The sequence below is a fragment of the Streptomyces sp. NPDC006435 genome (assembly GCF_040612315.1).
In the GTDB taxonomy this organism is placed as follows: domain Bacteria; phylum Actinomycetota; class Actinomycetes; order Streptomycetales; family Streptomycetaceae; genus Streptomyces.
This window is the reverse complement of sequence record NZ_JBEXPY010000001.1, coordinates 341,442-398,685: the sequence shown is the minus strand read 5'-3', so window position 1 is coordinate 398,685 and position 57,244 is coordinate 341,442. Positions and strand designations below refer to the sequence as shown.

Annotated in this window: 53 protein-coding genes, 2 tRNA genes, 1 other RNA gene and 1 pseudogene (1 of these 57 running past the window's edge); 32 read left to right on the top strand and 25 right to left on the bottom strand. The window is 70.7% G+C overall.

What is annotated here, in order from left to right; translation table 11 throughout:
* Both ABZZ04_RS01800 and ffs read right to left on the bottom strand, forming a co-directional pair.
* On the bottom strand, positions 1–813 hold the start of the coding sequence (locus tag ABZZ04_RS01800; protein ID WP_356930191.1) for a DNA polymerase III subunit gamma and tau. The gene continues 1,398 nt to the left of window position 1, outside the view; only the first 813 of its 2,211 coding nucleotides appear in the window; it begins with the start codon at positions 811–813; its stop codon lies off the left edge, out of view.
* A gap of 149 nt (positions 814–962) precedes the next feature.
* An RNA gene (gene ffs, locus ABZZ04_RS01795) (signal recognition particle sRNA small type) lies at positions 963–1,059 on the bottom strand.
* A 141-nt stretch (positions 1,060–1,200) separates the two neighbouring features.
* Between ffs and ABZZ04_RS01790 the strand changes: the two genes are divergently transcribed.
* Positions 1,201–1,288 (top strand) — tRNA-Ser (locus tag ABZZ04_RS01790).
* Positions 1,289–2,181: 893 nt separating this feature from the next.
* Here the strand turns inward: ABZZ04_RS01790 and ABZZ04_RS01785 are convergent.
* Positions 2,182–2,325: a hypothetical protein gene (locus ABZZ04_RS01785; RefSeq protein ID WP_356930190.1), complete on the bottom strand. Its 144-nt coding sequence runs from the start codon at positions 2,323–2,325 to the stop codon at positions 2,182–2,184.
* 591 nt (positions 2,326–2,916) lie between these two features.
* Here ABZZ04_RS01785 and ABZZ04_RS01780 point away from each other — a divergent pair.
* The 11 genes from ABZZ04_RS01780 to ABZZ04_RS01730 all read left to right on the top strand — a co-directional run bounded on the left by ABZZ04_RS01780 (position 2,917) and on the right by ABZZ04_RS01730 (position 14,069).
* On the top strand, positions 2,917–3,876 hold the full coding sequence (locus ABZZ04_RS01780; protein ID WP_356930189.1) for a hypothetical protein: 960 nt from the start codon (positions 2,917–2,919) through the stop codon (positions 3,874–3,876).
* A 630-nt stretch (positions 3,877–4,506) separates the two neighbouring features.
* Complete coding sequence (locus tag ABZZ04_RS01775; protein WP_329231001.1) at positions 4,507–4,722, top strand: type II toxin-antitoxin system VapB family antitoxin; 216 nt, start codon at positions 4,507–4,509, stop codon at positions 4,720–4,722.
* Positions 4,719–5,141 (top strand): PIN domain nuclease, encoded by a 423-nt coding sequence (locus ABZZ04_RS01770; protein ID WP_329231000.1) that lies wholly within the window; start codon positions 4,719–4,721, stop codon positions 5,139–5,141. Before ABZZ04_RS01775 ends, ABZZ04_RS01770 begins: the two co-directional genes overlap by 4 nt.
* 323 nt (positions 5,142–5,464) lie before the next feature.
* Complete coding sequence (locus ABZZ04_RS01765) at positions 5,465–6,337, top strand: hypothetical protein (protein ID WP_356930188.1); 873 nt, start codon at positions 5,465–5,467, stop codon at positions 6,335–6,337.
* A 236-nt stretch (positions 6,338–6,573) separates the two neighbouring features.
* Positions 6,574–7,233 (top strand): Crp/Fnr family transcriptional regulator, encoded by a 660-nt coding sequence (locus ABZZ04_RS01760; protein ID WP_356930187.1) that lies wholly within the window; start codon positions 6,574–6,576, stop codon positions 7,231–7,233.
* A 245-nt stretch (positions 7,234–7,478) separates the two neighbouring features.
* Positions 7,479–8,420 carry a hypothetical protein gene (locus ABZZ04_RS01755; protein ID WP_356930186.1) on the top strand — a complete coding sequence of 314 codons (942 nt, stop codon included), beginning with the start codon at positions 7,479–7,481 and terminating at the stop codon, positions 8,418–8,420.
* Positions 8,417–10,525, top strand: coding sequence for a hypothetical protein (locus tag ABZZ04_RS01750; RefSeq protein ID WP_356930185.1), 2,109 nt, complete (start codon positions 8,417–8,419; stop codon positions 10,523–10,525). The genes ABZZ04_RS01755 and ABZZ04_RS01750 overlap by 4 nt, the downstream gene beginning before the upstream one ends.
* Complete coding sequence (locus ABZZ04_RS01745) at positions 10,522–11,406, top strand: hypothetical protein (RefSeq protein WP_356930184.1); 885 nt, start codon at positions 10,522–10,524, stop codon at positions 11,404–11,406. The genes ABZZ04_RS01750 and ABZZ04_RS01745 overlap by 4 nt, the downstream gene beginning before the upstream one ends.
* A 437-nt stretch (positions 11,407–11,843) precedes the next feature.
* Positions 11,844–12,341 carry a SigE family RNA polymerase sigma factor gene (locus ABZZ04_RS01740; protein WP_356930183.1) on the top strand — a complete coding sequence of 166 codons (498 nt, stop codon included), beginning with the start codon at positions 11,844–11,846 and terminating at the stop codon, positions 12,339–12,341.
* A complete protein-coding gene (locus ABZZ04_RS01735; protein WP_356930182.1) occupies positions 12,334–12,771 on the top strand; it encodes a hypothetical protein in 438 nt (145 codons plus the stop codon). Before ABZZ04_RS01740 ends, ABZZ04_RS01735 begins: the two co-directional genes overlap by 8 nt.
* Positions 12,772–12,899: 128 nt before the next feature.
* Entirely contained in the window at positions 12,900–14,069 is a 1,170-nt protein-coding gene (locus ABZZ04_RS01730; protein WP_356930256.1) for a mannosyltransferase family protein, read from the top strand.
* Positions 14,070–14,106: 37 nt separating this feature from the next.
* Here ABZZ04_RS01730 and ABZZ04_RS01725 read toward each other — a convergent pair whose 3' ends face one another.
* Positions 14,107–15,747 carry a carboxylesterase family protein gene (locus ABZZ04_RS01725; RefSeq protein ID WP_356930181.1) on the bottom strand — a complete coding sequence of 547 codons (1,641 nt, stop codon included), beginning with the start codon at positions 15,745–15,747 and terminating at the stop codon, positions 14,107–14,109.
* Between the two features lie 110 nt (positions 15,748–15,857).
* On the opposite strand from ABZZ04_RS01725, the gene ABZZ04_RS01720 reads away from it, so the two are divergent.
* The 5 genes from ABZZ04_RS01720 (at position 15,858) to ABZZ04_RS01700 (ending at position 21,112) form a co-directional block, all read left to right on the top strand.
* On the top strand, positions 15,858–16,430 hold the full coding sequence (locus ABZZ04_RS01720; RefSeq protein WP_356930180.1) for a TetR/AcrR family transcriptional regulator: 573 nt from the start codon (positions 15,858–15,860) through the stop codon (positions 16,428–16,430).
* A 193-nt stretch (positions 16,431–16,623) separates the two neighbouring features.
* Positions 16,624–16,902, top strand: coding sequence for a ferredoxin (locus ABZZ04_RS01715; protein WP_356930179.1), 279 nt, complete (start codon positions 16,624–16,626; stop codon positions 16,900–16,902).
* Complete coding sequence (locus tag ABZZ04_RS01710; protein WP_356930178.1) at positions 16,892–18,286, top strand: FAD-dependent oxidoreductase; 1,395 nt, start codon at positions 16,892–16,894, stop codon at positions 18,284–18,286. Before ABZZ04_RS01715 ends, ABZZ04_RS01710 begins: the two co-directional genes overlap by 11 nt.
* Before the next feature lie 137 nt (positions 18,287–18,423).
* Positions 18,424–19,659, top strand: coding sequence for a cytochrome P450 (locus ABZZ04_RS01705; protein WP_356930177.1), 1,236 nt, complete (start codon positions 18,424–18,426; stop codon positions 19,657–19,659).
* A 109-nt stretch (positions 19,660–19,768) separates the two neighbouring features.
* Entirely contained in the window at positions 19,769–21,112 is a 1,344-nt protein-coding gene (locus ABZZ04_RS01700; protein WP_356930176.1) for a diaminopimelate decarboxylase, read from the top strand.
* Positions 21,113–21,236: 124 nt separating this feature from the next.
* On the opposite strand, the gene ABZZ04_RS01695 is transcribed toward ABZZ04_RS01700, so the two are convergent.
* The 13 genes from ABZZ04_RS01695 to ABZZ04_RS01635 all read right to left on the bottom strand — a co-directional run bounded on the left by ABZZ04_RS01695 (position 21,237) and on the right by ABZZ04_RS01635 (position 33,850).
* Entirely contained in the window at positions 21,237–22,052 is an 816-nt protein-coding gene (locus ABZZ04_RS01695; protein WP_356930175.1) for a discoidin domain-containing protein, read from the bottom strand.
* 458 nt (positions 22,053–22,510) lie between these two features.
* Positions 22,511–23,044: a phage tail protein gene (locus ABZZ04_RS01690; protein ID WP_356930174.1), complete on the bottom strand. Its 534-nt coding sequence runs from the start codon at positions 23,042–23,044 to the stop codon at positions 22,511–22,513.
* A gap of 5 nt (positions 23,045–23,049) precedes the next feature.
* Complete coding sequence (locus ABZZ04_RS01685) at positions 23,050–25,008, bottom strand: putative baseplate assembly protein (RefSeq protein WP_356930173.1); 1,959 nt, start codon at positions 25,006–25,008, stop codon at positions 23,050–23,052.
* Complete coding sequence (locus ABZZ04_RS01680) at positions 25,005–25,418, bottom strand: GPW/gp25 family protein (protein ID WP_148841585.1); 414 nt, start codon at positions 25,416–25,418, stop codon at positions 25,005–25,007. Before ABZZ04_RS01680 ends, ABZZ04_RS01685 begins: the two co-directional genes overlap by 4 nt.
* Before the next feature lie 5 nt (positions 25,419–25,423).
* Positions 25,424–25,717: a PAAR domain-containing protein gene (locus ABZZ04_RS01675; RefSeq protein ID WP_356930172.1), complete on the bottom strand. Its 294-nt coding sequence runs from the start codon at positions 25,715–25,717 to the stop codon at positions 25,424–25,426.
* 214 nt (positions 25,718–25,931) lie between these two features.
* A complete protein-coding gene (locus tag ABZZ04_RS01670; protein WP_356930171.1) occupies positions 25,932–27,959 on the bottom strand; it encodes a VgrG-related protein in 2,028 nt (675 codons plus the stop codon).
* Positions 27,959–28,762, bottom strand: coding sequence for a peptidase M23 (locus tag ABZZ04_RS01665; protein WP_356930170.1), 804 nt, complete (start codon positions 28,760–28,762; stop codon positions 27,959–27,961). Before ABZZ04_RS01665 ends, ABZZ04_RS01670 begins: the two co-directional genes overlap by 1 nt.
* 5 nt (positions 28,763–28,767) lie before the next feature.
* Complete coding sequence (locus tag ABZZ04_RS01660) at positions 28,768–29,205, bottom strand: phage tail protein (protein WP_148841589.1); 438 nt, start codon at positions 29,203–29,205, stop codon at positions 28,768–28,770.
* A gap of 135 nt (positions 29,206–29,340) precedes the next feature.
* Positions 29,341–31,125 carry a hypothetical protein gene (locus ABZZ04_RS01655; RefSeq protein ID WP_356930169.1) on the bottom strand — a complete coding sequence of 595 codons (1,785 nt, stop codon included), beginning with the start codon at positions 31,123–31,125 and terminating at the stop codon, positions 29,341–29,343.
* Between the two features lie 29 nt (positions 31,126–31,154).
* Complete coding sequence (locus ABZZ04_RS01650) at positions 31,155–31,298, bottom strand: DUF6760 family protein (RefSeq protein WP_093896703.1); 144 nt, start codon at positions 31,296–31,298, stop codon at positions 31,155–31,157.
* Complete coding sequence (locus ABZZ04_RS01645) at positions 31,295–31,753, bottom strand: hypothetical protein (RefSeq protein WP_356930168.1); 459 nt, start codon at positions 31,751–31,753, stop codon at positions 31,295–31,297. Before ABZZ04_RS01645 ends, ABZZ04_RS01650 begins: the two co-directional genes overlap by 4 nt.
* On the bottom strand, positions 31,753–32,196 hold the full coding sequence (locus ABZZ04_RS01640) for a phage tail protein (protein ID WP_148833117.1): 444 nt from the start codon (positions 32,194–32,196) through the stop codon (positions 31,753–31,755). Before ABZZ04_RS01640 ends, ABZZ04_RS01645 begins: the two co-directional genes overlap by 1 nt.
* 103 nt (positions 32,197–32,299) lie before the next feature.
* Positions 32,300–33,850 (bottom strand): phage tail sheath family protein, encoded by a 1,551-nt coding sequence (locus tag ABZZ04_RS01635; protein WP_356930167.1) that lies wholly within the window; start codon positions 33,848–33,850, stop codon positions 32,300–32,302.
* A 319-nt stretch (positions 33,851–34,169) separates the two neighbouring features.
* Here ABZZ04_RS01635 and ABZZ04_RS01630 point away from each other — a divergent pair, with 319 nt between their 5' ends.
* From ABZZ04_RS01630 to ABZZ04_RS01620, 3 genes and pseudogenes are all read left to right on the top strand, one after another.
* Positions 34,170–37,625, top strand: a complete 3,456-nt coding sequence (locus ABZZ04_RS01630) for a hypothetical protein (RefSeq protein ID WP_356930166.1) — start codon at positions 34,170–34,172, stop codon at positions 37,623–37,625.
* A 10-nt stretch (positions 37,626–37,635) separates the two neighbouring features.
* Complete coding sequence (locus ABZZ04_RS01625; RefSeq protein WP_356930165.1) at positions 37,636–38,082, top strand: hypothetical protein; 447 nt, start codon at positions 37,636–37,638, stop codon at positions 38,080–38,082.
* Positions 38,083–38,415: 333 nt separating this feature from the next.
* A pseudogene (locus ABZZ04_RS01620) lies at positions 38,416–38,728 on the top strand (transposase family protein); the annotation flags it as partial.
* Between the two features lie 60 nt (positions 38,729–38,788).
* On the opposite strand, the gene ABZZ04_RS01615 reads toward ABZZ04_RS01620, so the two are convergent.
* Together ABZZ04_RS01615 and ABZZ04_RS01610 are read right to left on the bottom strand one after the other, a co-directional pair.
* Complete coding sequence (locus tag ABZZ04_RS01615; protein ID WP_356930164.1) at positions 38,789–40,051, bottom strand: cytochrome P450; 1,263 nt, start codon at positions 40,049–40,051, stop codon at positions 38,789–38,791.
* Entirely contained in the window at positions 40,048–40,842 is a 795-nt protein-coding gene (locus tag ABZZ04_RS01610) for an alpha/beta hydrolase (RefSeq protein ID WP_356930163.1), read from the bottom strand. The genes ABZZ04_RS01615 and ABZZ04_RS01610 overlap by 4 nt, the downstream gene beginning before the upstream one ends.
* Before the next feature lie 208 nt (positions 40,843–41,050).
* On the opposite strand from ABZZ04_RS01610, the gene ABZZ04_RS01605 reads away from it, so the two are divergent.
* Positions 41,051–41,299, top strand: coding sequence for a helix-turn-helix domain-containing protein (locus ABZZ04_RS01605; protein ID WP_356930162.1), 249 nt, complete (start codon positions 41,051–41,053; stop codon positions 41,297–41,299).
* Between the two features lie 69 nt (positions 41,300–41,368).
* Here the strand turns inward: ABZZ04_RS01605 and ABZZ04_RS01600 are convergent, their stop codons facing one another.
* The 4 genes from ABZZ04_RS01600 to ABZZ04_RS01585 all read right to left on the bottom strand — a co-directional run bounded on the left by ABZZ04_RS01600 (position 41,369) and on the right by ABZZ04_RS01585 (position 47,261).
* Complete coding sequence (locus ABZZ04_RS01600; RefSeq protein WP_356930161.1) at positions 41,369–43,450, bottom strand: ATP-binding protein; 2,082 nt, start codon at positions 43,448–43,450, stop codon at positions 41,369–41,371.
* Positions 43,447–44,259 carry a DUF4255 domain-containing protein gene (locus ABZZ04_RS01595; protein ID WP_356930160.1) on the bottom strand — a complete coding sequence of 271 codons (813 nt, stop codon included), beginning with the start codon at positions 44,257–44,259 and terminating at the stop codon, positions 43,447–43,449. Before ABZZ04_RS01595 ends, ABZZ04_RS01600 begins: the two co-directional genes overlap by 4 nt.
* Positions 44,260–44,323: 64 nt before the next feature.
* The gene (locus tag ABZZ04_RS01590; RefSeq protein ID WP_356930159.1) at positions 44,324–46,420 is read right to left on the bottom strand and encodes an HYR domain-containing protein; all 2,097 of its coding nucleotides are present in this window, start codon (positions 46,418–46,420) and stop codon (positions 44,324–44,326) included.
* Positions 46,421–46,634: 214 nt separating this feature from the next.
* Entirely contained in the window at positions 46,635–47,261 is a 627-nt protein-coding gene (locus tag ABZZ04_RS01585; RefSeq protein WP_148837052.1) for a response regulator transcription factor, read from the bottom strand.
* A gap of 209 nt (positions 47,262–47,470) precedes the next feature.
* Between ABZZ04_RS01585 and ABZZ04_RS01580 the strand changes: the two genes are divergently transcribed.
* A complete protein-coding gene (locus tag ABZZ04_RS01580) occupies positions 47,471–48,793 on the top strand; it encodes a hypothetical protein (protein ID WP_356930158.1) in 1,323 nt (440 codons plus the stop codon).
* Positions 48,794–48,961: 168 nt separating this feature from the next.
* On the opposite strand, the gene ABZZ04_RS01575 is transcribed toward ABZZ04_RS01580, so the two are convergent.
* Positions 48,962–49,780, bottom strand: coding sequence for a DUF4157 domain-containing protein (locus ABZZ04_RS01575; RefSeq protein WP_356930157.1), 819 nt, complete (start codon positions 49,778–49,780; stop codon positions 48,962–48,964).
* A 465-nt stretch (positions 49,781–50,245) separates the two neighbouring features.
* Here ABZZ04_RS01575 and ABZZ04_RS01570 point away from each other — a divergent pair, with 465 nt between their 5' ends.
* Both ABZZ04_RS01570 and ABZZ04_RS01565 read left to right on the top strand, forming a co-directional pair.
* Complete coding sequence (locus tag ABZZ04_RS01570) at positions 50,246–50,542, top strand: type II toxin-antitoxin system VapB family antitoxin (RefSeq protein ID WP_072488263.1); 297 nt, start codon at positions 50,246–50,248, stop codon at positions 50,540–50,542.
* 200 nt (positions 50,543–50,742) lie between these two features.
* Positions 50,743–51,336, top strand: a complete 594-nt coding sequence (locus tag ABZZ04_RS01565) for a LytR C-terminal domain-containing protein (RefSeq protein ID WP_356930255.1) — start codon at positions 50,743–50,745, stop codon at positions 51,334–51,336.
* A 186-nt stretch (positions 51,337–51,522) separates the two neighbouring features.
* Here the strand turns inward: ABZZ04_RS01565 and upp are convergent, their stop codons facing one another.
* Positions 51,523–52,158 (bottom strand): uracil phosphoribosyltransferase, encoded by a 636-nt coding sequence (gene upp / locus ABZZ04_RS01560; protein ID WP_356930156.1) that lies wholly within the window; start codon positions 52,156–52,158, stop codon positions 51,523–51,525.
* Positions 52,159–52,261: 103 nt separating this feature from the next.
* Here upp and ABZZ04_RS01555 point away from each other — a divergent pair, with 103 nt between their 5' ends.
* From ABZZ04_RS01555 to ABZZ04_RS01520, 8 genes are all read left to right on the top strand, one after another.
* Entirely contained in the window at positions 52,262–52,489 is a 228-nt protein-coding gene (locus ABZZ04_RS01555; protein ID WP_356930155.1) for a hypothetical protein, read from the top strand.
* Positions 52,490–52,674: 185 nt separating this feature from the next.
* Positions 52,675–53,250, top strand: a complete 576-nt coding sequence (locus ABZZ04_RS01550) for a hypothetical protein (protein ID WP_356930254.1) — start codon at positions 52,675–52,677, stop codon at positions 53,248–53,250.
* Positions 53,251–53,331: 81 nt separating this feature from the next.
* Complete coding sequence (gene tadA, locus ABZZ04_RS01545) at positions 53,332–53,760, top strand: tRNA adenosine(34) deaminase TadA (RefSeq protein ID WP_356930253.1); 429 nt, start codon at positions 53,332–53,334, stop codon at positions 53,758–53,760.
* A gap of 68 nt (positions 53,761–53,828) precedes the next feature.
* Positions 53,829–53,913: transfer RNA gene (locus ABZZ04_RS01540), tRNA-Ser, on the top strand.
* A 103-nt stretch (positions 53,914–54,016) separates the two neighbouring features.
* A complete protein-coding gene (locus tag ABZZ04_RS01535) occupies positions 54,017–54,943 on the top strand; it encodes an FAD-dependent oxidoreductase (protein WP_356930154.1) in 927 nt (308 codons plus the stop codon).
* A 490-nt stretch (positions 54,944–55,433) separates the two neighbouring features.
* Positions 55,434–55,598 carry a hypothetical protein gene (locus ABZZ04_RS01530; protein WP_283852889.1) on the top strand — a complete coding sequence of 55 codons (165 nt, stop codon included), beginning with the start codon at positions 55,434–55,436 and terminating at the stop codon, positions 55,596–55,598.
* Between the two features lie 9 nt (positions 55,599–55,607).
* A complete protein-coding gene (locus tag ABZZ04_RS01525) occupies positions 55,608–55,901 on the top strand; it encodes a Dabb family protein (RefSeq protein ID WP_148837046.1) in 294 nt (97 codons plus the stop codon).
* Between the two features lie 291 nt (positions 55,902–56,192).
* Complete coding sequence (locus ABZZ04_RS01520; RefSeq protein ID WP_356930153.1) at positions 56,193–57,119, top strand: RNA polymerase sigma factor SigF; 927 nt, start codon at positions 56,193–56,195, stop codon at positions 57,117–57,119.
* The last annotated feature ends 125 nt before the right edge of the window (positions 57,120–57,244 follow it).

Genomic DNA, 57,244 nt, shown 5'->3' with positions numbered 1-57,244 from the left:
CACGACCTCGAACGCCGCGGCCCCGTCGCCCGCCGCGAAGGCGTCCACGATCGAGTCGAGCAGCGAGCCGTCGGTGTAACCGAGCAGCGAGGTCGCCATGGCATATGTCACACCGTCGTCGCCGGCACCGGCGAGCAACTGGTCCATCACCGACATCGAGTCACGCACGGACCCGGCACCGGCCCGCACGACCAGCGGCAGCACGCCGTCCTCGACGGGGCTGTCCTCCTTGCCGCAGACCTCGGCGAGGTACTCGCGCAGCGTCCCCGGCGGGACGAGCCGGAAGGGGTAGTGGTGCGTACGCGACCGGATGGTGCCGATGACCTTCTCGGGCTCGGTGGTCGCGAAGATGAACTTGAGGTGCTCCGGCGGCTCCTCGACCACCTTCAGCAGGGCGTTGAACCCCGCCGAGGTGACCATGTGCGCCTCGTCGATGATGTAGATCTTGTAACGGCTGGAGGCCGGCCCGAAGAACGCCTTCTCCCGCAGATCACGGGCGTCGTCCACGCCACCGTGCGACGCGGCGTCGATCTCGATGACGTCGATCGACCCCGGCCCGTTGCGCGAGAGGTCCCGGCAGGACTGGCACTCCCCGCACGGCGTGGGGGTCGGCCCCTGCTCGCAGTTCAGGCAGCGGGCCAGGATGCGTGCACTGGTCGTCTTGCCGCACCCGCGCGGACCGCTGAACAGGTACGCGTGATTGACCCGGTTGTTCCGCAGGGCCTGCTGCAGCGGGTCGGTGACATGCTCCTGCCCGATGACCTCGGCGAACGACTCGGGGCGATAGCGGCGGTACAGCGCAAGGGACGACACACATACGAGGTTATCCGGGCCGACTGACAACCGGCCCCGGACCGGCCGAAGCCACCCCGCGCCCCGGACCGGCCGAAGCCACCCCGCGCCCCGGACCGGCCGAAGCCACCCCGCGCCCCGGACCGGCCGCGGGAACACCGCCCCGGAAACACAAGGGCCCCCCACGCACCCGCCAGAGCCGACCTACCCTTGCTGCCTTCCGGCCCTGGGGGAGTTCAGTCAGATAGCGCCACGTGAGGGGCTGACGCCCACCTTAACCGATCCCCACCCCCACCGGTCCACCTCCCCGCCCTCCCCGACCGTCCGGGAGCCCCCGGAAGCCCCTCGGAACGATCTTGAGGGGAACAGGTTCGCAAGCACCCCTCAACGTCTTGTATTGTTTGCGGCGGAGGATTCGCCTAGTGGCCTAGGGCGCACGCTTGGAAAGCGTGTTGGGGGCAACCCCTCACGAGTTCGAATCTCGTATCCTCCGCCATTGCTCTCACCGGGCAATACATCGAAGGGCCCCACCGCTTGCGGTGGGGCCCTTCGACGGTTCTGAGTCATCGTTGTGCTGGGTTTTGTCCACAGGGTGTGTGTCCGGGGTTCCTCAGCTGGCTACGGCGGTATCCCGGGCCACGTCCTCGAGCATGGCGTCCGACACGCAGGTCCGCGCCCGCATGCTCGCGGACGTTCCCGGTTCCCACCCCATGATCTGGTCGGTGACGCGGGCTGGGACACCAAGCAGCATGAGAATGGTGGCGGCCGGGTGCCGGGCAGCGCGCAGCCGGCCGTCCCGCGCCTTCGTGGCTTCGAGCAGCCGCTTCTAGTCGTGATAGTCCGTGTTCGGGCTCAGCAAGCCACCGCGCGGCTTGGTGAACACGTAGTCCGACTCGGCCCACAGGTCGCAGGCCGCCTTGCGTTCGCGCTCTTGTCGTCTCGCGGTGGGCATTGAGCATGGCGACCAGCGCCGCCCGGCAGGGGGCACGGGTGCGGCGGCCCGCTCGAAACGTGACTTGGTATTCCTGGTCTCACGCTGGACCTGCACCTTGTCCGGGCAACACCCCGTTCCCGCCCGGCCGCACGGTGAGACATCCGCACACCCTGCTTGTACCTGGGGAGCAGACGACTCCGGCGCAGTTATTAGACACTCGTTGCCGAGGTCGACGTCAGACCAGGGCAGTCCAACAATCTCGCAGCGTTGCTGATCGCCTTGGCACACTTCAGGTGTGAATACTGTCGGCTTGGCTCACAACCAGGTCCTGACCGGCGTCTCTGGCGTCGGGACGGAGAACGCGGAGCCAGGTGAGAAGCCTGACCGCTCAACCGCGCGGGCGGATGTCAGTATCCAGCCTGCTCCTCCCTGGCAACTGCACCGGCTGTGAAGAATCAGTTGCTCCCCGCCCATACTCCCGCTTCGCCGCCGAACCTCTCCTTCGGTGCGTCGACCACGTCGTACACCGCGAACGGGTCGTGCACCGTCATCCCGGCGAACCAGAACAGGTAGTACTTGCTGGAGCGGGTGAAGCACATCGGTCAGGCAGTCGTGAACGCTGCGGTCGCGAAGGCTCGGAGCACCTCGCTGCGGGATGGAGGAAATGCGGGACCACCGTGCGCAGCCGCTCGGCTGCCAAGCTGACCAGTGAGACGCTGAGCACGGGCTAGGGATGGGTCATGACGACGTGAGGAAACTGCTGACGCCCAGGTAGTGGCATACCTGGAATGCCGCCTCAAGAGCCCGGAACTCCGGCCTGAGTGGAGAACTCAGCACCATCACGCATACGGCGGGTTCCGCGGCTCTAGTCGTCGTCAGGTGCTGGCCGCGCATGTCCTCAGCTGCGAACACGCACATGCATTCAGAGCGAACGGCGCAGAGGAGCCAGGTCACGTGCAGGCGGCTGCTGGGTAGCACCCCATCCTAGAACTCAAACCATCGCGCAAAATAGTCAAAAACGATCAACATCGTTCTCGATATCCAATTAATTAGTCAATTAAGTCTGCAATGCAACAACGTATGCAACCCGAAGACTCTCCGACCTAGCATCTCTAGCGAGTGATCGAGACGCGCAGGCGCGCCACCCTCGACCCCTGAGACATCGAAACAAAGCGAGGAGAGGGCAGAACGTGACCGAGGAAGACAGCGAGAATCCGCGCGCATACACCGAGATCACCGAAGTTACACCCGACAAGTGTGTGCTCTGGATGAAAAAGAGGACATGCAACCGCGTCCCCTTGAAGCGCTCCAATGTGGACAAGTTTAAGAGCATTCTGCGAAATAAGCAGTTTCGCACTACCCACCAAGGCTTCGCTCTAGACTCGCATGGCTGCCTCATTGACGGGCAGCACCGAGCCGCCGCCATTATCGAGACCGGCGTTACAGTGACTGCCCAGGTCACGTACAACCTCAGCCCGGACGCCTTTGCCGCGATTGACGGAGGTCGCGTCCGTGCAGCCGGCGACTTCGTCGCACAGATCACGGAGATGAGGCAGAGCAACGCCAACGTCTATGCAGCCGCACTTAAGATCCTCGCAAACCGCGCTGCGGGCCTGCACTGGATGAGGTGGACCAGCGGACGGCTGACCGCCGAACAAGTACAGGATTTGGTCCCAAGGTGGCCAGTCGACGAGGACCGCATCATCCGCCTGGTCAGCAAGGGAAAGCAATGTCACTCCAGCGCAACAGGATTGATTGTCGCGCGCACGATCATTACAGAAGTATGGCCTGAGAGTATCGCCGACCTGTTCTTCGACGGCATCGGTGAGACCAGCCGCGAATTTGTCGGGCGAGATCCACGCTCCATTTACACGAACACCATGATCAATGTGAACCGCGGGGTCGTGAGCAGGGATAGCGTTCAGCAGTCAGCTCAGGCCATCAAAGCGTTCAACGCCCTCGTATCGGGTGAATCTATTGGCACCCTGAAAAAGATGAAGGTGGCTGGCGTAAAGATCATCAAGGATCGACGAACCGGCAAGGAGATTCAGCAGGAATACCCTCCAGATCGTTACCCGGAAGTCAATCAGCCGGCCATCAACATCAGTGAAAAATGGCTCGGAAGTGACGACACAAGGTTGATCGGGTAAGAAGAGAACGGGCCAAGCCTCCCTTGCCGGAGCAAGCGCATCCAGTCGCGAGGGACAAGGCGCCGAGCCCGACCGACTTCGGCAGCAAGCGCGAGAGCAGGCCCCTCGACGCCGAGGCGGAGTCGCGCGGCATCGGCAGCATTGCCACGTGCTGGTGATACGAAGTCGTCGGCCTCCTGGCAGCCGAGATATGAGGTGAGCGTCAAGGTTTGGCGGTCGGGCTCTGACGCGGTGCTCGGAACTGGTCACGCACGGCCTGCGTTCGGCTGGCGCGACCAGTTCCGGCAAGCGGCGGAATGACAGGCTTGAGGCAGCCTCGCCGCACTGCCGGGGGCTCGTGGCAGGAATACCACGACCGGTTGCAGCTTCGGTTGCGTTCATCCTGGTCCAGCACAGCCCTCAAACGGCCGAGCGAACCGCATCGCCACCGTTCAGGACGTCCGTAATACGAGCCCACGCAACAGCCACGAATCGCGTCTCCCCCACCTCACATTTATGACTCATCTTGTGAAGCCCTTCAACATAGATCGGCCATCACTCAGCCCGGAGGCACCCTCGACCTGACATCACACAGCGATACCTCACCTGCGATACACTCGATGCCATAGTTGATATATCAGGAGGTCATCGATGAGTCGCACAGTGATCGATCTCGACGACGAGCTGCTGGCCGACGTAGCTCAGGCCCTGGGGACCGGCACCAAGAAGGAGACGGTCAACACTGCTCTGCGCGAGGTGCTCGACAACCGCCGACGGGCTCTCGCTCTCACTCGGCTGCGGGCCGCAGCGGGCGAGGGCGCGTTCGATCTGAATGCCTTCGAGGAGAAAAGGGACTACCGCCGGTGAGCGCGGCACAGTTCCTGATCGACACAAGTGCGCTCGCTCGATTCTTCCGCGACGACGCCGAACAGTACGGATGGGATCAGGCCGCTACAGCAGGACTCATCGCGACCTGCCCTGTTACCGAGCTGGAGTTCTTCTACAGCGCCCGCTCCGCCGCGGACCGTGCGCGCGGCATCGAGGACATGCGGCTGCTGTTCGGCTGGGTACCCGTCGATGACCGCGCGTACGACCGCGCCTGGCGGGTTCAGGAGCTGCTGACCCAACGCGGTCAGCACCGCAGTGCTGGAGCTGTTGACCTCGTCGTCGCCGCCACAGCGGAACTCCAGGGGCTGACCCTTCTGCACCGCGACCACGACTTCGAATGTATCGCCGCAATCACCGGTCAAGCCATGCAGTGGTACGGCCCGGTGTCCGGTAAATGAACGAGCTCCTGGTCTCAGTTCCGGTCTCATTCGCAGGTGTTCACACAGTTCACCGAGCCTGTAGCCGTCGGCTCCGCCACAGGTCCAGACGCCCGCGACTGTTGCCGAACGGCCGAGCGAAGACTTGGAAAGCGTGTTGGGGGCAACCCCTCACGAGTTCGAATCTCGTATCCTCCGCCGGAAAGGGTCCGGGCTGCGACTATGTAGCCCGGACCCTTCTTTCGTGGGTCTGGACTCGACCGGTGTCGCCGCATCGACCGGCTGCGTCGGTGACGCGTACGACGACGCCCTGACGGAGAAGCACGGTCGGCATGATCCACAGCTTGCTCATCACAGGGCCGCTCAGCAACGGAGCAGTGGCCGAGGCGATCGCCCGCTGTTTCGGCATCTCCGTCCGCGATGTCGACATGGCCGACGAACACACCGACCAGGCCCTGCGGAACTGGGACGCGCCGGTGCTGTGCGAGAAGGCGACGGTCCGGGGCGACCTGGAGGTCCTGCTGGACGTCCATACCCGGGACGGCGTCGGACCGTACCCGGACGAAGCCGGTCTCGCCGTGGACTTCGCGCGTGTGGCGCGCACCGTGGTCCTCTACCCGGCCGAAGAAGCCCTGCCCAGCGCCTACTGGCTCGCAGCGGATGACGGCACGGTCACCAGGGCGCGTCTGCTCGTCTCCGACGACGAGGAGCCCGCGTACACGATCGACGCGGTCGAAGCGCCCGTGGCGCGGCTCCCGCGCACTCCGGTCACCCGCCTGCCGGAGATCGTGCGTGAGCAACGGACGGCGACTCCGGTCAGCGACCGTTTCACCGGTCTCCTGCAGGCCCTCGACAGCAACCGGGCCGAGGAACCGGGCACGCCGCACTGGATGGCCCGAACCCGGTTGGCCGCCTGGGAACAACTGGTCCGCACGATGACCGACCGGTGGGCCCCGGCCAACTGGTACCCCGCAGATCTCTACCTGGAGCGCCTCGAAGCACGAGACGAACTGGAAACGATCCGGCGACAGCTCACCCCCCGAGTCGTCGAACTGCTGGAGTCGGCCGTGGAGCCGCTGGACGTGCGGTTCCTCGAACTCACGGTCCAGGACGACGACTGGATCGACGGACTCCCCCGACCGTCGAGGCCGGGCGGTGCGGCGCCCCGGACCCGCGGCTGGTGGTGGCACCGGCGCCCCGACCCGCTCCCCTGGTGAATCCTCTCCGACAGACCTGAGGCCGGGTCCGGGGCGAAGCACCGGGCCGGACCTCGGTCCCGTCGCCGACGCCGTGCGGCGGGAACGGGCGCGGGAGCGGTTCTCGGACAAGGTCGTACGACGGTCGGCGGGAGGCGGGCGGGGCGGCGTACAAATCCGTGGATGTGGGCAGGGCTCAGGAGGTCCCGCACGGGACCGAGCAGGGCCGCGTACGGGGTGCATGGGGAAGGCGACGGGTGCTGTCGGGCGAAGCATGGCGCGAACTGCGGGGCCAGGGAGCGATCCGCACGTTCCGCGAACGCAGCGTGATGCTGAGGCAGGGCTCCCCGGGAACGCATCTGCTCGCCCTCACCGACGGCCTCGCCAAGGTCGTGTGCCGGGAACCGGACGGCGTCGTGACCTGGCTGGCCTTCCGGGGACCTGGTGACCTGCTGGGCGAGGTGTCCGTCTTCCACGGCACCCGGCGGACGGCGGAGGTGGTCGCGCTCACCCCCTGCACGGCCGTCGTGCTGGAGGCGGATCGGTTTCGCCGGTACATCGAACAGCACGGGCTGGTCATGGACCTGATGCGCCAGGCGCTCTCCCGGATGCGGGAGTCCGACGCGCACCGCACCGAGTTGCTGACCCTGCCGCTGGTCGTCCGGCTGGCACGGACGATCCTGCGGCTGACCGAGCTCACCGCTCCCGGTGCCCGGCCGGACCCCGTACGGCTGACCGGTCTGAGCCAGGAGGAGATCGCCCAGGCCACCGGGGTGACCCGCAACGCGGTCATCACCGGACTGCAACGGCTGCGGGAGTCCGGCGCGGTGGAGACGGCCCGCAGGGTGATCGTCATCAAGGACATGCGCGTGCTGCGCGACTGGGCGACGGCCGCCCCGGGGGCCGCCCCCTCCTAGGGCCTCTCGTTTGGATCATGCCGGGCGGGATCGACGGGGCCGCTCGGCGTCCCCGCTCCTCCCCGTTGTCCCCCTGTCGTTCCTGGATTCGTCGGACACCGTCCGGGCCCGCCCGCCCGGACTGTGACGTGGGACACCCCTCGTGTGCCCTGTGCTGTGCAGTCGGGCAACCGGAACCGGCGGAACCTCGAATCGGCCGGTCGCCGGCCTCGTCCACCGTTCCGCCGCCCACGAGGAGATCCCGCATGTCCACGCCCGCGCCCGGCCCGTACACCGAGACGCACACGGCCGCGCCCGTACCCGCTCCGTACAGCGAGAGCCGCCCGCTTCCGCCCTACCGTGCCCTGTTCGCCGTCGACGCGAAGGACTTCACCGGTCTGCCCGCCGTGCAGCACGGTCCGGTGAGCCGGTTGATCCCCGAGCTCGTCGACCAGGCGCTGGGGCAGGCCGGGCTCCACGCGCTGCGCGACTCCAAGCGCTTTCCGGCCAACACCGGGGACGGTGTGGTGTTCGGTTTCGAACCGGCGCTGCTGCCCTTCGTCCTCTGGCCCTTCCTGGACGTGCTGGACGACGTCCTCGGCTCGTACAACAAGCAGAGCGTGGGGCCCCGCATCCGGCTGCGGGCCAGCGTCCATCTCGGGCCGCTGCCGGACGCCGACGGCAACGGCACCGCCCGGAACGACACCCACCGGCTGCTGGACTCCCGCCCGGTCAAGGCCATCCTGACCGCGGCGAGCGAGCAGGTGACCCACCTGGCGGCGATCATCTCGCAGCGCGTCCACGAGGACGTCGTGCTCGGCGGGTACACCGGGCTGCATCCCGACCGCTGTGTGGAGGTCCCCGCGACCGTGGACGGGAAGGACTTCGCCCAGCGGGCGTGGCTGTACGTCCCGTCGCCGTCCGGAAATCTCGTGCAGGCCGGTGTGCGGCCGCGCGAGGAGTCCGCCCCGCAGCCCGGCACGCCGGACGGACCGGGGTCGGACCGGGAACGGGCGGGCCGGTCCGGCACGCATTACAGCGGGAACACGCAGCATGTGCGCGAGGGCGCCGCCGTGATGGGGAACGTCGAAGGGGGCATCACGTACACCGGCGGTTCCAGCACGTACCACGGCACCAACCAGCACTGGGGCAGCGGCGACAACGTGGCCGGCGACAAGCGGACCGGCGACACCGGGGGCTCGCGGTGAGTGCCGACGCGGGCACCCCGCCCGGCCCGGACGACGGGAATCCCGACAATCCCGAAGGCGGGCCCGGCCCGGGCCCCGGCGACTCCTACCGCGGCAACCAGCAGCGGGTGGAGGGGGGCGTAGCGGTCATGGGCGGGATCGCGGGCAACGTGTTCATCGGTGCCCCGTTCGACGAGGACATCAGCGAACGCATCGTCAAGCCCCGTCTGCGGGAAGGTCCCTACCCCGCTGATGACGTCGAGGAGCGGCTGCGCGGATTCGTCGAGCCGCCCACCCACGCGCAGTGCCGGAAGGTACTGGACGGGCACGTCCTGGTGCTGCGGGCCGAGGGCGGTTCGGGGGCGGGCACGGCCGCGTTCGCGCTGCTGGCGGAGCGGTACGGAACCGGCGGCATCACCGGTCTGGACTCGCCCGACGACCTGTCGCGGTGGCGCCCCAAGGAGCGGCGCGGCTATCTGCTCCAGGGGCTCTCCCCGAAGGCCGCCGCCTCGCTCGGCGGGGTCGCGCTCGCCGAACTGGCCTCGCTGCTGCGCCACTCGGGCGCCCACCTGGTCATCACCGTGCGCACGGAGACGCCGCTGCCCGGCGGCACGCTGCCCCGGCAGGTCGCGCACCGACCGCCGCCACCGGCCGATGTGGCCGTGAAGCGTTTGGGCACCATGGTCGAGGCGGGGGAACTCACCGCCGGACAGGAGGCCGAGGCGCTGCGCCATCTCGCCGCGCCGGACTTCACCGACTACCTGGACGCCCACCCGATGCCGGGTGACGGTGTCGCGGTGGCGGAGGGGTTGCGCGACTTCATCGTGGCGGAGGCCGGTGCGGAGAAGCCCGTCGCGTCCGTCCTCGACGACCTGCGGACCGGCAGCCCCGCCGCGGCCCGCGCGGCACTCACGGAAGCCCGCGACCGGGCCGACCGGATCTCGCTGATGGCGGCGGTCTCACTGCTGCCCGGACAGGACCGCACGGTCGTCGAACGGTTCGGCGCCATCCTGCGCTCCCACCTCGACGGCCGCGACGGCCCGGCCCCGGTCACGGCCGGGGTGCCGGGGAACGGTGGTGCCCGCGGACCGTCCGGGGATCCGTCGGCCCGGCACGACGTGCTCGGCCCGGCCTTCGAGGAACGGCTGTCAGCCGTCGGTGCGCGCCTGCTGCCGCCCCGCTACGGAGCGGCGCAGCGCTATCCGGTCCAGCCGGTCGCCTTCTTCGGCCGGCACCGGTCGGAGACCCTGCTCCGGTCCCTGTGGCTGGACTACGAGGGCGTGGCGGAGCTGTTGTGGAGAAGCCTGAACGAGGTTCCCCACCACACCGGCATCGAACTGGCGGCGGGCGAGGCGATCGGAAAGGTGCTGGCCCACGCGACCGGCCCGGACACGCTGCGCCAGCTGCTCCCCTTCGCCGAGTCGGACAAGCGCTGGCGCCGCCGTCTGGTGGCCTACGCGCTCGGGGAGATGGTCCAGCACCCCGCCCTCACCGGGGCGGTGCGGGAGCAGTTGCGGTACTGGAGCCGGGCCGCCGCGCCCGTCCCCCTCCGCTGCACCGTGGCCGAGACCTGCGCGGGCAGCTACGGCCTGGCCCGCCCGGCCGCCGCCCTGAAGCTCCTGGATTCCGTGCTCGACGGACGGGCGGGCGAGAAGCTGGGGAGCCCGTTGCGCACCGCGGTGTCCTTCGCCCTCAGCGCCCTGCTCTCCGAGGACACCAACCACGCCGCCGTTCTCGACCTGCTGCGGGAGTGGCAGGCGGCGGACCGGGGTACCTGGCGCCACGACCTGGCCGTCCACGCCGTCACGTCGATGAGTCTGACGGCCTTTCCGCAGCCCGGCGCCCCGGCGGTGCGGCGCGTGCGTCTCGCCGATCTGCTCGTGGCCCACCCCGAACGGGCCCGCGGCCTGGTGGTCGCGGCCCTGGACGCCCCCGAGACCCACGAGGCCGCGGCAACGGGCCTGTCCACGATCGAGAACGACCCGGAGCTGCGACGGCGGACCGCCTTCCCGCACCTCCTCGCCGCGCTCGCCGCGACGGCCCGGGAGCACCGCGGCGTCCTGCGTTTCGTCCTGCGCCGCCATCGTGACCGCGCGGCTTCCCCGGCAGAAAGGCCCGCCTCATGACCGGCCCGCTCGTCTCGCCCCTGGATTCCTCGGCGTCCTGGCAGTTGTTCCGGCTCTCCTGGTTCGGCGCCCCGGAGGACCGGGCCCTGGTGTTCCTCGCGGACGACGGGAACGACGCGCTGGTACCGCCCGGTCACGGCGACTACTGGGGCTATCCGGTGCCCACGCGGCGCAGGATCCGGGAGGACGCCTACTTCGAGATCTCGTGGGTCTCGCTCACGGAGCGGCGGATCTCGGTCGACATCCCCCGCCGGCCGCCGAAACCGCCGGCCCGTTACGGGGTCGTCTGGAAGGTCAGCAACCCGGTCGTCGTGGCGCAGAAGCAGCTCACCGAGGAACGGGCCCGGGAACTGGTCGTCGGCCACATCCACGAGAACGCCACGCTGCCCGGCACCCCCGATCCGTTGCGGGAGCCGCCGCCCCACTTCGGTACGACCGAGGTGGAGCCTCCCGGCCGGTCGCGGGTCATCGACGGGACCGGCCTCACGTACTGGTTCCTGGACCCGCCTGCCGCGCTCCGGCCCACCCCCGGCACCGGTGCGGAACCGACGCTTCCGCCAGGTTTCGGGGAAGCCCACCGCGAGGCCTACCGCTTCTACCGGGAGGTCGTCGCGGGCGGTCCCGTCGGACTTGCGGCCCTCTGGCTCCTGCACCATCCGGAGCAGGCGAGGGAGGTCCTCGACTGGACGGTGACCCATCGCAACCTCCTCTCCGAACGGGACGGCTGGGAGCGGACCCTCGCGGCGACGCTCCAGTCGCTGACGCCGGAGGACCGGGGCTTCGTCGGCGTGAACCTGGCGCGCGTCCTGAGCGACGTGGGTGTCCCGCAGGGCGACGAGATCCTGCGCGGACTCGGCCACCCCGATGCGGCGGAGGGCTGAGGGACCATCGGGTGTTCCGGCACACCGGGTGCCGTGAGTGACCCGGGTACCGCCGGTGCCGCGAGTGCCCCGAGTGCTCCAGGTACCGCGTGGGATCCACGTGCTCCATCTGTTCGGCCGCTCCGGCTCGCGGAGCGGCCGAATCGTGTCGTGCCCATCGGTTCGACCGGGGCCCTTCGGATCCGGGGGGTCCGGGGGGTCCGGGGGGTCCGGGGGGTCCGGGGGGTCCGGGGGGTCCGGGGGGTCCGGGGGGTCCGGGGGGTCCGGGGGGTCCGGCGGAGGTTCGGCCGGGTGGTCGGGTTGTGGGGGTGGTGGGGTGTGGTGGGTTTGGTGGGGGTGTGAGCGGGGTCACTGTGGGTTCTTCGGGTTTCGTGTCGTCCGGATGAGGGGTGCCGGGCGTATTCCGGGTGAGACCGAGGAGAGCCAGGAGTTGTTTGTTGACCGTCGAGGAGTTCGAAGAGTTCTACGCGCAGACGGCTGCCCGGCTGACCGGGCAGTTGTTTGTGATGCTCGGCGACCAGCACGAGGCGCAGGACGTGGTGCAGGAGGCCTTCGTCAAGGGGTGGAGCCGGCGGCGTCAGCTCGATCGTGACGGGCAGCCCGAGGCGTGGATCCGCACGGTCGCGTGGCGGCTGGCGGTGAGCCGGTGGCGGGGGCGGCGGCGGGCCGCGGACGCCTGGCGGCGCAGTGGTGTGCCGCCGCACGCGGAGGCTCCCGGCACGGAGTCGGTGGCCCTGGTGGAGGCGTTGCGGGGGCTGCCGCCCAAGCAGCGCCGCACGTTGGCCCTGCACTACGTCTGTGATCTGACCATCGAACAGATCGCCGCCGAGACCGGTCTGTCGGCCAGCACCGTCAAGACGCATCTGGCCCGGGGCCGGGCCACGCTCTCGCACCGTCTGCAGGATCCGCGCACCGAGGAGGGGCCCCGTGCCTGAGTCCCAGGACCCGCTGAGGTCCCTGTTCAAGGAGGCCGCGGCCACCGGGCAGGCCCGTGCCCGTTCCGCTCCGGCGTCGTACATCACCGAGCGCGGCGCGCGTGCTCACCGGCGCCGGATGGTCGCGCTGGCCGTGGGGGCCTGTCTGGTCTTCTCCGGTGCGGGCGCGGCCGTGGCCTCGCTGCTGCCCGACAGTCCGGGCACCACCGTGCCGGCCACCACCCCGTCCCCCGTTCCCTCGCCCTCGCCCTCCCCCACGAAGCCCTCGCCCTCGACGTCCTCGCCCACCTCGCCGCAGACCACCCTGCCGCCGTCGTACACGCCCTCCTCCGGTGGGAACCCGTCGAACGCGCCGGGCACGCCCACCCGGACCCTGTCGGAAACGCCGGCCTCCCCCACCCGGAGCGCCACCCTGCCGCCGCCGTCCTGATCCCGAGTCCTTGCCGGACGGTCCGCCGGGCCGTCCGGGCCGTCCGGCACGCGTGAGAACCACCCAGGAGATGTGCTGTGAGCCTTCTGACCCCGCAACGGCGGCGCGAGCGCCCGTCGTCCGTGCCGTTGCCGCCGCGATCACAACTGCGGTCGCGGTTGCCGGTGTTGCGGATCGGGGCCGCCGATCGCGAGGTGCTGTGGCTGTACCTGCTGACCCGGGTGGGCATCTGGACCGTCGCGTACTGCACCCGGTGGCTGTTCCCCGACGACGGGAAGGCCCGCCACGCCGGTTCGTTCTTCTCCTCGTGGCAGCAGTGGGACTGGTGGCACTACCTGCACATAGCCCAGTCCGGCTACTTCCCGGACGGGACCGGTCCCTGGACGCCGGACTGGGACAACAGGGAGGCGTTCTTCCCCGGCTTCCCGTTCCTGCTGCGGGCCGTCCGCACCGTCGTCCCGAGCTGGTCGGCCTCCGGCGCGCTGATCTCGTTCGTCGCCGGGGGCGTCGCCGTACTGGCCCTGGCACGGATCGCCCGGCTGCACCTGCCGCAGGAGGGGGCGGGGCCGCGGGCGGTGCTGTTCTTCCTGCTCTCCCCGTGCGCGGTCTTCCTCGCCGCCGGGTACACCGAGGCGCTCTTCCTCGCGTTCGCCCTGCCCGCGTGGCTGGCCGCCCAGCGGCTCAACTGGCCGCTGGCGGCAGTCCTCGCGTGCCTGGCCACCACGGTCCGGGTCAGCGGGCTCTTCCTCGCCGGGGCCCTGGTGGTCCACTTCCTGGTGACCGCCCGCACCCCCGCCCACTGGCGCCGCCTGCCCTGGCTGGCGCTGCCCGCCCTGCCGCCCCTGCTCCACAGCTGGTACCTCCAGGTGCACACCGGTGACTGGATGGCCTGGAAGCACGCCGAGGAACGCGGCTGGTACCGCGACTTCCACGCCCCCTGGGAGGCGTGGAAGAACACCTGGCACGCCGCCTTCGGCCACTCCCAGTCCACCGGATACGCCCTGATGTCCCAGGCCGAACTCCTCACCATGCTCATCGGCCTGGTGCTGTGCGGGGTGCTGCTGCGGCAACGACGCTGGGCGGAGGCGGCGTACATCGCGGTCAGCCTGTGGGCGCTGGGCACGTCCTACTGGTACACCTCCATACCCCGCGCGACCCTGCTGTGGTGGCCCATGTGGACCGGGCTCGCCGCCTGGAGCCTGCGCAGTCCGCGCGTCAGGACCGCCTATCTCGCCGTCGTGGCCCCCCTGATGACGGTCTTCGCCGTCACCTTCCTCTCCGGACGGTGGGCCGGCTGAACCGTGCGGCGGCCCAGCCGTGCGGCGGCTCATTCGGTCAGCTGTGCCGCTTCCAAAACCGGTAGTGGTGGTCGCGGGTGAAGTCCGTGCGGCCCCAGGTGTCGGAGGACAGCGTCTGCACGTGTCCGTCCGCGCCCCGGAAGGCGGGCCAGTCCGTACGGCCCGAGGCCGCGAACTCCACCCAGGTGCGGATCATCCGGTCGCGGAACCCGGTCTGCTCCGGCTTCACGTCCTGGAACAGGTCCAGGTCGAAGAGGTAGGCCAGTTCGGACATGTGCTGGGCCCGCTGCTCGAAGCTCGGCGCCGGGTAGCCCTCGAACCAGGGGGTGTCGCGTTCGCCGAACTCGTACATCCGGGTCGGGGTCCACCGCGACAGCAGCCGGGCAGTGTCCAGTGTCGGCGCCGACCACGACGCGTCGGTCATGGCCGTGGCGAGGGCCTCGCCGGCCGAGGCGAAGCGGGAGAGCGGGTAGCGCCCCAGTACGTCGTCGGCCCGGTCGCCGAACGCCTGCCGGACGGCGGGTCCGTACTCCTCCGGCTTCATGGGCGCGCCGCCCGGTGCCAGTTCCCGGCCGAGCACGCTGCCGCGTTCCTCGTCGTGGTTGACGCCGACGAGCACGGGCACCCGGTTGAACCGGCCGGTGCGCAGCGCCTCCGCGGGGGACAGCGGCATCAGTTCCGTACCGGCCACCGGACGGGGCTCGTTGAACGGGCCGTACGCCTTCAGCAGATCGGCCGCGGACGCCCGGCGCAGGCAGGCCTCCGTGTTCCTGTTGTTGATGATGCTGGTGGTGTTGATGTTGGTGGTGTTGTTGGTCCTGGTCCTGGTCCTGGTCTTGGTCTTGTCGCAGTCGAGCGCGGTGACGATCCGTCGGGCGTCGGCCTCCGCCTCGGCCCTGGTCCGGGTGCCGCCGGTGGCGCATGGCGCGCTCTGCACGACGGCCCGGTCGAAGAGTCCGGCCGAACGGGGCGAGGCGAGGTGGTCGCAGACGCTGTAGCCGCCGCCGGACTCACCCATGATCGTGACGTTGCCCGCGTCACCGCCGAAGGCGGCGGCGTTGGCGCGGACCCAGCGCAGCGCCGCCTGCTGGTCCTCCAGGCCGAGGCCGTCGGCCCCCTCGACGGTGGTGCCGCTCAGGAACCCCATCACCCCCAGCCGGTAGTTCACCGAGACGACGACCGCGCCCCGGGCGGCCAGCCGGTCGGGTCCGTACATGTCCCCGCTGCCGTACATCAGGCTGCCGCCGTGGATCCAGACGATCACCGGCCGCTCGCCGTCGGTGCGGGCGGGCGCGGTGACGTTCAGGTAGAGGCAGTCCTCGTTCTCGCCGGGCGTGCCGACCGGGAGCCCCACCGGCTGTGCGCACGGTGCGCCGGGGGAGGTCGCGTCGCGCACCCCGGTCCAGGGCGCGGCCGGCCGGGGCGGGGTCCAGCGCAGCCCGCCGACCGGCGGGGCCGCGTAGGGGATGCCCCGGAAGCTGCGCAGCCGCTCGCTCGCGGTGCCGCGCACCTTGCCCGCCGTCGTGCCGACGACGGTGCCGACGTCCCGCGTCTTCGAGGCGCCGGCCGCGACCGGCGTCCGGGCCGCGGCGGGTTCGGGTGCGGCCAGACCCCATGCCAGCCCCCCGAGCGCCAGCGCGGTGACGAACCACTTGGAAACGCTCCTGGTGTGTCTCATGGGGCAGCACGCTAGACAGATTTGGGCGATCGCGCAATACGCATGTCTGGATCGCTCGCCTGATTCGATCGTCTGAGGCGTTTGCTCCAGGTGGTGGTAACCTGCCGCGCATGGGGAACCGTGAAGCCCTGCTCGTCGGGGCCAAGGAGTGCCTGCGGGAGAAGGGGTACGACCGCAGCACCGTCCGCGACATCGCCACCGCGGCGGGCGTCAGCATGGCCGCCATCGGCTACCACTACGGCTCCAGGGAAGTGCTGCTCAACCAGGCCCTGTTCGAGATCCTCGACGAGTGGGGCGACTCCATGGGGCGGGCCCTCGTCCCCGACGCCGACGGGTCCGCGAAGCAGCACTTCGAGCGGATGTGGGAGTCCCTCGTCGCGGACTTCACCGCCCACCCCGATCTGTGGCTGGCCTCGGTGGAGCTGTTCATGCAGGCCCGACGTCGGCCCGAGCTGCGCGCCCCGCTCGCCGCGGGCATCGCGGAGGGCCGCCGCGGCATGGCGGCGATCCTGCGGAGCGTCCCCGAGGACGAGGTGCCGGAGGACTCCGTGCGCACCATCGGCAGCGTCCAGATGGCGCTGATGTCGGGCGTGATGATCCAGTGCCTCGGCGACCCGGAGTCCGCGCCCTCCGCCGCCGAGGTGCTCCGGGGGCTGCGCGACCTGGCCGACCTCGCGCGCTGAGGACGGGGCCCGCGGCCGGTCGGCGTCCGGGCGTGATCGACCGCCCTCCGGGCGCGGTCGGCCGGTGTCCGGGCGCGGTCGGCCGGTGTCCGGGCGCGGTCGGGTGATGACCCCACTGGTCCGCCCGTGGTCGCGCTTCCGGTACCGCCCTCGCAGCCTGGGCGGGAGCACTACTGGAAGGGACGGCCCCTTGATGAGGCTTGTCGTCGATCTCAACCGGTGCCAGGGGTACGCGCAGTGCGCCTTCCTGGCGCCCGACGTCTTCGTCATGCACGGCGAGGAGGCGCTGCTGTACAACCCGCACGCCGACGGGACGCAGCGGGAGCAGGTGATGCGCGCCGTCACCGCGTGCCCCGTGCAGGCGATCCTGGTGGACGACCCGGACGGGGCCGGCGCCCCGGAGGGAACGGGCGGGACGGGCGGGACGGGCTCGGCGGTTCCGGTGGGCGAGGGGCTGTCCGGTGTCCGGTGACACTGCTCTGGAACGGCTGAGGCGCGAGGGGCGGATCGTGATCGTCGGGGCCTCCCTCGCCGGGCTCCGGGCCGCGGAGACCCTGCGGAAGGAGGGCTTCGCCGGTTCGCTCACGCTGATCGGCGACGAGCCCCACGAACCGTACGACCGTCCCCCGCTCTCGAAGCAGGTCCTGCTGGGCCACGCGACCGCCGACCGCACCGCGCTGCCCCGCCGCGCGGCGCTCGACGCGCACTGGCGGCTCGGGGTCGCCGCCACCGGGCTGGACATGGCGGCCGGGAAGGTCCGGCTGGCCGACGGCGACGAGGTGGCGTACGACCGGCTGCTGATCGCCACCGGCGTCCACGCCCGTCCGTGGCCGCACGAGGCCGAGGCCGCGCTGGAAGGGGTCTTCACGCTGCGCACGCGGGACGACGCGGCCCGGTTGCAGCGGCGGCTGGCGGCATCGCCCCGCCGGGTGCTGGTCATCGGCGCGGGCTTCACCGGCTCCGAGATCGCGTCCGCCTGCCGCGAGCGCGGCCTCGCGGTGACCGTCGCCGAACGCGGGGCGGCACCCCTCGTGGGCGCCCTCGGCGGTGTGGTCGGCCGGGTCGCCGCGGAGCTCCAGCGCGAGCACGGCGTGGACCTGCGCTGCGGAATCATGGTCACCGCGCTGGAGGGCGACTCGGCGGGGCGGCTGCGGCGCGCCCACCTGTCGGACGGCACCACCCTCGACGCGGACGTCGCCGTCGTCTCGCTCGGCGCGTCGCGGAACACCGAGTGGCTGGCCGGTTCCGGACTCGGTGCCGGGCCGCGCGGGATCGCCTGCGACGCCGGCTGCCGGGCCTTCGACGTCCGCGGCATCGTGACCGACGACGTCTTCGTCGCCGGTGACGTCGCCCGGTCCCCGCACCCGCTCTTCGGGTACCAGTTCCTGTCCCTCGAACACTGGGGCAACGCCGTCGCGCAGGCGGAGACCGCGGCGCACAACATGATCAGCAGCAGTTCGGAGCGCCGCCCGCACCTGTGGGTCCCGGCCTTCTGGTCCGCCCAGTTCGGGGTCAACATCAAGTCGGTCGGTGTCCCGTCCCTGGGCGAGGAACTCGTCGTCGCCCAGGGCTCGCTCGCGGAACGCCGTTTCGTCTGCGCGTACGGGTACCAGGGGCGTGTCATCGCCGCCGTCTCCTTCGACGGGACGAAGTGGCTGGAGTTCTACCAGCGGCAGATCGAGTCGGCCGCGGTGTTCCCTCCGGAGCACTCCACGGTGGACAGCCGCCCCGAGGGCCTGCGGCCGGTCCCGGCCGAATTCCCGGACCCCTCGCTGCCCACGCACGGGCCGACCGTCACCGTCAGCGGCTACTCGCCGACCGAGCAGCGGATCACGTTCACCCCCGCGCGGGCCTGAACCTCCGCCCCGTCCGCACGGGTCCGATCTCCGCACCCCGTCCGCACGGGCCCGGTCTTCCTCCCTCTCCCCCTCCTCCCCCGGGCACGGCAGCGCACGCGCCGCCCCCGCCCCGACGCCGGCAAGGACCGACCACCATGACGCAAGACACGCTCCTGCGGCGGATCCTCGACCCCTCCGCCCGCGCCGACCCCTATCCGCTGTACGCCGAACTCCGCAGGACCCCGGTGCTCCGGGACGGGGACGACCTGTTCGTCGTCAGCACGTACTGGGAGATCAAGGGCCTGCTGCACGATCCGCGGATCAGCTCGGACGCCCGCAACCTCTCCCCCGGTGCCGCCGGCACCCTGCTCCAGGAGGAGGAGGCCTCACCGCTGCCGCCCTCCTTCCTGCGGCTGGACCCGCCCGAGCACGACCGGCTGCGCCGCATGACGATGCGTCCGTTCGGGCCGCCGGAAACGCCCCGGCGCGTGCACGGCATGCGCGGCGAACTGGCCCGCATCGTCTCCGGCCTCGTCGACGGCTTCGGGGACCGCAGGCAGGTGGACCTCGTCGACGACTTCGCATACCCCTTCCCCGTGACCGTGATCTGCCGGCTGCTGGGGGTTCCGCGCGAGGACGAGGCGCGCTTCCACTCCTGGGCCGACACCATCGCCGCCGGTCTCGACCCGGACCCCGGCCAGGACCCCGGCGAACGCCAACGCGCCACCCGGCAGGCCCGCACCGACCTGGGCCTGTACCTGGCCGGACTCATCGACGAACGCGGCGGGGCACCCGGCGACGACATGCTCTCCGCCCTGGTCGCCCAGCACGGCGCCGACGGGCGGATGACCCGGATGGAGGTGCTCAGCACCGCCGCCCTGCTGCTGATCGCCGGTCACGAGACCACGGTCAACCTCATCACCAACGGGATGCTCACCCTGCTGCGCAACCCCGACGTCCTCGAACGGCTGCGCACCGACCCCGGGCTGGCCGCCCCGCTCGTGGAGGAACTCCTGCGCTTCGAACCGCCCGTGCAATTGCTCCCGCAGCGCACCACCGTCGCGGACATCGACATCGGCGGCACCACCATTCCCCGGGGCGCCGCCGTCTGGCTCGTCCTGGCCTCCGGCAACCGGGACCCGAAGCGGTTCGCCGATCCCGACCGTTTCGACCCCGACCGCCGGGACAACCAGCACCTCGGCTTCGGCAGCGGCATCCACAGCTGCTTCGGCGCGCCCCTCGCCCGGCTGGAGGCGCAGCTCGCCCTGACCGAGCTGGCCCGCAGGCTCGACAGCCCCCGCCTGGTGGCGGACCCGCCCCCGTACCGCCGGAACGCCGTGCTGCGCGGGCCCCGGCACCTGGAGGTCGCCTTCGACGGACTCCGCGCCTGAAGGCCCGGGCAGACGTCTGTTTCGGGTCGGGGCCGGCGGCGATGATGGGCGCACGGCCCACTCCGTCCGGTGGGCATGGCGCACCACCGACCTACGGAGCGTGGTTCAGGTGACTTCCGGTTCGGCCCATCGGCGTGGTGACGCCCGTGACGCGGCGCTGGCACATGCGGTCCGGGACGGGCTGCTCGGCCCCCGATCGCCCCTGATCGGTCTCCTCGACGTCGACGGGGTGCTGGACGCGGTGGACGCGCTGAACGAGGCGTTCGCGGGACCGGCCGCCGTGCAGCACACCTTCGCGGCCAAGGCGTGCGGCCTCGTGCCGGTGCTCCGGCTGCTCGCGGACGCCGGGATGGGCTGCGAGGTGGCCTCGCCCGGGGAGCTGGAACAGGCCCTTGCCGCCGGTTTCCCGTACGACCGGATCGTCTTCGACAGCCCGGCGAAGACCGTCGAGGAGCTGGAGTTCGCCCTCGCGCACGGCATCGCGATCAACCTCGACAACTTCCAGGAGCTGGCCCGGGTGGACCGCCTGCTCGCCGGGCGGGAGCCCGCAGGGCCGATCGGACTGCGGGTCAACCCCCAGGTGGGGGCAGGGGCCATCGGTGCGATGAGCACCGCGACGGCGACCTCCAAGTTCGGCGTCGCGCTGCGCGACCCGGGGGCCGTCGAGGCGGTGACGGAGGCCTTCGCGGCCCGGCCCTGGCTCAACCGGCTGCACGCGCACGTCGGTTCCCAGGGCTGCCCGCTGCCCCTCATCGCCCGGGGCGTCGGCGCCGCCCACGACCTGGCCGAGCGGATCAACGAACGGCTCGGCCGGGCCCAGATCACCGGGCTCGACATCGGCGGCGGCCTGCCCGTCAACTTCGACGACGAGGACGACCGCCCCACGTACGCGGACTACGTCGCCGAACTGCGCGCCACGGCCCCCGGTCTCCTCGACGGCCGCTACACCCTCGTCACCGAGTTCGGGCGGTCGCTGCTCGCCAAGAGCGGAACCGTCGCGACCCTGGTCGAGTACACGAAATCCGCGGGCGGGCGGCAGATCGCGGTCACGCACGCGGGGGCCCAGGTCGCCACCCGTACCGTGTTCATGCCCGACGCCTGGCCGTTGCGCGTCGGGATATTCGACGCCTCGGGCCGCCCCAAGCAGGGTCCGACCCGGGTCGTGGACATCGCCGGTCCCTGCTGCTTCGCCGGCGACCTCACGGCGACCGGGCGCGAACTGCCCGTCGTCGAGCCCGGTGACGTGGTGGCGCTGTACGACACCGGGGCGTACTACTTCTCCTCGCACTTCTCGTACAACTCGCTGCCCCGGCCCGCCGTGTACGGCTATCGCACGGGCGCCGACGGGCAGGTGCGCTTCGCTCCGGTACGCGCGGCGCAGAGCGTGCGCGAGCTGGTCGAGGAGAGCGGGCTCGCGCAGGTGGACGCCCTGGTGGAGCTGCGCAACGGGTGAACCGCCAGCCGCCCGGTCAGCGGTTCACCCGGCGTACGGCCCGGAGGACATCGGTCCGTGAGGCATCGGTCCGTAGAGCATCGGTCCGTGAGGCATCGGTCCGGAGGGCTTCCCGGCGTACGGCTCAGGGTCTGCGGCCGAAGAACTCGACCTCGGCGAGGGCGAGTCTGCGGTCGCGGCCCGCCCCGTACACCGCCTCGGCGGTGAGCCGGGCCCGGACGATCTCCGAACCGCGCAGGTCGAAGGTCTGCGGGCCCGGCTGGTCCTTGATCCTCAGTTTCCGCTCGACCGACGTCCCGTCGGCGGAGGTGAGCCGGACGGTCATCCGCGCCGGGCGGGCCTGGTCGAGGAACTCGTCCTTCCTGGCCGACGCACCCGGGAAGAGGACCACCTTCAGCACCCGTACCGGCTGCTCGAAGTCGCACTCCAGGTACTGGCCCACCCCCGTGTCGGGCCCCGCCTCCGCGGGTGCCCAGTAACGGTTGTTGAAGCCGTCGAACGCCGCACCCGCCGGATGGCTCCGGGCCGTGCTGGAGGCCCGGAACCGGGTGGGCGTCACCGCCTCCGGCGTCCCGGTCTCGTCCTTGGCGAGGCCGAGCCACCCGGACAGGTGCGGCAGGGCGAACCACACACCGCAGGCCAGCACGATCAGCACGATCGGCAGCGCCAGACCGGGGCGGCGCCACAGCCGGCGCCGCGGCCGGGTGCCCGCGACGGGCGCCTGTCGCGGTCGCCGCCGGAAGATCCGGCGCCACCAGGGAGGCCGGACGTCGGGCGGCGGCCCCGGGTCCAGGAGCAGTGCGCAACGCACGCACAGGGTGCGGTCGGGGGCGTTCTCCGTGCGGCAGTTGGGGCAGCGGACGGGCGCGGCGGGCGACGGCCCCGGAGGCGTGTTCGCGGGGGTCGGCGGTACGTCGGGCAGCGCCTCGGGCCCCGGCACCGGCTCGTCCGCCCCGTCACCCGGCCGACGCGGGCCGCTGGTGGGCGCGACTGCGGGAGGCCCGGGAACAGCTGGTGCGGGAGGCGTGGGAGGCACGGGGGATGGCTGTGAGGCAGGTGAGGCAGATGAAGCAGATGAAGCAGGTGAGGCCGTCGGAGCAGATGGAGCGGACAGAGCCGACAGGGCGGATGGGGCAGGTGGAGTGGACGGGACGGATGGGGCAGCCGGGGCCGTCGGTCTCGCCGAGGGCGTCGGGTTCACCGGGGCGGACGGGTTCACCGGGGCGGACGGGCGGGCCGGGGCGGACGGGCGGGCCGGGGCGGACGGGCGGGCCGGGGCGGACGGGCGGGCCGGAGGCGTCGTGGTCCCGTCCTGCGGCTCCTCCCACTCCAGGTACGCCTGGCACGACGTGCAGAACTGCGTCCCCGGCGCGTTGTTCTGCCCGCACGTCTCGCAGATCACAGGACCTCCAGGTCGAAGCCCACATGTGCCGGGATCTCCGTACGGATCAGCTCCTCCAGCCGCACCCGGTCGACCTGGTACGGCTGCGCGGCCCGGACCCGGACCGTCACCCACGGCCGCGGGCCGCCCGGGAACCGGGTGTGCGGCGTCGACGACCACGCCGTACCGCCGCTCTCCACGATCTCCGGCTCGATCCCGGTCTCCAGGAACACCGCCTCCGCGAGTCCCCGCCGGGTGCCGCGCCTGCTGTGCCGTTCCACCGCGCCGCGCACCGCGGCCCGCCGCTGCTCGACCGGGTGGTTCGCACGGGTGTCGACGGCCACCCACTCGGCCAGCCAGGCGAGGAAGTCCTCCGGCGCGCTGCGGGGGTCGAGGTGGGCGGGCAGGTTGTCGATGGAGAGCAACACCGGGGCGAGCACGTCGTCGAGCGCCGCCAGGAACCGGCGCAGGAAGTCCTGTTCCAGGTAGACCGCGGGGAGTTGCTCGATCAGCGGGTGCGGGGTCGGCAGGCCGGTCACGGAAGTGCGCATGGCGGTCAGGCCCCCCGTACCCGGAGCTGGTGTTCGTAGCTGAAGACCAGCGCGTGCCGGTCCAGCACGATCTTGGTGGTGGGTTCGCCGCGCTGCCCGGTCACGGGGTCGGCGGGGAAGAGCCGTACGTCCTCCACCAGGTCCACCCCCGGCACCTGTTGCAGCACGGCGAACGCCTCGCCCGACTGGATCGGCCGCCCGAACGGCCAGCCGTCCTCGCCGGGGCCGCCGCTCAGCGGGTTGAAGTAGCGGTAGAGGGCCTCCAGCGCCTCCTCGCGCACCCGTTCCGGCACGGCGCCCCGGCGGGCCTGCACCGACGCGACGACGGTGACCCCCTGGTAGTACGGCGGTTCGACCACCAGCCGGGCACCGATGGGGCGGCGCTCGTCCAGATGGCCCGCGATCAGGGCCAGGGTGTGCTGCGGCGGGACGAGTTCGTCGAACTGGATGCGGCCCTGCTCGTCGCTGCGCCCGGCCGGTACGACCAGCAGCCGCACCCCGCCCGCCTCGACGTCCGAGTCCCCGCCGGCCGGGATGCACTGCACCCGGGACGCGTCGGGCGCGACCTCGCGGGCCAGCAGTTCGTAGTCGTGCGGCACCACGGCCCGGTGCAGCGTCCGCAGTGTCATCGGGCCGCGCACCCGCGCGCTCTCCACCGTCTCGCCGTCGACCCCGCCGAGCGCCGGGCGGCGGTTCTCCACCCGGGCCACGTACGGGATGGCGCTGCGCAGCACCCGGAGGGTGGAGCGGGCCACGTTGCCGCGCAGGCCCCCGCCGGTGCGGTACGAACGCACCCGTACGGTGGCGCCCTTCGGCGGCACCTTCCCGTAGTAGCGGATGGAGCCGTCCCGTTCCCGTACCGCGGGACCGAACTCGACCCGCCCCGAGTTGGGGTCGAGCGTGATGTGCCGGTCGTCGGGTCCGGAGTGCGCGAAGTCGTCGACCCGGGTCCACTCCGTGCCCCGCGGGCCCGCCGACGGGTCGGCGACCTCGACGACGAACTCGCCGGGGACGACGGGCGGGCGGCTCAGTGCGAAGGTCTGCCCGGGTACGCCCTCGGCCGGGCCGAGCACCTCGTCGGTCACGGTCTCGGCGTGCACGGCCCCGACGGTCGCGCCGATCGTGAACGCGGTGATCCGGCGCACCACCGGCGGCGCCATGTAGGTGGGCTGCCCGGGTTCGGCCTCCACCAGGCGGCAGCGCAGCCAGCCGCCGGTGCGGCGCACGACGACGGCCGGGGCGTGCCCCTGGGGGAGGTGCAGGATCAGTTCGCCGGACCGGTTGAAGCCGCCGGTGTCGTCCTTCTCGACCTCGCAGGCCGTCCAGGCGCTGCCGTCCCACGCCTCCCAGAGCAGAGGCGGGCGCAGCGGGTCCACGCCGACGCCCTCGACCGCGCAGTCCAGCCGCAGCACGACGACTCCCGACGGCACGGCGGCGGACAGGCCCATGTAGAGGGCGTCGCCGGGGGCGGGCGTGGTGTCGAAGCAGGGCACGGCCCGGCCGAGCGCCAGCTCCTCGGTGCGGTCGGCGGCGTCGCCGGACGTCGGCCAGGTGGCGAGGTGGGCGAACTCGCAGGGGACGATGGACAGTTCGCCGACCGTGGTGAAGACCACCGCCTCCTCGGTCTCCGTGCGCACGGTGGCGACCTCCGTGCCGGCCCGTACCCGTACCGGTTCGGGCCGGGGCGCGGAGAGCCGGAACGTCACGTCGGTGCGGGCGGCGGTGGGCGGGTGCAGCCGGACCCCGATCAGGTCGAGGAAGGTCAGATAGCTCTTCTCCGGCACCCGGTTCACCCGGTAGACGAGTTGGTCGACCATGGTCGCGAAGGCTTCGATGAGGGTCACGCCCGGGTCCGACACGTTGTGGTCGGTCCACTCGGGGCAGCGCTGCTGGACGAGGCGTTTCGCCTCGTCGACCAGGCCCTGGAAGTGACGGTCGTCCAGATGCGGGCTGGGCAGCGTCACGCGCCGTCCACCTCCTCGTGCTGCGGGATCACATAGAACGGGAAGACCAGGTTCCGGGGGTCGTTGGCGCCCCGCACGGTGTAGCCGACGTCGATGTACAGGACCCCCTCGTCGGCGTCGTCGAACCGGACGACTACCTCGGTCACCTCGATCCGGGGCTCCCACCGGTCCAGCGCGAGGCGTACCTCGTACGCCAGTTGTCCGGCCGTGCCCGCGTCGGCCGGGGCGAACACGTAGTCGTTGATGCCGCAGCCGAACTCCGGCCGCATGGGGCGTTCGCCCGGTGACGTCGCCAGGATCAGCCGGATCGACTCCTCCAGTTCGTGCTCGCCGCGCACCAGGGCGATGGAACCGGTGGCGTCCGTGCGCGGCGGGAAGGCCCAGCCCGCGCCGATGAACTCCTGTCCCATGCCGCTCAGCCTCCGATCAGCACCGTCGGGCAACCGGACACGACGGGCGAGCCGCAGGCGGCGAGGTCCCCGACGCGGGCGGCGGGCCGGCCGCCGATCAGCACCGTGGTGCTGCCGGGCGGCGCGATCACGGACGGGGCGTGCACCGCGGGCGGCGGCGAGGCGCACAGGTGCGGGGTGCCGACCGTGGCGGCGGGCAGCCCGCCGATCAGCACGGTCGGAACTCCGGGCGGCCCGACCGTGCCGGGGTGTCCGGTGGGGTCACCGACCCGTGCGGCTGCCGCCGCGGCTGCTGACATGGCAGTCCGTTCCTCTCGCTCATGTGCGTCCGGTGCGTCTGCGCTGTTCGGTCCGTGCTGTCCGGTGCTCCTGTGCTGCTCGGTCCGTGCTGTTCAGTACTTCTGCGCTGCTCGGTGCTCCTGCGCTGCTCGGTCCGTGCTGTTCAGTACTTCTGCGCCGCTCGGTCCGCTCGCTCCGCCTGATTCGTACGGTCCGTCGGGAGCGTCCGCGCGGTCAGTTGATCTTCACCAGGGGTGCGTTGATGGCCAGGGAGGAGCCGCCCTTGATGTCGGTGCGCTGTGTTCCGTCGATCGCGACCATGCCGCCCCGCACGTCCACCGTTCCGCCGGTGGAGAGCTTCACCTCGCCGTTGCCGCCGTCGACGCTCACTCCGCTGCGGGAGGTCAGCGTGACGCTGTCGCCGCTCAGTTCGAGCGTTCCCTGTCCGCCGTCCAGCGCGACCCCGCGGGCCGCCTTGATGGAGACCTGCTGCTTGGCCTCGATGTTCACGCTGCCGTCGCTGTTGATCACGATCACGGTGCCCTTGCGGTCGAGGTCGATCTTCAGCTTTCCGTCGCCGGTGAGCAGGCGTACGCCCTGCGGGCCGTTGGCGTCGTCCAGGATCTCCAGCTGATTGCCGCTCTTGGAGGCGACCGAACGCCGGTTGACGGCCCCGCTCGTCGGGTCCACCAGGGGGGCGGCCGGTGCGGCGGCCTCCGGGGCGGCGGAGGCGGAGGCGGGGGACGCCCCGCCGGTGGACGGTTCGCCGGACACGGCCGCGGCCACCGCCCCGGCCACGCCGCCGGAACCGCCCGCGTCGCCGCCGGAACCACTGCCGGAGCCACCGCCCCCGCTTCCCTGGGACGGCCGGTCCTTCCCGTTGTACAGACCGGCGAGGACGTACGGGCGGTCCAGGTGGCCGTGCTCGAACCCGACCAGGACCTCGTCCCCGACCTCGGGGATGAACGCCTCGCCGCCGCTGGTCCCGCCCGACTGCGCGGTGCGCGCCCAGTCGCTCGCGTACTCGTCCGACAGCCAGGGGAACCGCACCTTGACCCGGCCCGAACCGTCCGGGTCGTGGGTGTCCGTGACCGTTCCGCTGACCAGTCCCGCGCACCGCGATCCGCCGCCGGAGCCCGTGCCTGAACCACCCGACCCCGGCCCTCCGCCGGTCAGCCCGAACAGCGAGCGCTCCTGCTGCCCCGACACCGTCAGCCAGGTCTCGTACCCGCGCACCGGGTCGAAGACGTGCCGCGACGACGTGACCGTGTACCGCCCCTCGAACGGTGCCCCCACCGCGTTGAGCGCCACCGCACTGCCGGCCCGCACCTCCGGGTTCCCCCGGATCACCGCCTCCAGCTCCGCGAACGACCCGGCGATCCGCTCGGCCAGGGCCTTCGCCGCCTGGTCCACCTGTTCCTGCGCCCCGTACGCCGCGTCCGTGACCACGAACCGCGCCTCGCCGAACGGGGCGGACACCTCGGCCGCGCTCACCCCGAGCTCCAGCGTCGCCGACTTCCCCGCGGGGGCCCGCCCGACCAGCGGCTGCTTGGCCTTCACGTCCCAGCCGCGCACCTCGACCTCGGAGACCTGCTCGGCGGACGACACCCCGGCCCGGCAGCGCAGCAGGTTGCTGCCCATCTCCAGCACCAGCGGGTTGCGGTCGGCGCGCGCCGAACCGTCCGGCGCGCCGCTCGCCTCCGCGGGCCGGGTGATGTGCAACTGCCCGTCGAGCACGTACGCCTGGGCGCCCGCCTCCTCGGCCAGGTCGCGGATGAACTCCCAGTCGGTGACGTTGGGCTGGGCGATGTGTTCGAGCACGGGCCCGGCCACGTCGACCGTGCCCGGTTTCAGCCCGGCGCGCTGGGCGACCTGGGCGCAGATGTCGGCGAGCGTCATGTTCTGGTAGCTGGCCACCCGGCGCCCGCGGAACAGCCGGTGCGACTCGTCGAGCCCGCGCACGACGGTGAAGGTGCCGGTCTCGTCGAGCTCCACCTCCAGGGCGGTGACGACCCCCTTCAGCAGCGGCTTCGGCGCGGTGTCGCCACCGGCGCGGGCCAGCAGCCTGGCCTCGCTGCCGATCTTCAGCCCGGTCTGTTCCAGCAGCACCCGGTCCGGGTCGCGGAACCGGAGGAGGAACAGGTCGGGCAGCGTCCGGCTGTCGTCGACGTACCCCTCGACCAGCGTGTTCACGAACTTCGGCGGCAGCGGACCGCCGCCGAACTCCACCACCAGCGCCGACGCGACGCCCGGCGGGGCCATCAGGACCGCCCTCCGTCCCGGCCCTCTTCGATCCGGCTCAGCTCGTCGAGCGCGGGCAGCAGCAGCTGCCGTCCGGGCGCCAGCCGCAGCGGGTCGTCGATGCCGTTCGCCTCCGCGATCACCCGCCAGGCCGCCGGGTCGCCGTACTCGCGCTGGGCGAGCGACGGCAGCGAGTCCCCGGCGCCCAGCCGGTGCACCCGGCGGGCGGCGAGCGCGCCCGAGGTCGGGTTCTGGCCCGGCGTCTCGCCGCTGATCTCCTCCATCGTCACCTGGCAGACGGCCCGGATCGGCACGCCCGACGTGGTGAACAGGGTGTACTTCGCCTGCACTTGGCTCACGTAGCCGGGGAACCCGGTCAGCCCGCCCCAGTGGAAGACCACCCACGGCGGCGAGGAACGCTGCTGCTGGCGGGTCTCGTTCGTCGGCACGCAGCACGCGAAGAGCTGCTCCACCGAGGTCACCACCCGGGTGTCCTGGGTGTCGCTGGCGTCGAAGAACATCTCCACGGTGAGCTTGCTGGGCTGCGAGCCCTGGTACTCCGGCGGGCCGGAGCTCTTGGCACCCTTGGCCGGACTGCGCTTCCAGGAGGCGGCCTTGGTGAGGCTCAGCTCCTTGGGGTTGAACTGGAAGTCGATCCGCCCGCACGGGCCGCCGGGGGTCAGGCCGCCGCCGGTCGGCGGGGTCCGCAGTTCCAGGTAGGCGTGCTCCAGCTTGGGCCTGGCCGAGCCGCCCCGTCCGGCCTTCGCGGCCGAGGCACCGGACGTACCGGCGGCACTGAAGGCGATGGGACCCGCACCGCTCACGACGCTCAGCCCTCCATCACATAGCCGTGATGGGCGATCTCGATCGTCTCCATCGCGACCTTGGGCGATTCGGGGGTGAAGGAGGGGCCGGTCCAGCGGACGGGCACGACCTCCAGCAGCCCCCACTGGGCCACCTTCCGCCCGTCCCCGGTCCGCGCCTCGATGTGCGCCGTCTTGCGGCTGAACCCGGTCGTCATGGTGGCGAACCAGCGGGCCACCTTCTCGGTCTCCTTGGTCAGCGGCCTGGAGAGCTTCACGTTCGAGTACTTCAGACGGGTCGGCAGCTGCCACAGATGCCCGTTGTTGCCGCCCTCCTCCCGGGTTTCGAGCACCACTTCGCAGCCCAGCCCGTCACACGTGTTGAACGACCCGAGCTCGATGTCGTCGATCGTGACGACGAAGCAGACGCTCACGGCGGGATCGTCGTCCTGGGCGGTGGCCATGGTGCATACCTCTCGATCTCGTCGGTCTGATCGGTCTCGTTGGTCTGATCGGTCTCGTCGATCTCGTTGGTCTGAGTCGGTCTGGTCGGTCTGGTCGGTCTCGTCGGTCTCGTCGGTCTCAGTGGCGGGTGTTCCTCAGTGGCGGGTGTTGATGAGGAATCCCGCCCGTTCGCGTTCCAGTCGCAGGTCCGCCTTGAAGAGGCGGCTGAGCGGCGGGTACAGGGCACGCACCAGCTCGTCGGTGACCACGGGCGCGCCGCCCTCCCGGCCGCCCTGGCCGGGCGGCCCGCCGGAGGCCGTGGTTCCGGGTGCGTCGCGGTCGGCGGCGGTGGGTCCGGGGGCCGGTTCGGGTTCGGGGTCGGGCTCCTGGGGCGGGTCCGGGGGCGGCGGTTCCTCGGTCTCCGTCTCGCGCTGGACGACGGGCGACGAGTACGCCGGGGGCGGGGTGCCGAAGACGACGCTGCCGTCGGCCGCCCGCTGGGCCACCCCCGCGGCCACGGCGACCGAACCCGCCGAGGTGAAGGCGGGTGCGGACGGTGCGGAGGAGGCGGGTGCGGCGTTCAGCGAGCGGGGCACCGGCGGTCCCCCTGCCGCCCGACGCTGCAGGGCGGGAAGCGGCGGGGAGGTGGGCGGCGCCCCCGTCCCCTGTCCCGGAGCGGCGACGGTACGTTGCAGCGCCGCCGGTACGGACGGGGTCACCGCCGCCATCGACGCCGTGCCCTCCCCGCTCTCCCCGCCGGAGGTCCAGCGCACCGGAACAGCGTCGGCCGGGGACGCGCTTCCCGGCCCGGGACCCGGCACCGTCCCCGTACCGGCCGGCGGAAGCGGCGCCGCCCCGTCCGACCCGCCCGCCACTGAGCGCTGTACGGCTCCCGGTCCGTCGTTCCGCACGTTCTGGAGCGGTACGGGCCGGTCGGCGAGCAGCGGTGCGACCGGATCGGTGCTCGGGGGCGGTGCCAGGGGGGACGGCGACGGCACGGCGGAGGTCCGCTGCACCGCGGGCGTGGGGGCCGGCGGTACGGGGTCCGACGCGGCGGGGAGCAGGGGGGAGTCACCGAGCAACGGCGCGGTGGGCCCGCCGGATTCGGGCTCCGGCTCCGGCACCGCGGGCACCCCGGCGTCCGCCGCGCTCCGGGCAACCGGAACCGCCCCGGACTCCACGCCCGGTCCGTCGGCGGCGGCCTGCCGCTGTGCCGTCGGCGGCAGCGCGGACATGGGTGCGCCGAGCCCCGGCACGCGCCGGGGCGAGCCGGGGGCGGGCGGCATCACCGAGCGCTGCACGGGCGGAGCCGCCGACGAAGGCGGGTGCTGGGACGGATTCGGGGTCGGGGTCGGGGTCGGGGACGAGGGCGGCGTCGCGGGCTCGGGAGCGGCCGGTCCGACCGCCGTCACGAGGGGCTGCTCCCCCACCAGTCGACGCACCGGCAGCTCCGCCACGGCCGCCTCCCCGGCCGACGTCATCGCGGAAGCCTCCCCCGGAACGACGCGCTGCACGGGGACGGACGGAGGCAGGGACCGCGGCGACGGCAGGGGCACGGACCGGGCCCCGCCCAAAAGCCCCTCCGCACGTTCCGCGGACCGCTGCACCGGCGAAGGACGGTCCGCGGCGACCGGGGCCGCCGGGGCCGTGATCCCGTGCACCAGCCCGGTGGGCGCGTCCGGGCTGACCAGGTGCCCGAGCGGAGTGCCGAGTGCCGGGTCCTGCCTGGTGGAGAGCGACCCCTGGAAGCCGGAGGGGTCGATGACCAGGTCCTGGGTGCCCAGGGTCCGCTGGATGGGCGGCAGTTCGGCCGGGTCGACGCGCTCGCGCGGCCCGGCGAACGAAGCGGAATCCTCGCTGCCGCCCCTTGTACCAGTACCCGTGCTCGTGTCCGTGCCCTTGCGCCCGTCGCCGCCGCGCAGCCAGGACATCAGGCCCATGGATCCTCCCGTCCTCCCCGCGCCGTCCGCTACTGCCCGTTGAGGCGAGCGATCTGTGCGACGAACCTCAGTCGTTCCGGGTGCTCCAGGTCCAGCAGCTCATCGAGCGGCCAGTGGAAGTGGTAGGCGAGGTACGCGACCTCCTCGTAGAGCAGGTCGGCCGCGTACGTCACGATTCCCCCAGGCGGCCACCGGCGAGATTCACCGCGAACTCCTCCTGGCAGGAGGGGCAGGTGACGGCGGCGCGGGTGTGCCCCTCGGCGTTGATCCGCCGGTAGAAGTCCTGGAGGAAGGCCAGGTCGGAGGCGAACAGGTCCTCGATGACACCGGGGTGGATGTCGTCGACCGTGCCGATCCGGGTCACGACCCGGGCGATGAGCACGACCGAGAGGTACGCGGAGTTCTCCCGCACCCGGTCGTCCCGCAGCGGCACGAGTTCGTCGCGCGCGGTCGCGAGCCGCATGACGCCCGTACGGTGCACGACACCCGCGTCGTCGACGTACCCGCGCGGCAGCTCGAAGGGGAATTCGGTGCGCAGCGGCTCCCGCCCGCCGGACCTCGCGCTCCCGCCCTCCGGGGGGTGCGCGTCCGGCCGCCGGGGGGCCTCCGCCGGAGCCGTACGCCGCATCAGTCGAGTTCCATGCTCTCGTAGGTGATGGCGAGCTTCTCCGTCAGGACCGAGGTGTCACCGGCCTTGAGGGTGCCGATCTCCAGGGACTTGGGCCAGGCGTTGATGAGCTTGTAGCGCTTGATGGCGATGCCCTCGTGGTCGTACACGATGACCGCGCCGTTGCGGCGGGCCGTGGTCATCCGGCCGAAGCGGGAGTCCTTGATCCACCGTTCGAAGCTGTTGTCCTCGGTCAGACCCCGGGTCACGGTCACCTCACCGGCCTTGGGCCGGCCGGGGAGCTTCTTGATGGCGTAGCGGCCGTCGGCGGTGTTCTGCTTCAGCTCGATGACGTCCTGCTCCATCTTCAGACCACTGACCTCGGTGATCTGCTTGATGACGACGCTGTCGAATTCGAGGCCGAACGACGCCCCGACGGTGCTGTCGAGATCGGGAAGTGGCACAACAGGCTCCTTTACCGCTCTTGCCGCCTACAGGGATCTCCGGAGGTACGCGCGGTCCGGTCCGATCCGGACCGACCCGGCCCGGCCCACCCGCGCGGAGGGGTCACTCGTCCACGCCGCCGGTCCCCCCGGTCAGCTGGGAGAGGCGGAAGACGACGAACTCGGCCGGCCTGACCGGTGCCACCCCGATCTCGCAGATGACCTGACCCGCGTCGATGCTCTCCGGCGGGTTGGTCTCGCGGTCGCACTTGACGTAGAACGCCTCTTCCGGGGTGAGCCCGAACAGCGCCCCCTTGCGCCATTCGTTGACCAGGAACGCCGAGACCGTGCGCCGGATGCGCGCCCACAGGGCGTCGTCGTTCGGCTCGAAGACGACCCACTGCGTACCGGCGAGGATCGACTCCTCCAGGTAGTTGAAGAGACGCCGGACGTTCAGGTAGCGCCAGGCCGGGTCGGAGGCCAGCGTGCGCGCGCCCCAGATCCGGATGCCCCGTCCGGGGAAGGACCGGATGCAGTTCAGCCCGATCGGGTTGAGCATGTCGTGCTCGCCCTTGGTCAGCTGGGTCTGGAGCGCGACCGCCCCGCGCACGACCTCGTTGGCGGGCGCCTTGTGCACGCCGCGCGACTCGTCGTTGCGCGCCCACACCCCGGCGACGTGGCCGCTCGGCGGGACGAGCCGGGCCCGCCCGGACGAGGGGTCCGCGACCCGGATCCAGGGGTAGTAGAGCGTGGCGTACTTGGAGTCGAAGTTGGCGTGGTCGGTGCGCCAGGCCCGGATCTGCTGCGGGCTGAGCCCCGGCGGCGGGTCGAGGATGGCGACCCGGTCGCCCATGAGCTCGCAGTGGCTGATCAGCCCCTGCTGCACGGCGACGACCGACTCCAGGTCCAGCAGGCCGCGTTCGTGCGCGCTCATCAGGTCCGGCACGACGACCGTGGTGATCTCCTCGACCGCTTCGAGGCCGCCGAACCCGGTCCGGCGGTCGGGGTCGCCGACGTACAGCTCGGGGGTCAGCGCCCCGGTGCCGGGGGTCGCCGGGGCGGCGGGGGCCAGGGTCACGCTCTGCGGTTCGGGCCGGGCGGGTGCGGCGCCGCGGGCCGTCTCGCGGATCTCGATCAGCTCCGACCGGGCGTTGACCCGGGTGGCGACGTTCTCCTTGCTGCGCTTGGTCGTGACGCCCGGGTACTCCTCGGCGGCCTGCCCGTCCCGCTTCACGATCAGCCGGAAGACGTCGGACGGCGGGTCGTCCCCCTCCGCCTCGGCCACTTCGACGCTGATCTCGCCGGTCACGCCGGGGCGGGGCTTCACCGCGTACGGGCCGAGCTGCGTCTCCGACCCGGCGGGCAGGCTCCCCGCGACCCGGTCGCCCCCGTCGTCCACCATGTGCTCGGTGCCGTCGTCGATGCGCACCACGTAACAGACACCGCCGCCGTTGGCGAAGAACCCGTACACGGCGGAGGCCAGGTACGCGCCCTCCACGAAGTCGCCGAAGGTGCCGGCGAACTGGCTCCAGTTCGTGATCAGCGTCGGCTCGTCGAACGGGCCCTTCTGCGCGAAGCCGACGAAGGCGGTGACCGATGTGCCCACCCCTTCGATCGGCCGGGACCCGGACTCGATCTCTTCGACGTAGACGCCCGGGGACAGGTACGACGGCATATGAAGTCTCTCCTTGGCCGGGGAACGCCCGCAATTCTTGCGACAGCGGCGATCACCGGGAACGGACACACGGCCGCCCACCCGTGCACCGGCCGCTGCCCGATCAGGCAATGCCGTCGTGCTGTACGTGCCGCCGGGCGCTGCACCGGACCGCGGTGCGCACGCCCTGCGCACCGCGCGGGCACCGCACACACCCTGGGACGGCGACAGGGCACAGGCGGGTGGGCCGGGAGGGTGGATGAGGGCGGTTCCGGAGAAGGACCCCGCCCCTGCCCGTACCGATGCCTCGCGTGCGGACGTCTCGCGTACGCAGGCCCCCGTGCCGGAGCGTCCGCCCGCCGACCGCCCCGCCCCCGCCGCCGATCCCCGCAGCATCCAGCGCCTGCAACGGGCGGCGGGCAACCGGGCCGTCTCCCGCCTGGTCGCCCAGCGCTACACCGCCCCCATCAAGCCCTCCCCCGCCCAGGCGCCCGGCTTCCGCAGGGTGAAGGCGGACGTGGCCGCGAAGAAGACGAAGCTGGCGGTGCACGCCCCCGCCGCCACCGAGTCGAAGTCCGCACAGGACGCAGCCGTCGCGCCCCCGGACGACAGGGAGGCGCAGGGCAAGGCAGCGAACGCGGAGAAGATGAACGCCGCGAAGCCCGGCGAGTTCGACAAGAAGGCGTTCATCGACGCGGTGAACAAGGCGATCGACGCCCAGGCCCCCAAGAACCTCGACCAGGCCGACAAGTTCTCCAAGTCGGGCAAGGCCGACCAGATCAAGGACGAGGTCGACGGGAAGGTCAAGGACGGCAAGGACTCCTCGGCCAAGGACATCGACACCGCCACCAAGGCCCCGCCCGACACGGCGGCGGCCAAGGACAAACCCGTCACCCCGCTCACCCCGGACCAGGCACCGCCCAACCCCGGCGCCCCCTCCCCCGCCGACGCGACCCCGGACAAACAGCCCGCCGCCGTCACCGACTTCTCCGAGGGCCCGGCCGCCAACAACCAGGCCCTGGCCGACGCCGAAGTCACCGAGGACCAGCTCGCCAAAGGCAACGAACCCGAATTCGACCAGGCCCTGTCCGCGAAGAAGACCGCCGAGACCGACTCCACCAAGGCCCCCGCCAAGGGAAAGACCGCCGAAACCCAGCAGCTGAACGCGGCGAAGGCGAACGCCGCCGCCTCCGGCGCCCAGGCCCTGAACACCCTCACCGCGACCCGTGCCACGGCCGGGAAACAGGTCGACGGCGGCAAGGGCGAAACGAAGTCCAAGGACGAGAAGAAGCGCGCCGAGGTCACCGCCAAACTCCAGAAGGTCTACGACACCACGAAGAAGGACGTCGAGACCACCCTGTCCGGCCTCGACACCAAGGTCGATTCGGCGTTCACGCAGGGCGAGAAGGCGGCGCGGGACGCGTTCACCGCGGACCACAAGCGCCGGATGAAGAAGTACAAGGACAAGCGGTACTCGGGCATGTTCGGCGGCGCGAAATGGGCCAAGGACAAGCTCCTGGGCATGCCCGAGGAGGCCAACACCCTCTTCCAGGAAGCCCGCAAGCTCTACGTCGCGAAGATGCAGACCGTCATCTCGTCCGTCGCCGACCTCATCGGCACCGAACTCGGCCGCGCGAAGGCCCGCATCGCCAAGGGCCGCACCGAGCTGAAGGCCGAGGTCGACAGACTCCCCGCCGACCTGCGCGAGTTCGGCCAGGAAGCCGCCACCGACTTCGCAGGCAAGTTCGACGACCTGGAAACCACCGTCAACGAGAAGTCCGAACAGCTCGTCCAGGACCTCGCCCAGAAATACACCGCCGCCCTGAACAAGGTCGACGAGGAGATCAAAAAACTCCAGGAAGCCAACAAGGGCCTCGTCGACAAGGCCAAGGACGCCATCGTCGGCGTCCTCAAGACCATCAACGAACTCAAGAACCTCCTCCTGGGCATCCTCGCCAAGGCCGCCTCCGCCATCATGAAGATCATCAAGGACCCCATCGGGTTCCTCGGCAACCTGGTCAAGGCGGTCGGCGCCGGACTCAACCTCTTCATCACCAACATCACCACCCACCTCAAAACCGGCGTCGTCTCCTGGCTCCTGGGCACCGCCGTCAAAGCAGGACTCGAACTCCCCCCAAAGTTCGACCTCAAGGGCATCATCCAGCTCATCGCCTCCCTCCTCGGCCTGACCTGGGACAACATCCGCGCCCGCATCACCCGCAAGGGCGTCCCCGACCAGGCCATGAACACCGTCGAGTCCTCCGTCCCCGTCGCCAAAACCCTCGCCACCGAAGGCCCCGCCGGAGCCGTCAAGGAAATCCAGGCCGAGGCCGGCGACCTCAAGGCCACCATCCTCGAAAAACTCACCAGCTACCTCATCCCCACCGTCATCATCGCCGGCATCACCTGGATCATCTCCCTCCTCAACCCCGCCTCCGCCTTCGTCCGCGCCGTCAAAGGCATCATCGACATCGTCACCTTCATCGTGAACCAGGGCGCCCAGATCATCGACTTCGTCAACGCCGTCCTGGACTCGGTCATCGCCATCGCCAACGGCGGCTCCGCAGGCGTCCCCAAAATGGTCGAAACAGCCCTAGCGGCAAGCGTGCCGTTGCTCATCGGATTCCTCGCCTCACTCCTCGGCATCGGCAACCTCGCCAACAAAGTCAAATCCGTCTTCCACACCGTCGCCAAACCCGTCAACCGCGCCATCGACAAAATCGTCGACCTCATCGCCAGAAAAGGCAAAGCCCTCTGGAACAAACTCAAAAATAAAAAATCAGACAACCGCGACGGAGCCACTGCCGAAGAAAAACCAGAAGATCGGATCAGAAAAGCTTCAGCAGCCACTGGTCGAGCACTGGCCGACACCCCAAGCATGCCTGTCTTGAAAACCCGCCTGAGTCAGATAAAAAAACTGTACAACCTAAACCAACTGAGCATCACGGAGAAGAAATCCGGAGACTCGACCAACCAGGTAAAAGTGACCGGTCGAATCAACCCTTATTATGATTTCTTTGGGAATGTAACCTCCGAGTACAACCCAAAAATTCGAAGCGACATCGAAATCTGGTACGACTGCGACCCCGAAAGCAACCATTGGGGGCACAATGAGACAGATGCCGAGCGAAGCAACCGCGCCAAGCTGGCCAAGGCCAACCTGATGAAGCGCCTCCAGTCGGCAACCGAGCCAATGCTCGATGCCATCACTTCGTACAAGGGGGGAACGGAAATACGCCCACTCGAAAGCCTCACCACCGAAGACGCCTATGGAGGTCACACAGTAGAAAAACACGTAAAAGGAATGGGTACCATGGAAAAAGGATTGGAGGCACTGGCCTACAGGCTGTCGATGGGCATACCTTCACCCAGGCCGGAGGATCAAGCAAGCTATTTCGTGAGCCTGAACGAGGGCAACAGCGTCATTAAGCGCGCACTGATCTCCCATGTCCTCAACGACTGGCCGGAAGCCCGCAAGAAAATAGCATCAGGTAAGTCACGCGAGTATGAAAAAATTAATACTGGCCCAGTTGGAATGTCCGTGGCGATGAACCAGGAAGAAATCGTCTGGCATTCCAAAAAAGGAACGCGCCGACAGCCACGCCCCGGAGACCTGCCGACCTATCTGAAAGGAGAATACCTGGGACCACTTTTCCCGGGGGACAGCAAGGCATCCCGCCCGGACCTCCCTCCCTTGACCGTCATCGTCCCATGCACCGCCGTCTTGCTGACCATCGACGCAAAAGTAACTGCCCCACAGGGCTGGTTCATCCTCCGCGCCTACCCCGTATCGTAGGAGAAAATCGGTGACACCAGAAAACAGAGATACCAAAAATTACAGCACTGAAGAATTTACCGCGGAAGACAGGAGTAAATTAGTCGCAGATCTGGCCGAAAAAGCCACAACCGCACCGCCGGTACCGGAATGTTTCATTGAATGGCTTCGGCATTACTGGCTCGACCACAACGAAGGGGAGGCGACAGAAAGGTGGAAGTACACCTGCGAGAACCACTGGTGGACAGCAGCCGAGTACACTCGATGCATCGAGACGATCCTCGTCGACCCACCTGATAACATCGCGGATCTAATGCGCAAACACGGGTGGATCACTCCCCCCGGAGATCCGTACGGAAAATTGCGTGACCCCAAGAGAAAAAATACATACATCAAGTACTTGAAGAAGATATTCGAAGAGTGGTCGACCATCCTGGAAAGCGAGTCTGCAAAGCACAAAAATCCACCACCATCATGACAGTCCGAGAAATCCACTGACCGCTCCTACCAGGCATCAACCTCCTGCAGGATAGGAGTAAAGAGGGGCTGCCTCTTGATCGGCTGCACACCGGATCGAGCCTCCGCCAGTCCCGCAATTGACTACTTCTGCACAAACACCTTGAATCCAATAAATTATCCACCCAGGACTGGAAAGCATCTTTAAAATTATTCTTGCGTTTCGCAACGAATGCACCGGAACGCAGGCCCACCGAAGTACCCATGCTCATCTCAGCGAATCAGTGAGCAAGCACTGATCCTTTCCATAATTGACGATGCCGGCCACTCGTTGGACGAATCCATGGGATGAAAAACTCGATGGTGGCGCCTGACTACCGACCACCAGGCTTTCCTCACCCTGGCCCACCTGCGGTGCAGCGACGTATATGTCCAGATCGCCACGGGTTCAGTCTTGGTATCGCAACCCGTTACCGCTACATATGTGAGACCGTCGGCGTTCTGGCATCCCTCCCGTCCACCCTGGCTAAGGCGATGCGCCTCGCACGGACCAAAATATTCGTGTCCCTGGACAGCACCCTGCTGCCGATCAGCCGGATCACCGGTACTGCTCAGGCAAACACAACCGCCATGGCATGAACGTCCAGGTCCTTGCCAATCCCTTCGGCCTCGTCCGCCCTGCCTTGGCTCCACCCACGATCTGACCGCCCCCACAACCCATGGAGCTGTCAGTTGCCATCCACCCGGACCGGCAACGACTTCAGACCGTTGATGAAGTTCGACACCAACCGACCTGGTTGAGCCGCGAGTTGGAGGTGGCCCGGTGGCAGGGCCCGGCACACCTCCTCGTACAGGGTGCTCAGCTGCAGCCGTGCGAAGTGGGCGCCCAGGCAGACGTGCGGGCCGTCGCCGAAGGAGACGTGGGGGTTGGGAGTGCGGGTGAGGTCGAGGGTGAACGGGTCGAGGAAGACGCGTTCGTCGTGGTTGGCGGAGGCGTGGAAGACGACCACCTTGTCGCCGGTGCGGATACGGGTGCTGGCCAGCTCCATGTCCTGGACGGCAGTGCGGCGGAAGGTCAGGACGGGAGGGTGACGGCGTAGCAACTCGTCGACTGTGCCCGTGAATCCGGCCTCGCCACGGCACAACATGCCGTACTCGTCCGGGTGTTGGGCCAGCAGGCTCAGGCCGCCGGGGGCCGCGCTGCGTACCGTGTCGTTGCCGGCCACCACCAGCAGGAAGAAGAACATCTCCAGTTCGGGCGCGGTCAGTTCGGGATCCGTGGCAAGGGCCGTCATCACGTCCTCGGCGGGTTGCCGACGCTTGTGGGCGGCCAGGGCGTGGGCGTAGTCGAACATGTCGCGCAGGGCGGACGGGGAACGTGGGTTGAGCGGTTTGCCGTCCGGGCCGACGGTCGGCGTTCCGGCCTCGTCGGGGTCCTGGTAGCCGATGACGCGTTGCGTCCAGTGGAGGAGGAGCGCGCGGTCGGTGTCCGGTACGCCCAGCAGGTCCGCGAGGTTGAGCAGGGCGTAGTCGTCGGTGACCCGGGCGACGAGGTCGCAGGTGCCGTCGCAGGCCCGCGCCCCGGCGACCGCGTCGGCGAGCAGGGTGCGGGCGCGTTCCCGGACGACATCGGCGAAACGGTCTATGCGCCTCGGGGTGAAGGCACGGCTGACGAGGGTGCGCAGGCGCCGGTGGTGCGGCGGGTCCTGGTTGAGCATCATGCGGCGGATGAACGGCAGGTCGGCCGGGTCCGGGTCGCGGATCTGGGTGGCGCCCAGGTACGAGGAGTACGTCGCGGAGTCCTTCAGGACCCGGACCACGTCCGCGTGCCGGGTGACCGCCCAGAAGCCGGGGCCCGCCGGCCAGCCGAGCACCTCCGGCTCCTCCTGCCACGCCACGGGGTAATGGTCGCGCAGCAGGCGGTAACGGTCGTGGGGGATGCCCTGCCCGTACAACCGCGGGTCGAAGACGTCCGGTACGGACCCGGTCATGCCTGCGCCTCGCCGTCCTCCGCGTCCGCCCGCAGGAAGTCCTCCACCACCCGGATCAGGTCGAGCGGGGTCTCGTCCATCGCGTAGTGGCCGCACGAGGGCAGCTCCACCAGTTCGGCGTTCGGGAACCAGCGCATCCAGGTGGCCCGCTGCAACTCGGCGGACAGCGCAGGGTCCAGGGCGCCCACGACGGCCAGCGCGGGCACGGGTGAACCCTCGACCTGTTCGTGGAAGTCCTCGCCCGCCCAGGAATCCAGCCAGGCCCGGAACGCCTTCGCGTCGCTGCGTTCCACCGAGCGGCGCACCATCCGGTCCAGCCAGCCCGCCGGGCGCCGTCCCCCGGTGGTGGTGTCGAGGATGACGCGGCGGTTGTCCGGGGTCCCGGCCGCCCCGGCGAACAGCTCCCACTGCTCGGGCAGGAGCGGCAGCCCGGAGGCCGGGACCGGGGAGACGCCGACGAGCCTGCGCACCCGCTCCGGCGCGGCGGCCAGCACCCGCTGGACGACCGAGCCGCCCATCGAGTGGCCGATCAGCGAGAACCGTTCCCAGCCGAGCCGGTCGGCCAGCGCGAGCACGTCCCGGGCCCCTTCGGCCGTGGTGTACGCGCCGCTCGCGTCCCGGGCCTCGCCGTACCCCCGCAGGTCCACCACCGCGTACTGGAACGAGGCGAGGTCGAGGTCCGGCAGCACGGGGGCGTACGCGGAACGGTCGGCGAGCCAGCCGTGCACCGCGATCACCTTGTGCGGTCCGTCGCCGTGCAGTTCGTGGGGCAGAACGAGCGTTGCGGTCACGCTGACTCCTGTCGCTGTACGGAGAGGAACCGGGCGATCACCGACCGGCCATGACCACGGTGGCGGCAACCCCGATTTCGCGCAAGGCTCCGTCGCGGCTCGACGCGCCACCCGTCCGGGGGACAACCGGCGCATTTCTGCCTCACCCCGCCTGCAGCACGCCAGCGTCCTAGTACGCATGCGCACTACATGGCGAGGGCACGGGCACATGTCCTGGAGCCTTGAAATGGTGGCCGAGGCACGAGCGCATCGGCTGGTCGAGATGCGGAAGCAGCTGGGTCTGGCCCAGAGCGAGATCGCTGACCGCATGCATGTCCGGCAGGAGCGGGTGTCGGCCATCGAACGCGGGAGGACGACGGCCACGGAGGTGGGAACCATCGCCGCCTACATTGCCGCGCTCGGTGGGCAGTTGGAGATCGTTGCCAACTTCAACGGATCCCGTGTCGTGATCGTCTGACACCGTGACCGGCTTGCTCGTCCGGGCACGGCGGGTGGGTCCTCCGGGCGGTCGGCAGGTGTCGGGCGCTCACGTCAGCAGTTCCAGGTAGGGCCCGAACTCCGAGGCCAGGGTCAGTCGGCCCAGTTTCTGGTACTCGCGCTGGATCGCGTGGATCAGCGTCGGCATCGTCACCGGCCCGTCCGTGTCCGCCGCCAGGTAGGCGGCCGTCACCGCGATCGAGCGGATGTTGCCGCCCGCCAGCTCGAAGTTCTCCGCGCAGAAGGCGAGGTCCAGGTCCTTGCCCCGGGGAAGTACGGGGCCCAGGCAGCGTTCCCAGAGGACGAGGCGCTGTTCGGGGTCCGGGACCGGGAAGTCGACGACCAGGTCCAGCCGGCGGGTGAAGGCGTCGTCCAGGTTGGCCCGGAGGTTGGTGGCGAGGATGGCCAGGCCGTCGAAGGACTCCATGCGCTGGAGGAGGTACGCGCTCTCGACGTTCGCGTAGCGGTCGTGGGCGTCCTTCACGTCCGAACGCTTGCCGAAGATCGCGTCCGCCTCGTCGAAGAGGAGGACCCCGTTCACCCCCGCGGCCTCGGAGAAGATCCGTTCCAGGTTCTTCTCCGTCTCGCCCACGTACTTGTCGATCACCGTCGCCAGATCGACCGTGTAGAGGTCCAGGCCCAGGTCCGCGGCCATCACCTCCGCGGACATCGTCTTGCCGGTGCCGGAGTCGCCGGCGAAGAGCGCCGACACGCCCCGCCCCCTGCCGCCCCCGGGGCGCATGCCCCACTCGCCCAGGACCCGGTCGCGGTGGCGGGCGCGGGCGGTGAGTTCGCGGAGCTGGGCGTGGGTGTCCGGGGGGAGGACCAGGTCGTCCCAGGTGACGGAGGGTTCGATGCGGCGGGCCAGGCGGTCCAGGCCCGCCGCGTTCTGGGCGCGGGCGCCCTGGCGGACGTGGTCGGCGGTGAGGACGCCGCCGTCCAGATGGGTGGTGCGGGCGGCCCCCTGGGCTGCGCGGGTGATCTGTTCCGGGGTGAGGAGGAACGGCGAGAGCAGCCGGTCCACGTCGATGGTTCCGGGGACGGGGGCGGCGTACGCGTCGGTCCAGAGGGCGGCCCTGGTCGCGGGTTCCACGCGGGGCGCGTGCAGCAGGAGGGGCGGGGCGGCGGACCAGGACGCGTCCCAGGGCGCCCGGCCCACCAGGATCGTGGGAACCGGGGTGTCGGTGAGCAGCCGCAGGATTCCCGGGTGTTCGCGGCAGACCGCGTCGAGCGGGGCGCAGACCACCCCGGCACCGGTCAGCCGGGCCTCACGGACCAGGGAGCGGACCGCCTCGGCGGGTGCCGGGTCCTCGGCCAGCCGCGCCAGGTCCAGACCCAGGACCCGGTGGCCCGCGAGGGTCAGCGCGGAGGCCGCGAGGGCCGTGCCCGCGCCGCCCTGGTCCTCGCGCAGATAGGCCGGCGAGACTCCGTGGGCGAGGGCCGCCGCCAGCGGGGCCGGGTCGCCGACGCCCGGTACGGCGTGCCAGGGGGCGAGGAGACCGGTCAGGCGCGGGTCGGGGGTGTCGTCGCCCAGGAGGTGCGCGGTGACCCGGTCGGGGACGCGGAGCGCTCGGCTCAGGAACGGACGGTCCAGGTCCTCGACCAGGAGGAGGCGGCCCTCGCGGAGGGGTGCGAGGGCCGCCAGCCGACCGCGTGCCTCCTGGTCGGCGGGGGACAGGCCGCACAGGCCCAGCGCCAGCCCGATGGACGGGCGGCGGCGGGTGACGTCGTCGTTCAGGTAGCCGTAGAACGCCTCGAAGCGGTCGTCGAGGTCCGGTACGAGCGTGATGAGGAGGATCTCGACGTCGAGGGGTGTGAGGCCGAACTCGTCCGCCAGGGACGTCAGTCCGGACCGCTCTCCCGGCACCTCGCCGAAGTCCGGGGCCGGGCCCGGGGCCGAGTCCGAGTCCGAGTCCGGGAACGGATCCGGGACCGGGGACGGGTAGGCGCGGGCCTCGTCCGCGTCCAGCAGCCGGGCGACGTTCTCGTCCGTGAGGTAGAGGCCGCGGAAGGTGTCGTCCGGATCCGGGTCGGTGAGCCGACGGGCCTCGACCGCCCGTCGGACGCGCTGTTCCACCACCACCGCGCGGGCGAGGAGGTGGCGCAGGTTCGGGTCGCCGGGGGTGGTCATTCCGCACCGTCCTCCGTACGGGACGTAGGGGACGTACGAGGCGTGGTGGCCGTACGAGGCGTGGCGGCCGTACGGGCCTTTCGGGTCTCCGTGATGCGGAGGGACAGACCGCGTCGCCGTTCCGCGTCGCGGGCGCGCGACGCGGGATCCCCGCCCGGCCGTCCCGGGCGCCCCCCGTACACCGGGAGTCCCCCACGCCCCGGCATCGGCTCCGACACCGGGTCGTCCCTCTCCGGCACGTCCCCGAAGCGGGCCAGCACCCCCTCGTCCCCGACCGGCGGACCGGCCACATAGCTCGGCGATGCGGTCACCGGCACGCTGACCACCAGGTCCAGCGAGGGTTTCAGCTCCCCGCCCAGGGCACTCCACACATCGGCGAACGAGCGGTCCTCCGGCGGCGGCAGCGCGATCGACATCGGTACGGGCGCCCCGATCCCGGCCAGGGTGCCCGTCAGCCGTTCCGGCGGCAGCGCCTCGTGACGCAGCAGGCAGCCGAGCAGCGACGAGAGCAGCCGGTGCTCGTCCTCCGGGCGCTTGGTCCACGCCGTGATCAGGTACGACAGCTTGAAGAAACGGGGCGGGCGGCGGCGCGCGACGATCACGCCGTTCTCGTCGTAGTCGTTGTGCAGGCCCCGTTCACGCCTGCGCATGTCCTCGCGGATGTCGTAGAGGTACAGGTTGACCATGGGCGCGTTGACCTTCGCCGCCCACTCCCGGGTCGGGGCGTCGAAGACCACCGCGATCTGGCCGCCTTCGAGCACCTCCGCCCTGATCAGGGCCCGCAGTACGTCGTCGACCTCGTGGATCACCTGATCACTCCCGTAGCCGCTCCCGTAACCGCTCCCGCAATCACTCCCGTACGGTCGCCGGCGCTCATGCGCGGCCCGCGAAGTCCGGTGGCTGCAGATTGCGCTGGACCACCAGGACCGGCTTCTTCAGCCGGTCGATGTCCCGGGTGTCCACGCGGAGTTCGCGCGGGCCGAGCCTGTCCTTGCGCAGGACCGGTATCTGGATCTCGAAGGTGCCGTCGCGCCCCACCGTCGCGCCGGACATCTCCGCGGTGATCCCGATGTTCCACGTGAAACGTACGGTCTGCCCCGGCGGATAGTCCTTGCCTCGGGCCAGGACCACCTGGCCCGGTTTGACCACCTGGGGTGTGACGGTCAGCGAGGGTTTCAGCACGCGCAGCCGGTCGGTGTCCCGGTTGTCGGCCGACTGACGGTCCGGCAGCGTGCCGCGCACGGTGGCCCGTACGTCACCGGTGATCGCCGCTTCGTACGTCGCCGTCTGGGTCACCACGAGGCGCCCGCCGGCCGGGATGGTGCACGGGGCGGCGGCCGTGCAGCGGGACAGCGCGGGCAGGCTGCGGTCCTTCGCCCTGGAGGGCTTGGGCCAGGTGGCGCCGAGGACCACCCCGGTCGCCGGGTCCGGTCCCGCGTTGGTGACGGTGAAGCGGGCACGGGCCGGTCGGCCGGTGTACGTACGGTCCGGGCCGACGTCCACCTTCACCGCCACGTCCGCCGAGGGCGGCACGGGTGGTTCGAGCACCTCGATCTGCGCCGTGTCCGTCCCCGTGTTGCCCGCCGAGTCGGTCGCCGAGCAGGTCACGGTGGTGCGGCCGACCGGGAAGAGCGAACCGGAGGCGGGGGCGCAGGTCACCGGGAGCGTGCCGTCGGTGGCGTCCCGGGCGGTGGCGTCGTACGTCACGCGCGCGCCCTCGTCGTCCTCGGCCCGCACGGTCAGGTCGTCCACGGTGACGACGGGTGCGTCGACGTCGTTCACGTCGATGTCGATCTGCTGCTGGAAGTCCGGGTCGGCCGCGGCGGCCGGTCCGATCGTGTCCGTGCCCGGGATCTGGGTGCCCATCAGGAACTGGACGGTGCAGCTCAGCCGGGTGCCCTGGGGCGCGTCGGCGGAGACGTCGATGTTCTCCGCGAAGTGCGCCGTTTCCCCGCTGGTGAGTCGCTGGGTGGGCGGTTCGAGGCTGACGGACAGGTGCGGGTCGCAGTTGTCGAGGCGGTAGCCGACGTTGGTGGGGAGGTTGCGGAAGCCGTCGATGATGGCGTCGACAACGTCATCGCCCTCGATGCCGTCGATCATCCGGCCGTTGGTGGCCTCCACCATGCGGCTGGCCTGCTCGGGCTCGTGCGGCGGATCGCCGTGGTAATCGGGGATCTGGCCGTTGCCGTTGAGTCCGTCGCCGAGCGTGCTGGTCAGGCCGACCGCGATCACCCGCGCCCCCGCGTCCTGGAGGGCGGCCTCGGCGTCGCCGAAGCTCCATCTGTAGTTGCTGGGCTCGTGGCTGGACGCGTCACCGACCAGTACGACGACCGGGCTGGAGTCGGGGCGGAACACGGTCTTCCCGTCACCGCCGTTGGCCAGCTTCCACAGGGCGTAGAGCCAGTCCTCCGCGGGGCCCTTGCTGTCGGTGCCCAGGTTGGCCTTGAGCTGGTTGACGCCCGTCTGCACCTCGCCCAGGTCGTACGTCAGCCCCTGGAGCACCTTGAAACCGGCCTCGGGAGGGTCCGCCCATTCGTCGCCGAAGGTGGCCACGGCGAAGCGGGACTCCGGCTGCTCGTCGCGGATCGCCTTGGTGATCTCGGGGATGCGCTCCTTCACCCGCTGGATCGGTGTCTCCATGCTGCGGGTGCCGTCCACCAGCAGGACCACGTCCGGCCTCGGCGGAATCACCGGCGTACGCACCTGCTTGTCCACGCCCGTGGATCCGCCCGGGTCGACGGCGTCGGTGAACTCGGCCGGGGTCACCCAGGGTTCGGGCACCGCGACCGTCGGCACCCCGGGCTCGACGGCCGAACCGGAAGAGATCCCGGTCGCCACCAGGAGCAGCGCGAGAACCGGGACGCGGAACACGGCGAGGCCGCGGCGCGGTGCGCCGGGAGGCCGGGACCGGGTCGGCCGGCCCGACCGGCCCGGCCGCGGTACCCGCTGAAGTGGCTGGAACCAGCGCACGGAAGTCCTCCCCCACCCTCGCCGGTCGATCGGCGTACCCGGGCCCCACGGTCCCGTACGCGCGGCCCGCGTACAGAGGTACGGGAGTCACATCCCCGGGTAGGCCCCGCTGCCCTTTCGTGCAGCAGGGCCTGCCGAGGTGCCGTGCACGGACGCGACCGAGGTGCCGTACTCGGCCGCCGTCAAAACCCCGTGCGCGGCCGTGCCGGACGGTTCAGATCAGCCCCTGACGCATCGCGTAGGCCACCGCGTGCGACCGGTTCCGCAGCTGCAGCCGGGTCATCACCGAGTGCAGCACGTTCTTGATCGTGCGCTCGGAGTAGGCCAGCTTCGTCGCGATGTCCGCGGTGTCGTACCCCTCCGCGACCAGCCTCAGCACATCCACCTCGCGCGCCGCGAGTCCGGTGAAGTGCAGCCCGCGTGGGCCGAGCACCTGGCCCTGGAGCCGTCCCACCTCCTCCAGCAGCCGTCCCAGCAGGTCGGACGGAAGATGGCCCTCGCCCCTCGCCACCGTCCCGATGACCTGCACCAGATGCTCCGGAGTCGCCTCGGAGCGCCTGACCACACCGGCGACCCCGCACTCCGCGGCGCTCACCAGCTTCTGCTCGTCGATGTCCGTGGTGACCAGGACGGTTCGCGAGGTGCTGGTGCGCTGGATGTGACGCAGCATCGTCAGCACTTCCTCGTCGACCGCGTCCACGACGACGACAACGATCTGGGGGGAGGCATCGCCTTCCCCCCATTCCATGACACTGACTTCGGGCCGGGTACGTAACTGACTGGCCACCCCCGCTTGTGATATCGGGTCCTGGGCCCTCAACGCGACAGTTGTTCGCTCCATGGCAATGCTCCCCCTGAGCAACAGCCATGACGTCACAGCGAACACAACCGGCACGGCTGTTTCGTATGCCTCAATCGTCGTGAGGCGGTCAAAAGATGCCCGGGTATCCCTACAGGGAAACAAAAAAGCCGATCCGGGCACGGAATCTGCCCGGAAGTGTTCCTTCACGGCCGATGTCGGGGTTCCGTGCCGAACCTACGGTGCGCCCTATGAGTCTCACGGCAAGCCTCGACGATTCAACCGTCACCGCCGCACCGGGCGAGGCGACGGCCGTCCCCCTGCGGATCCTCAACTCCGGCAGCACCGTCGAGGAGTACCGCTTCGAGGTGGTCGGTGCGTGCGCCGCCTGGTCGACGGTCGAGCCCGCGATCCTGTCCCTGTATCCGGGCGACTCGCAGACGGTGTCCTTCGTGCTGCGTCCGCCCCGTGATTCGACCGTGCCCGCGGGGGACACGCCCTTCGGGATACGGGTGGTGCCCACCAGCGAGCAGGGCGACACGGTGGTGCCCGAGGGCCGGGTGACCGTGCTGCCCTTCACCGAGACGACCGCCGAGCTGGTGCCGCACAGTTCGCACGGCGCCTGGCGGGGCCGGCACCGGATCGCCGTGGACAACCGGGGAAACGCCCCGGTCACGGTACGGCTGGGTTCCCGGTCGGGTACGGAGCGGGCCCGGGTCTCGTTCGCCTCCGACGAGCTGCGGATCGAGGCCGGGCGGGCGGAGTTCGGGAAGGTGCGGATACGGCCGGCCAAGCGCGTGTGGCGCGGCACGGCGATCACGCACCCCTTCCAGGTGGTCGCGACCCCCGATGCGGCGGAGGACCAGGAGCCGCCCGCCGCGGTGGTGGTGGACGGCTCCTACCAGCAGGAACCGATCCTGCCGCGCTGGCTGCCCCGGGCCCTGATCACCGCGGCCGTCCTGCTGATCGCGCTGGTCGGGCTCTGGTACGCGCTGTTGCGCCCCACCGTGAAGTCGGCGGCCCGGGAGGCGGTCACGCCGGACGTGGTCCGGTCCGCCGCCGCGGCCGACAAGAGCAAGGCCCCGGAGAAGGGTTCCTCGGGCGGGGCGGGATCGGGCGGCGGCGACTCGTCCGGGGCGAACGGGGGGTCGCCGAAACCCAGCCCCTCGGCGAGCCCCGGCGGCTCGTCGGATGCCTCGGCCCCGTCCCCGACCAGTGCGCAGGTGCAGGTCAAGGACTCGGTGGGCGGCGGGTCGAACACCTCGGCGGCCTTGCAGGTGCCCGAGGGAAGCACCTTCCAGCTGACCGACATCGTGGTCCAGAACCCGCAGGGCGACGCGGGGACGGTCGTGATCTCCACCGGCCGGAACGCACCCCTGATCCGACTGGCGCTGGAGAACTTCCGGGACTCCGACTACCACTTCGTCACGCCGCTCCTGGTCCCGGCGGGCGGCAAGGTCACGATGACCGTCGACTGCCGCAAGGTGGGCAAGCCGGTGAACGCGCCGACGCCCTCGCGATGCGCGGAGTCCCTGCTCCTCGGCGGCACGATGAAGACGGAGACGGCCGGCTGACCCGGCGGAACGACACGGCGCGTCGACCCGGAACGATGCTGGTCGGCGCGCCGCGGCGCACGTCGTGCGGACCGATGCGGAGAAACCGGTACGACGGACCTGTACGACGGACCTGTACGACGGACCGGCCCCGAACGAGGTCGATCGGGCGAGGTCCGTCGGACGAGGTCACTCGGGCGGGGCCTCTTCCTCCTCCTCGGTGCCCTTCTTCTCCCGCTGGACGAACGAACCCTGCACGTCGGCCGGCTGCTCGTCCTCGTCCTCCGTGGCGGACCGCTGCACGGCGGGCGCCGGGGCGGCGGCGGGGGCCGCCTTCGCGTCCGGTGCCGGAGCCGGGGCCGGGTCCGCGAGCACCCGGTCGGCGTTGGCCACGGCCTCCCGCTCGAACCGGTCGGAGGGATCGCTCACCCGTATGCCGCCCGGCGCCTCCGTGCCCTCCACCGGGCCGTTGCGCTGCTGGATGACGTGGGTCAGCTCATGGGCCAGCGTGGTGCGGCCCTGCGACGAGGACGGGTCGTAGGCGTCCCGCTGGAAGACCACGTTGTTGCCGACCGTGTACGCGTGGGCGCCCACGCCCTTCGCCGACTCGTGCGCCGCGGAGTCCGTGTGGACGCGCACGTCGGAGAAGTCCGCGCCCATCCGCTGCTCCATGTCGGCACGGGTGTCGGTGTCCAGGGGCCGCCCGCCGCCGGAGGAGACCACGTCGTGCACGGGGGAGCGCTCCTCCTGCTCCTGTTCCTGCGCCCTGCGCTGGATCACCGCCCCCACGGCGCTGTTGCCGACGGCGCGTTGGAGCACGCCCATGCCGCCCGTCCCGACCACATCGGGCCGCCCGGCGGCGGCGGCACGGTAGAGGTGCGGGGTGCCCGCCGGCTCCCGGCCCTCGGACGTCCATGACGCGTGCGGCGCCTCGTCGTGCTCGTGGCCGTGCCCGTGATCCCGCTCGTGGTCGTGTTCCCGGTCCCATTCCTGTGCGTGCATCGTCATCTCCCCTGACCGCGCCCCCGGTCGAGGGCACGTCGTGATGGCCTCACCACTCCACCTTCATGACGGGCCGACGCCCCGTCCAGCCCGGACCCCGTCGGCCGGGGGCAGCCGCCGCTGCCCCTTCGGGCACCCGGAGGAACGCCCGGTACGACCGCGGCGACGTCAGCGACGGCAACAGTGGCAGTCCCCGGCCCGGGGCCCGGCCCGCACTGCCGCTCCTCGAACCTCCGCCCCTCAAACGACTGCGCCTCGAACCGCTGCACTTCGAACCGCTGCCCGGCGTCGCCTCCGCGCCAGAACCGTCACCCTCGTCCGGAAGCATGCATTCCTCCCGTGCTGTCACCGCCACTCGCAGCGGACCTCATTCCGGAATGGCGGCAATGATCGCTTTTGCGGAGTTGTCGCGGGCATCGCGGTGCCGCCCCGTGGCTGCGCCCGGAGGCTCTGGCCCGGTAGGCTTTCCGTGTGATCTTCAAGCGCATCGGAAATGGGCGGCCTTATCCCGACCACGGCCGGGAAAGCACCCGGCAGTGGGCGGACGTCGCGCCGCGCCCGGTCCGCCTCGATCAGCTGGTTACCACCAAGGGCAACCTGGACCTCGAAACCCTCCTCGCGGAGGACTCGACGTTCTACGGCGACCTGTTCGCGCATGTCGTGAAGTGGCAGGGCGACCTCTACCTGGAGGACGGCCTGCACCGTGCGGTCCGCGCCGCGCTCCAGCAGCGCCAGGTGCTGCACGCCCGCGTACTCGAACTCGGCTGACCGCAGCGGGCCCCGCCCCCGACCCTCCGGGCCCGGACGGCCCGTGAGACGTACGGGCCGCGGCGACTGCACGCCCCGCGGGCCCCGGGGTTCGTTCGGGTGCTTTCGCACTCGGACGGGTGCGATCCATTGATCATTTAGTAGGCATCATCACCGGGTCGCACTACGCTGCGCCCATGAGCATGCTCACTCCCCCCGGCATGGGCGGAAAGTACCGCATCACGGGTGACAAGTACCCCCGGATGCGCCGCCCCCGGCGTCGCGGCAAACTGATCCTCGCTGCCACCGCTTCCGTGGTCGCCCTCGGGCTGGCCGGCTGGGGAACGATGCAGCTCATCGACGTCTTCACCGGCGGCGACCGGAAGGCCAGCGCCGCCGACCACAAGACGGACTGCCCGTCCGCCAAGCCGTCCGCGCCCGCGAAGGCGCTGCCGCAGCCCGCGAGGATCACCGTCAACGTCTACAACGCGACGCCGCGCAGCGGACTCGCCAAGAAGGCCGCCGACGAGCTGAAGAAGCGCGGTTTCACCATCGGCAAGGTGGGCAACGCCACGGCCGCGTACGACAAGAAGGTCCCCGGCCCCGGGGTGCTGCTGGGCGCCCCGTCGTCGGCGAACGGCTCGTTCCCGGTCCTCGGTACGCAGCTGCAGGGCGCCACCCCGAAGACGGATGCCCGCAAAACGGCGGACGTCGATCTGATCCTCGGTACGAAGTTCAAGTCGTTCAACACGCCGCAGTCGGCCGCCTCGGCCCTCGCCGCCCTGACGAAGCCGGCTCCCGCACCGTCCTGCTGACGGCGCCGTCGGGCCCTTCGCCGTACCGCTCCCCCGGCCCCTGTGCCGTGGTGGGGTCCGGGGCGCCCGGCCCCGATCGGCCGGACGGAACGAACGGTGCCGCCGGAACGGACGGCACCGGCGGTGCCGCCGGGCCCGCGACCCGACAGCACCGCCGAAGAATCCCTGCTGGTCCAGCTGGTCCGGCTAGTCGACCGTGCCGTACATGCGGTCGCCCGCGTCGCCGAGCCCGGGGACGATGTAGCCGTTCTCGTTGAGCTGCTCGTCGACCGCCGCGGTGACCACGGTCACCGGCGTACCGGCCAGCTCGCGCTCCATCACCTCGACGCCCTCGGGCGCCGCGAGCAGCACGACCGCGGTGACGTCGTCCGCGCCGCGCGCGATCAGTTCCTTGATGGCCGCGACCAGCGTGCCGCCGGTGGCCAGCATCGGGTCCAGGACGTACACCTGGCGGCCCGAGAGGTCCTCGGGCATCCGCGTCGCGTACGTGGACGCCTGGAGCGTCTCCTCGTCGCGGATCATGCCCAGGAAGCCCACCTCGGCGGTCGGCAGCAGCCGCACCATGCCGTCGAGCATGCCGAGTCCTGCCCGCAGGATCGGCACGACCAGCGGGCGCGGGTGCGACAGCTTCACGCCGGTCGTCGTGGTGACCGGGGTGTCGATGTCGACCTGCTCGGTGCGCACGTCCCGGGTGGCCTCGTAGGCGAGCAGGGTGACCAGCTCGTCGGCGAGCCGCCGGAAGGTCGGGGAGTCGGTGCGCTTGTCGCGCAGGGTGGTGAGCTTGTGCGCGACCAGTGGATGGTCGACGACGTGGATCCGCATGGGCTCAACAGTAACCGGGCTCCCCGCACCCGTGCGCTGGCATCAACCGCATGTTCGGAGGGAAGGTGGGGGCATACGGACCCAGCCTTGGGGTGATGAGCCGATGCCCGACGCGGAAAAGTCGAAGCGGAGCCGGTCCGACGCACCGGCCCCGCAGGACACTCAGGTCCCGCAGGACGAACAGGAGAGCGACGCGGCGCGCCGGAGGAGGCGCGCCCAGTTCCTGCGCGAACTGCACGAGGCGAAGGCGCTCCGCGACCGGGTGCAACCCCGCCGGGCCAGGGCCGCCCGGATGCGTCAGGCCATGCGCATGCGCACCTTCCGCTGGTGACCCGAGTGCCGCAGGTGTCCCCCTGCTGGCGGCGTCCGACAGAACTGATGGCCGACTCAACGGCCGAACTCCTCTCGCGAAGCCCATGTTTCTGCCACGATTCCGATGGGCGGGGCACAGGACAGCCGGGCCACCGGATGCCCTCCCGCCGGACCGACACCCCTATGACAAGTGGGAGAGTCACGGTGTATTTCGCCGCACTGCTCGCGCGCACCGAAGACGGGTGGGAAGCGAGCGACACGGAACTCGACGATGTGGAGACCCTGTCCGACCTGACGGATCTGGCCCGCGACGCATCGCCCGACGAGGACACGGTGCTCGTCTTCATCGAACAGGAGGACGCCTGGTTCGGCGTCGTCCGGGTGGACGGTGAGGACGACCCCCGTATTTTCGTCTCGGACGCCACTGCCGCCGCCCGCTCCTCCTACGGGGAGATCCTGCTCACCGACGAACTGCTCGGCCGCGAACCCGGGGCCGAGGACACGATCGCCGCTCTTGAAGAGCTCGTCGGCCTCGACGGCTCGGAGGACGACGACCCGGACACCGCCCCCGACAACAACACCGACACCGACACCGACACCGACACCGACGACGATGACGGGTTCGACGCCGACGCCGTACCGGCGGGGCCGCTCGGCGACACCCGGATCCTGGCCGACCTCGGACTCCCCGAGGCGGAACTTCTGATGCTGCGCACGGACGCGCTGGCGGAGATCGCGGACGCGCTGGGTGCGGCCGAGGTCCTGGAGACCGTCCGTTAGGGTCCGCGGGTGAGCGAAGCACCGCACCCGCAAGGACCGCCGGAACCGCACGACCCCGTGAGAGACCCGTGGCGGGCGCACATGCGCCGCGCCCTGGCCGAGGCCGACCTGGCGGCGCGGGCCGGCGACGTGCCGGTCGGCGCCGTCGTGCTCGGCCCGGACGGCGCACTGCTCGCCACGGGCCACAACGAGCGCGAGGCGACCGGCGACCCGACCGCGCACGCCGAGGTCCTCGCCGTGCGCCGGGCCGCGGCCGCGCTCGGCCGGTGGCGGCTCACCGGCTGCACCCTGGTCGTCACCCTCGAACCCTGCACGATGTGCGCGGGCGCCCTGGTGCAGTCCCGCGTGGACCGGGTGGTCTACGGCGCCCGCGACGAGAAGGCTGGCGCGGCGGGCTCCCTCTGGGACCTCGTGCGCGACCGCCGCCTCAACCACCGCCCGGAGGTCGTCCAGGGCGTCCTGGAACCGGAGTGCGCGGCCCTCCTGACGTCCTTCTTCCGCACCTCCTGAAGCCCCGCTCCCGCAGCCCCCGGGAACCGATTTCTGTCCACGGCCCGTGATGGTCTAAGCTCTCTCTCGGTAGCGTGTCCGAGCGGCCGAAGGAGCTCGCCTCGAAAGCGAGTGTGGGGAAACTCACCGAGGGTTCAAATCCCTCCGCTACCGCTCTTATGAAGGGCCCGGCGCATCGCGTCGGGCCCTTCGAGTTTCTCCTCGCATCCCGGGGAACGGCCCGCCACGCCCAGCACCGAAGTGCTGGAATGACTCCATGTCCTCCCCGTCCCGCCCCTTCGACACCGATCTCCTCGTCGTCGGCGGAGGCCCGGCCGGCTGTGCTGCGGCCCGTACGGCCGCGAGCGTGGGCATGGACTCGGTCCTGATCGAGCCGGACGCCCTGTGCCGCAACCTGTACCGGATCCCGGCGCTGAACAACGTCCTGGGCGGCCACACCGACGGCACCGCGCTGGCCGCCGCCGTCACGGCGGAACTGCACGGCACCGAGTCGTGCCGCATCGAACTCGGCCGGTACGTCACCGGGTTGCGCGCCCACGAGGACCACGTCACCGCCGTTCTCGACGACGGCCGCCGACTGACCGCGCCCCACGCGATCGTCGCCACCGGCGTCGGCCCCCGCGGGCCCGGCGACGTCCCCTGGATCACCGCCCCGCCCGGCCTCTCCCCGCCCCCGCTCTGGCGGGCCGGGGCACAGGACGCGGCGGGACGCACCCTCCTCGTCCTCGGCGGCGACCGCCCGATCGGTACGTTCCTGCGCGCCCACCCCCGTGTCCGCACCCGCCTGCTGGTGGCGTACCCGGCGGCCGACGACTACAAGACCGAGGAGATCCGCGACGACCCCCGCGTCACCCTGCTCCCCGCCGAGCACCTGACGCTGCACCCGTCGGACCCCGCGTCCGTGACGGCGGAGCTCCTGGACCGGAGCGGCACCACGCACTCCCTGAACGCCGACACCGCCCACCTCGCCCTCGGCAGCGCCCCGACGTCCCCACCCGGAGACCTGGTCCGCGACTCCTCCGGCTACTGCCCTCCCGTCGCCCAGCATCCCCGCCTCATCGTGGCCGGCGACCTCCGCTCGGCCCGCTACCAGCGCATCCAGACCGCCCTGGGATCCGGCAGCGAGGCCGCGCTCCGGGCCTACTACACGGCGCGGGACCTGCCGGCCGGGGGCACGGGGTGAGCCGGGGACACGGGACGCCCGGGGTGGATTCCGCTCGCGGGGGTGGTTCCGACATCTGCTTTGCAAGAGCAGCGCTCCACCGATGAACTCCGCTCGCGGGATGGTCCCGGGACGTCGCAGGCCCGGGACCGGCGACGCGGTCCCGGGCCGATGCGGGGAAGGACTGGCGGGGGAAGCGGCATCGGGGGGACAAGCCGCTTCCCCCGGGGGAACGGGCTCTCGGGACTCGTCGCGGTCAGGGGGGGATCGCGCGGCGTGGTCCCGTGGTGAGGGCCTGTTCCTCGCCCTTCGGATTCCTGCCGGACCCGTCGGGCTCACTCCCCATCCTGCTGCGTCGGAGGGGGCCGGCGGGTGGACGAAGGGCCTCGATCGGTGGGTCCTTCGTCCTTAAAGGCTGTGTGAGGGGGCGCAATCCCCACGGGGATGCGGTCGTACGTACGGATAGAATCGCCCGACCGCGCAGGGGGATCGAACGGGGAGGCAGGGGCTGATGGCGCAAGCGAAGAAGATAGCTCTCTACGTGATAGTCGTCTTCGTGCTGTACACGATCATCACTTCCCCGGCACGGGCCGCCGACCTGGTCCAGGTAGGGTTCGAGGGCGTTTCGAGTGCCGCACAGGGCGTCGGCGACTTCATGTCCGAGCTCGTGAAGTAGGAGTACCCCATGATCCGCCATCTGGTCCTGTTCAAGCTGAACGACGGCGTCGAGCGGGACGACCCGCGGGCCGTCGCGGGCGCCCAGGCCTTCCGCGACCTGGAGGGGCAGATCCCCGAGCTGGAGTTCTGGGAGTGCGCCTGGAACATCACCGACCGGCCGATCGCCTACGACTTCGCCATCAACTCCGCGGTCGCCGACGAGGACGCCCTGAAGCGGTACATCGAGCACCCCGCCCACCAGGCCGCCGCCGGGCAGTGGCGCGAGTTCGCCACCTGGGTGATCGCCGACTACCCGTTCTGATCAGGACTGATCGAAACCGGGCGGGGCGGATGACCTCACGGGCCCGGTGAATCCCCCGGGGCCGACGGGCCCGATTCGTTCGATGCCCGCGCACTTCTGACGGATTGCCATCGCTCGATTGCCTCTCACCATCACGGTGAGGGGCTTTTTTGGCGTTTAAACCAAGTTGAACCAGTTTGACCCCAACACGATGTTATACGGTGCTTGCACACAGTGCACATGTCTTGTGATGCTATGACCGCTTTTAATGGACGAGTTGACCGAAGTCGACCGCAAAGGGGTGGCCTCATCGTGCCGGCCAGTACAGCGCCTCAAGTGCCTCCCCAGTCCGCACAGACGAGCCAGTCCGGTCATGCCGGGCAGGGGCCCGGTCACGCCCCGCAGGGCGGGCGGGTCGACCGGGGCGATCAGGGCGACTGCGTCGAACGGGGTGACACGGCGACGCCCGCCAGGAGCCGGGGAGCCGACACCAGGGCTCTCACACAGGTGCTTTTCGGCCAGCTCAAGGACCTGGAGCCGGGCAGTCCCGAGCACGGCCGCGTGCGGGCGGCGCTCATCGAGGCGAACCTGCCCCTCGTCCGGTACGCCGCGGCGCGCTTCCGCAGCCGCAACGAGCCGATGGAGGACGTCGTCCAGGTCGGCACGATCGGGCTGATCAACGCCATCGACCGGTTCGACCCCGAACGCGGCGTCCAGTTCCCGACGTTCGCGATGCCGACCGTCGTGGGCGAGATCAAACGATACTTCCGCGACAACGTGCGGACCGTCCACGTCCCCCGCCGGCTGCACGAGCTCTGGGTGCAGGTCACCGGGGCCACCGAGGACCTGACGACCGCCCACGGCCGCTCCCCCACCACCGCCGAGATCGCCGAGCGGCTGAAGATCTCCGAGGAGGAGGTCCTCGCCTGCATCGAGGCGGGGCGCTCGTACCACGCGACCTCGCTGGAGGCCGCCCAGGAGGGCGACGGGCTGCCCGGCCTGCTGGACCGGCTCGGCTACGAGGACCCGGCCCTCGCCGGGGTCGAGCACCGCGACCTCGTCAGACACCTGCTCGTACAGCTCCCCGAGCGCGAGCAGCGCATCCTCCTGCTGCGCTACTACAGCAACCTGACGCAGTCGCAGATCAGCGCCGAGCTGGGCGTTTCCCAGATGCACGTGTCAAGGCTGCTGGCCAGAAGCTTCGCCCGACTCCGATCCGCAAACAGGATCGAGGCCTAACCGGATCGGGTAGAGAAGCCAAAGTCCGTTTCTCGCGGCCACGTTCAGCCGCACCCCCTGTTAACTGCACATACGCCACAAAGACTTGTCGACTTGTCACTACAGCGTGTTGCCGACATGTGACA

Bases quoted from the DNA above. Each gene is read 5' to 3' on its own strand.
- ABZZ04_RS01605 (WP_356930162.1), top strand. From the start codon at position 41,051: ATGTCCTGGAGCCTTGAAATGGTGGCCGAGGCACGAGCGCATCGGCTG.
- ABZZ04_RS01585 (WP_148837052.1), bottom strand. From the start codon at position 47,261: ATGGAGCGAACAACTGTCGCGTTGAGGGCCCAGGACCCGATATCACAA.
- upp (WP_356930156.1), bottom strand. From the start codon at position 52,158: ATGCGGATCCACGTCGTCGACCATCCACTGGTCGCGCACAAGCTCACC.
- ABZZ04_RS01565 (WP_356930255.1), top strand. From the start codon at position 50,743: ATGGGCGGAAAGTACCGCATCACGGGTGACAAGTACCCCCGGATGCGC.
- ABZZ04_RS01670 (WP_356930171.1), bottom strand. From the start codon at position 27,959: ATGGCCCCGCCGGGCGTCGCGTCGGCGCTGGTGGTGGAGTTCGGCGGC.
- ABZZ04_RS01535 (WP_356930154.1), top strand. From the start codon at position 54,017: ATGTCCTCCCCGTCCCGCCCCTTCGACACCGATCTCCTCGTCGTCGGC.
- ABZZ04_RS01755 (WP_356930186.1), top strand. From the start codon at position 7,479: ATGTCCACGCCCGCGCCCGGCCCGTACACCGAGACGCACACGGCCGCG.
- ABZZ04_RS01655 (WP_356930169.1), bottom strand. From the start codon at position 31,125: ATGGGCCTGATGTCCTGGCTGCGCGGCGGCGACGGGCGCAAGGGCACG.
- ABZZ04_RS01725 (WP_356930181.1), bottom strand. From the start codon at position 15,747: ATGAGACACACCAGGAGCGTTTCCAAGTGGTTCGTCACCGCGCTGGCG.
- ABZZ04_RS01600 (WP_356930161.1), bottom strand. From the start codon at position 43,450: ATGACCACCCCCGGCGACCCGAACCTGCGCCACCTCCTCGCCCGCGCG.
- ABZZ04_RS01705 (WP_356930177.1), top strand. From the start codon at position 18,424: ATGACGCAAGACACGCTCCTGCGGCGGATCCTCGACCCCTCCGCCCGC.
- ABZZ04_RS01715 (WP_356930179.1), top strand. From the start codon at position 16,624: ATGAGGCTTGTCGTCGATCTCAACCGGTGCCAGGGGTACGCGCAGTGC.
- ABZZ04_RS01720 (WP_356930180.1), top strand. From the start codon at position 15,858: ATGGGGAACCGTGAAGCCCTGCTCGTCGGGGCCAAGGAGTGCCTGCGG.
- ABZZ04_RS01680 (WP_148841585.1), bottom strand. From the start codon at position 25,418: ATGGGACAGGAGTTCATCGGCGCGGGCTGGGCCTTCCCGCCGCGCACG.
- ABZZ04_RS01660 (WP_148841589.1), bottom strand. From the start codon at position 29,205: ATGGCCACCGCCCAGGACGACGATCCCGCCGTGAGCGTCTGCTTCGTC.
- ABZZ04_RS01575 (WP_356930157.1), bottom strand. From the start codon at position 49,780: ATGACGATGCACGCACAGGAATGGGACCGGGAACACGACCACGAGCGG.
- ABZZ04_RS01580 (WP_356930158.1), top strand. From the start codon at position 47,471: ATGAGTCTCACGGCAAGCCTCGACGATTCAACCGTCACCGCCGCACCG.
- ABZZ04_RS01615 (WP_356930164.1), bottom strand. From the start codon at position 40,051: ATGACCGGGTCCGTACCGGACGTCTTCGACCCGCGGTTGTACGGGCAG.
- ABZZ04_RS01785 (WP_356930190.1), bottom strand. From the start codon at position 2,325: ATGTGCTTCACCCGCTCCAGCAAGTACTACCTGTTCTGGTTCGCCGGG.
- ABZZ04_RS01645 (WP_356930168.1), bottom strand. From the start codon at position 31,753: ATGCGGCGTACGGCTCCGGCGGAGGCCCCCCGGCGGCCGGACGCGCAC.
- tadA (WP_356930253.1), top strand. From the start codon at position 53,332: ATGCGCCGCGCCCTGGCCGAGGCCGACCTGGCGGCGCGGGCCGGCGAC.
- ABZZ04_RS01690 (WP_356930174.1), bottom strand. From the start codon at position 23,044: ATGCGCACTTCCGTGACCGGCCTGCCGACCCCGCACCCGCTGATCGAG.
- ABZZ04_RS01675 (WP_356930172.1), bottom strand. From the start codon at position 25,717: ATGTCAGCAGCCGCGGCGGCAGCCGCACGGGTCGGTGACCCCACCGGA.
- ABZZ04_RS01745 (WP_356930184.1), top strand. From the start codon at position 10,522: ATGACCGGCCCGCTCGTCTCGCCCCTGGATTCCTCGGCGTCCTGGCAG.
- ABZZ04_RS01555 (WP_356930155.1), top strand. From the start codon at position 52,262: ATGCCCGACGCGGAAAAGTCGAAGCGGAGCCGGTCCGACGCACCGGCC.
- ABZZ04_RS01775 (WP_329231001.1), top strand. From the start codon at position 4,507: ATGAGTCGCACAGTGATCGATCTCGACGACGAGCTGCTGGCCGACGTA.
- ABZZ04_RS01635 (WP_356930167.1), bottom strand. From the start codon at position 33,850: ATGCCGTCGTACCTGTCCCCGGGCGTCTACGTCGAAGAGATCGAGTCC.
- ABZZ04_RS01525 (WP_148837046.1), top strand. From the start codon at position 55,608: ATGATCCGCCATCTGGTCCTGTTCAAGCTGAACGACGGCGTCGAGCGG.
- ABZZ04_RS01530 (WP_283852889.1), top strand. From the start codon at position 55,434: ATGGCGCAAGCGAAGAAGATAGCTCTCTACGTGATAGTCGTCTTCGTG.